Below are 57671 nucleotides of genomic sequence, written 5' to 3' on the forward strand. Positions count from 1 at the left end.
TATCACTGAAGTGATCAAGCTAGTTGGCGAGCGTTGTAACACACTTATCGAACTTGCTGAGCAGTCTCGTTACTTCTACGAAGATTTCTCGGAGTTTGAAGCTGGCGCAGCTAAGAAGCACCTACGTGGTGTTGCTAAAGGCCCATTAGAGCTTGCTCTTGCTAAGGTTGAAGCACTTGAAGAGTTCACAACGGCAAACATCAAAGACGGTGTGATTGCAGCAGTATGTGAAGAGCTAGAGATCGGCATGGGTAAAATCGGTATGCCACTTCGCGTAGCAGTAACAGGCGGCGGTCAGTCTCCTTCTGTTGATGCAGTGATGGAGCTTGTTGGTAAAGAGCGCGTAATCGCTCGTATCAAGATGGCTCTTGAGTTCATCGCAGAGCGTGAAGCTAACGCTTAATTGAGCGATTGCTAGATTCAAAAAAGGGTCAGTAACTTGGTTACTGACCCTTTTTATTTGTCTCAACTTTTATTGTCTAAACAACTTCGTTTATTGTCTAAATAACTTAGCTATAGCTGGTCGTCGGCAATCATTTGAGTTGCTTGCGTGGCTGATTTCTTGTCGAACAAGATATCCATCATCGCTTTGATGCGTTCCATATCGTCACCAAACTTGGAAAAGTTGCCGCTATTCGGCGCCTTAAACTCTACGTTGCCAACGCGCTGTTGATCTTGATAAGCCGAGATCTTTGCATCTGCCACAAAGGTTCTGAAGTCCCAGCTCCAACGAGATACGTAATCTAGCGTGACTTCTTCAGGCTTGTGTTCAGAGCCGTCAGCGACAACCTTACATTTAACTTGGTTGTTCAAACACCAGTCGAGCATTGAATCAAGAAACACAGTACGTGTCTTGGTGTCTTCTACGATAGTGATGTTTTTAATGTTGTTTGCTTCTGGCAGTGCGTTTCCTGAATATTTAGGAGCACTACAACCTGCGAGCAAAGTGACAGCAGCAACGGCTAACCAGTTTTTCATTATCTATCCTAGATTTTCTTGAAGATGATAGAGGTGTTGATACCACCAAAGGCAAAGTTGTTGCTCATCAGATATTCAACATCCAGTTCGCGACCTGAGCCCGTGATGTAATCGAGCTTGCCGCACTGTTCATCGACATTCTCTAGGTTTAGGGTTGGGCTGAACCAACCACTGTGCATCATCTCAAGGCTTAACCATGCTTCAATTGCACCACATGCGCCAAGCGTATGCCCGAAGTAACTCTTAAGAGAGCTAATAGGCACTTCACCAAAGATATTCGCTGTTGCATTACTCTCTGCAATGTCGCCTTTTTCAGTCGCAGTGCCATGAGCAGAAACGTAACCAATCTTCTCTGCTGGAAGTTGTGCGTCTCTCAATGCTTTTTCCATACAGATCTGCATGGTTTCCATCTGAGGTTGGGTCACGTGGGCGGCATCGCAGTTGCTAGCGAAACCAATGATTTCGGCATAGATTTTTGCGCCGCGAGCAACCGCATGTTCGTACTCTTCAAGGATAAGGGTTCCGGCACCTTCGCCGATAACCAAACCATCACGTTCGCAGTCGTATGGGCTAGGGGATTTCTTGGGTGTGTCGTTTTTTAAACTGGTAGCAAAAAGGGTATCGAAAACGGCAGACTCAGTAGGGCACAGCTCTTCACCACCACCGGCAACCATTACGGTTTGGTAGCCATGTTTGATCGCTTCATAGGCGTAACCAATGGCTTGGCTCCCTGAAGTACATGCACTGCTGGTGGGAATCACGCGGCCACGCAGTCCAAAGAACAGACCTACGTTAACTGCTGCAGTGTGCGGCATCATCTGTACGTAAGTGGTTGCTGTGATTGCTCGTGTAGACTTCTCATTCAGCATCACACCAAACGCACCAACCGCATCGGTACTGCCGGTTGAAGAGCCGTAAGCGATGCCAGTCTCACCATTGGTCAATACATCGTGACCAATTAAGCCTGCTTGCTGTAATGCATTCTCAGTAGCAACGGTTGCTAGGCGTGATACTCGGCCCATGCCACGTACTTGCTTGCGCTTGTAGTGTTTAGGCAGTTGGAAGTCATCAATAGGCGCTGCAAGCTTAGTGTTGAGACCATCATATTGCTCGAAGCTTGGCATATATTGAGTCGCATTTTCACAGGCCTTTAGTTTTGGCTCTATCTGTTGCCAGTCGTTACCAAAAGCAGTAACACCAGACATTCCAGTTACAACAACACGGCGGGTCATACTAAGCCTCCATTTACTGAAATCACTTGGCGAGTTACGTAGCCTGCAATATCAGACATTAGGTAGCTCACTAGGCCTGCCACTTCTTCCGGCTCACCCATTCGGCGCAGTGGTACTTGAGGAAGCGCGTGATCTTTCACGTGCTCGTCAACCATACCTGTGTCAATTAAGCCTGGAGCGACACAGTTTACCGTGATCTTGCGTTTTGCGAGTTCTAGAGCAAGAGATTTAGTCGCGCCAATCACACCCGCTTTTGCTGCTGCATAGTTAGTTTGACCACGGTTACCCATAATGCCTGATACAGACGCTAGCGTGACGATACGGCCACCTTTACGCTTTTGCACCATAGGCATCACACAAGGGTGAAGTACGTTGTAGAAGCTGTCTAGGTTGGTATGGATTACGCCATCCCACTCTTCTTCTGTCATAGCTGGGAATGCCGTGTCGCGAGTAATGCCTGCGTTGTTTACCACACCATAGTAAGCGCCATGTTCAGCAATATCAGACTCTAGCTTTTCGCGACATTCGTTGCGGTTGCTGATATCAAATTGGATAAGACGTCCAGCGCCACCTTGCTCGGTGATCGATTGTAGAGTCTCTTCAGCACCTTGCTTGTCACCCATGTAATGAACGGCGATTTCAAATCCGTCTTTCGCGAGTTGAATAGCGATCGCTTTACCAATGCCTTTGCTGGCACCAGTGACTAAAACCTGACGGGTCATGATGGGCTCCTAGTTTTCATTTCTTGTAATTTTTGTTCGGTTGGTACGTAAACATTGAGTTGGCATTGAGCCACCAACTCGCCTTGGTCTTCGACTCTTGCAGTAAATACGGCCATACCACTGTCTTCCATAAGCTGTTCGGCGTAGATATCGAGGGTCTGACCTTGAGTAAACTCATCACACAGTGATTTATAGCGACGAGATCCAAGTAGGAAACCGATAGGGGGAGTGGTGCCGTTTTTCAGCGCATGGTATCCAGACCATGCCGCTACAGACTGCGCCATAAACTCGATGCCAACATAAGCTGGGACCGTTTGAGATTCGGCATTAAAGAACAGATTATGGTCACCAATATCGACCTGACAGTGGATCGACAACGCCTCTACGCTGATAGCACGATCGATTAATATCATCGGTTCATCGTGAGGGAGAAGTTGGTCTACAGAAGGGATATCAGTCATTTACTACACCAAAAATCAGGCTAATGTTGTTACCACCAAAAGCAAAAGAGTTGCTTAAGATATTCTTTACTTTAAGTTTCTGGGAACAGTTTACCAAATCAACCTCAATATCTTCAGCTTTATCCTGACATTTTTGTAAGGGAAGCGGTAAGTCATATTTCAAAATATGCCAAGCAATTGCAGCCTCAATCGCACTTGCTGCGCCTAGAGTATGCCCGGTCAACTGCTTGGTAGAACTTACGGGAACCTTGTTTGCAAAAATACGATGGATGGCTTTGCTTTCCATCGAGTCATTGAGTGGCGTTGCTGTACCATGTGCATTGATGTAACCGATGTCTTCTGCGTTTAACTGTGCAGAATATAAAGCTTTTTTCATTGCTTGTTCAGCGCCATTTCCCTCAGGGTGAGGCGCTGAAATGTGGTGTGCATCAGAGCTATCACCACAGCCTAATAAGGCAATTTGAGGTGTGTTTTGAGTAGAATGAACACGCTTGATCTTGGTTTTACTGAGCAACATAAATGCGGCTGCTTCACCAATATTGATGCCATCTCGAGATTCGCTAAATGGCTTACAATGTTTGGTTGAAAGGGCTTCAAGACCATGGAAACCATTGAGCGTCAACTTACATAGGGTATCCACACCACCGACTAACACGGCATCAGCCATACCTGAATCTAACAAGCGCTGGGCGGTAAGAAACACGCGGCCGCTGGATGAGCAAGCCGTAGAGATGACGTAGTTTGGTCCCGTTAATGCGCAGTATTGGCTAACGAACTCAGAAGTGTCACCAAGCTCTTGTTTAGAGTAATGGTAATCTTCTGGAAACTCACCGTTTGTCAGTTTTTGTTTGAAGGCTGCTTCACCATCGGAGATACCAGAGGTGCTGGTGCCTATAACAACAGCGATACGGTCTGCGCCAAATTGTGCCTTGGCAAGTTCGATAGAATCTTTGATTTGGTTGAGAGCTGATAACGCCAGTTGATTATTGCGGGTGGCATACTTCACCAGAGTGGATGGAATCTCTGGTAGCTTACCTGCGATTTTGCCAACGACAGTGTGTTTGCCGTCGTTCAGCATATCGCTCACTTCAACCATGTTTGGTTCACGTTCGCCTTTTAGGCAGTCATGAGTGTCAGTAATACTTGAGCCTAGCGCTGAGTGGAAACCACAGTCTTGGATATAAATAGGCATAGTGTTTAGCTCTTACTTGGGTTATCGACAATCGTTGAATTCAACGTTTGTATAGTAATGGTGTAGCCTTGGGTCAAATGTTTGAAAATAATGTTGCCTGCCGTTTTGTGTGTATACGGTTCGGCTTGGTATTCAATTCGGATGATTGCCTTATTCTCGCCGTCAAACACAGTGCGGTTGTTATCTGTATCGACTAAATGCCAGCCTATACCTTGTAGCGGTTGTGCCCATGCTTCTGCAGGCCATAAGGTGAGCATCAAATTAAACAGTACCTGTTCGGGCTGAGGAAGGGTAGCACCGAGGCCAGATAGTACTTGTGTTTCAATGGCTTGGTTTTGATACTGCAGCGATAAGATACGTGTACCCCAAGAAGAGAAGCCAGCTAAAACGACCTTATCGGGCGTAACTTCAACTTGAACCGGTAACTGCTGGGTATCCTCTTGCCAGGTTGCGCTAATCAATTGACTTGCTGTTAATGAGTACCCAAGTTCTTCGGGTAGAGGCAAGGCGAGTTCTGTGTCTTTATTGATAGTGACGCTCGCACCTGTCGGTTGTTGAGAAACCAGTGAGCAGGCATTGAGTAGGAAGCTAAATACGACAGCGAATGCTATCTTGATTGTCTTGTTCATCTAAATGCCTCACGCGGTTTGTTCTTTTCTGTGGCTTGCTCATTGTTGATGGCGAGTGGGGAAAGCAGCCACGCCACAAAAATTCCGGTTAACACGGTAATCCCGAAGCTATGAATGGCATGAGTCTGACTCAGTGACAGTAAGCCGAATGACAGCAGTGTCGTGAGGCCAGATAAAGTGATTGCTAATAGGGTGCTCAGCGACTTCTTCTGCTCCGCAAAGAACAGGGTGTAGTCGATACCAATCCCTAAAATCAGAATTAAGCCAAGCAGATTAAATAGGTTCAATGTTGAGCCTAAAACGCCAGTCACCGCTAACCCCGCGACACCTGCAATTAGAGATGGCAGAAGCATTAATAGGCTTTGTTTCACGCCATATCGCCATCCTAGCACCATGCCAATAGCAGCGAAGGCAATCAATAACAGTTCGGTAATTTTGACGCGGTACTCAGCAAAAAGAGAGGAGATTTCATCTGCCTTATTGAGGTATTTCACACCTTGTTGCTGAGTAAAGTCGGACTCTAACCACTGTGAGAACAGCGCGGTGTTAGTGACGTCTTTGACCATGATAACCGACGCTGCTTGGTTATTGATTGGTTTTAACCAAAGCGGGCGAATAGGCTCTGATACAGGCGACGATAGAAACTCATCGAGCGTGATCGGACTGTATTTAGGAAGCTCTGGGAAGCTCGGCCAGCCAAGCGTAGTTTGTAGTGTGGCGCTTTGACTATCATAAAGCTGCTTAACCAGCTGATAGTTATGGTGTTGTTCTTGCTCATTTGGCAGGTGTTGATTGACGCTGCGATAGCCTGAGATAGCTTGCTGAGCGACTAAGTTATCAAGATTAGAACTGATCAATGCTAACTTATTGAGCAGCGCTTGGTTGCTTTCGGCAGTAACTAGCAGCATGTTCTGAGCACTACCTAAACCAGATATCTCAGAGATAGCTTGCTCTTGTTGTTTTAGCTCGTCAGGCATTGCTTGAAGCTGCCTGATATCGTCGTCGTAGCGAACCTGAGTGATTGACGCCAAACTTAAGACGGTCACTATCAATGGCAAGCTGATTCTAAACCTAGGATGGCTCCACAAGTTTAACCATGTGTGCCAAAGGCCAGCCAAAGGAAGCGCTCGTTCTTGGCTCGGTTTAGAGGCCAACACGGGGTACCAACACACCACGCTTGCGTAGGCGGCGATAAGTCCGATGGACGAGAATAGTGCAAGTTGTTGTAGACCAGGGAAGGGCGCAACCAGCAGCCCTAAGTATCCGATTAAGCTAGTGATTAAACCTAGGGTGATGGCAACTAAGATGTGCTTTAGCCCTTTGTCACTCTGCCATTGGCTTCCTGCGGCCAAACGGTCAGTGAGGTAATGAAACGAGTAATCGATGGATACGCCAATCAAGCTCGCGCCAAACACCAAGCTGAATAGGTGGACCTTGCCAAAGATAGCGACGGTGCTCGCCAATGCGACCAATAACCCCGTGCTAATTGAGAGTAAAGACAAGGCAAGTGGGAGTGCGCTACGAAACGTTAACCACACCAATAAAATTACGCCCGCTAATGACCCTAAACCAATAGTGCTGATTTCAGATTTCGCACTTTGGGTGCCGTAATTTGCGTAGAAAACCACGCCAGTGTGCTGAACTTTAACGTCAAATTGCTTCTCAATGTCTCGCTCTAAAGCATCTAGCGCGGGTAGTTGTTCTTGAATCGTCAGGCTATAAGGAGAGCCCGCCAGCGTTGCGGTAACGAGGATATGTGATTGCTCTTGAGATTGAGCGGTGAGATAGCCATCTTTAAGTCCAAAGTTACTCGAGCGGGTGCCAACCTCGCTTATATAGTCTCGAAATAACAGGAATGGGTCTAAGGTTAGCTCGGTCGCTGTTACGCCTGAAAAAGGGTTGTACAAGGATTGAATCACATACTGAGCTCGTGACTCAGGTGCGTGCGTCAGAGTCTCTTTTTGTTGCTCTGTTAGTAGCTGAGCTCGATGACGGAAGTAGAAGTCACTCCATTGGCTTTGTGTGCTCGAGTTGATTTTACCTTGCACGTGTTTGAAGAGTACTGAACCACCTGAAAATGAGTCGTGATTGAGTGCTTTTTCAAAGGCTTTGGTTGCCGCGATGGTGTTCTTGATGTCTGATCCACTCAAGATAAATACCACTTGCTCACTCATCGAGTTGGAAATCTGCTGGAAAGCTTGCTCAACCATAGGATCTTGCTGATTTTCAGGCAGCAATTTCATGATGTTGCTTTCGATAGGCACTGAAGAAGAAAAAGCGAACTGTTTAATCAACAGTCCGCTGAAAAGTGCCACAATCACTAGCCAGACAAGGGCGAGCTTAGAGTTGAAATTGTTGCGCTTCGGCATCTGACAATACTTCCGGTTGATGGCTTAGCTGACTGAATTCGATCACCGTGCTATCTCCGCGAATCTCTTTTAACTCAATACGCTCAATATCACTGTTACCTTGCAGCGTGATGCCCTCAAATACTGCATTCATTGGTGCGCTTTTGGGCTTAAGAGTCAGTGTCCAAGATCCTGTATTTTGGTCTGAACTTTGTGCCGTTGCAGGCTGGAACGTCAGTGAGAATTGGTCTTGAAGTTTTTGTGTATCACCGTGGAACACCGATAGGAAAATGTGGCTGAAATAAAACGCCATTGGGTTTTCTTTATCAGTGATGATCTTTGCGGGTTGGTCGGCAAACCTTTGGCTCAACTTGTTGTCGGTGAGCACTAAGTTCACCGGAAACGGTGTAGTTTGTGTCCAAAGTAAACCACTTGATTTGTCTAATAGGAATGTACCTTGCGACGTCAGAGGCTGGGCGAACATCTCCATATTGCGCGTTTGAGTAAACTCACCACGAACAATACTATTTTCGCTGAGCACCGTCTGCAACTCTGATATAGAGCCGACAGGAGCTGTGTTCTCTTTGGCGCTCACAAGGCCACTCGTCATTATCGCAGTAAGCCCAAGTAGCACGATGTTGATGTATTTGCGGTTGCGCTTAAACAGATTCATGATTCACCTGCTGTGAGCTAGAAGCCTGAGGCTGATGTTCAGCTGCGAGAGGTAAGCAGCCATACTGGTGCCAGTGTTCTACCTTGTCAGTAAACACCTTCGGTGAAGCAAAGCACATCTCTTGCTCTTCAATGGTTACCGCAACCTGCATGGTGTGAGCGCGTGTCATGCGAGCACCCGTTAGAGCATCATGAATTTCATAATCAACGCGCAGGCGGTTTTCCCACTCGGTGAGCTTCGCCGTGACCTTAATCTTGTGATTAAACGGTATCGCTTTGATGTATTTTACGCGGGTATCGATGATAGGCCACATGTAGCCTGAATCCTTCATCTCATGGTAGTTGTACTCAATCTTATCCATCATGATGCGTCTTACTTCTTCAAAAAATCGGAAGTAGTTGCCGTGATAGATCACGCCCATAGGGTCGGCATCTTGGAATGAGGTAACAAGTGTCACCTCAGATTGTAATGGATGAAGGATTTCAGACATAAATCGCTCTCAACAATATTGCGTAAAGGGTTGGCTACTTTATAAGGTCATGACTCTATGAATAAAGTGACCAGTGCTGATTTTGAATACGAGAAATAAAGTGGCGCAGATCGCCTTCAAGCGGGCGGTCCTCGACAATAAACTCGAACTCTTTCAGTACTTCGTCACGAATGTGCTTGAGGTTCTCACTCATATGGTGCTCATCAAGCTCATTGTGGCGTTTACGAAGTTCGAGTGCTTGTGTACCGGCTAGAAGTGACGCTGCCGCTACTTGCTCGGTTAGCTCTAGAACGCGTAAACAGTCACGAGCTGCGATGGTGCCCATGCTCACTTTGTCTTGGTTGTGACACTCAGTTGAACGAGAGAACACGCTTGCAGGCATCGTGTGTTTCAATGCTTCAGCTGTCCAAGCTGACACGCCGATCTGTACTGCTTTGAAGCCGTGGTTGATTGGCTTACGTTCGCCTTCAGCACCCGTTAGGTTGAATGGCAAGCCGTTGTTGAACTTGTAATCCATCAGCTGGGCCATTTGGCGATCAAGTAGGTCCGCAAGGTTGGCTACGGCAGTTTTTAGCGTATCCATTGCCATTGCGATATGACCACCATAGAAGTGTCCACCGTGCAGTACGCGTTCATTATCACCATCGATAATTGGGTTGTCGTTGGCACTGTTTAGTTCGTTCTCGATCATCTGGCGAAGCCAAGGTAGAGAGTCCTGAACCACACCGATAACATGTGGCGCACAGCGCAGAGAGTAACGATCTTGTAGGCGGTCACTGTTACGTGGTGGGCGATCTGCTTGCAGATCATCACGTAGCCATGCCGCAACCTGTTGTTGACCTGGATGAGGTTTTACGGCGAACAGCGCTTCATCGAAATGGAAGTCATTGCCGTGCATACCGACAGATACCATAGCCGTGATCTTAGTCGATAGTTGAGCTAGGTATTCCGCGCGCTTATAAGCGATACAAGCTAATGCCGTCATTACAGACGTACCATTCATCAATGCCAAGCCCTCTTTCGGCTTAAGCTTGATAGGGCTAATGCCTAGTTCTTTGTAGACGTCACTGGTTGGGCGCACTTCACCTTTGTAGATCACATCACGCTCACCAATTAGCGCGGCTGCTAGGTAAGACAGAGGTGTTAAGTCGCCACTGGCACCCACTGATCCTTCTTGAGGAATACGTGGTGAGATATCTTGGTTGATTAGGGTAACGATCTGGTTAAGCAGATCATGAGTCACACCAGACACGCCTTGTGATAGAGAACACAGGCGCGTTGCTAATACAGCTCGAGATTGCTCATGAGACAGTGTTTCACCTAAACCACAGCCATGGAAGCGCGTCAGATGCAGAGGTAGTTCATCGACAAGGTTTGGCGGAATCGCAACGGTACAAGAGTCACCGTAACCCGTCGTTACGCCGTAAATCACGCCTTCTTCTTTAAGTAGGCGCTCTAGGAATGCAACACCACGGTCGATTTTTGAAGTGAACTCGTCACTGGTGTTCATCGAGGCTTTTGCGCCTTGTGAGATAGCGACAACGTCCTCGATAGTGAGGCGTTCGGCACCAAAGGTGATGCTATTTGGATTCTTTTTCGTCATGGTGCTTGCTCAATGTCCAAAAATTAAAAAAGTTGTACCACTGAAGCGGTGCTTTCAGTGTGTAGTGCTGAAGTCGATCTGCGTATTGTTGAACGACTTGCTTTAAAGATTGTTCGCGTGTCTTTCTAGGTAGTTCGATTCTGTCGCTAAAATGCTCGAAATAGACATTAAAGTGCGGTTTTACTTGTGAATCGTCACGTAACCCAAATAGCAAAAATACGGGTGCTTTGAGTACAGAGGCTAACATAAATGGCCCTTGAGGGAACGGGGCTTCCTTACCTAAGAACTCTGCCCATACTGAGCGGCTCTCTTTGCTGGTGGAAGTTCTGTCACCAACAATTACGATCCATTCACCTTGCTCCAACTTCTGTTGTAAAAGGATAGCCGTATCAGGTCCCATCGAAGTTACTTGGATCAGGTTTAAGTCTGACTGCGGGTTAACCGCTTTCATAACTGAGTTAAAACGCTCAGCGTGTTCTGTAAAAACCAGCGCATTGATTTTGATGTTTGAGTGTCTACGACCCAAAGCTCGGCACAGCTCAATATTACCAAGGTGAGAACCAAGAATTAGCACACCTTGCTGGTTTGCCACCATGTTTTCGAATTGGTCTTGACCATGGATGGTGAGGTTATCCACTGAGAAATCGCCTTTCCATGCCGCGAGTTTGTCAAGCATGGTATGTCCAAACGAAAGCAGGTGGTTGTAGCTGGTTAGCTCAGCGGGTAACTCAATATTTTGTTGTTCCGCATAGGCTTTCAACTGAAACAAGTATTGCTCAGAAGCGTTTCGCGCGCGCTTGCCAGTTAAGTGGTAGTAACGCATGACACCACGCAGAATTAGGTTGAATACACCACGACCTAACAAGGTATAAATGGTTAATAACAGTTTGATGCCTAACACGGTGCCGCGTTCCTGGGTGCGAGACCAGTGCGGCTGCTCTGAAGCTTTTAGTTCTGAGTTCGCTGATGAACCTTGGCTACTTTCAGTAGCGTTAGATTTGAAATGGCGAGCAATCAGCTTAGGTGCTCTAGGTAGCATGCCGAAGAATAGACGTGTATGCATCCAGCTGATTTTGACGTTATCCCACAATGCATCGAAATGAGAGATGCCGTTTTCAGGATAGATAACCCGAGTTTCAACGAAGTCGATGTCACACCCTTCCCAATACAGGCGAACCAAAATCTCGATATCGAAGTCCATTCGAGACCCAACATCGTATTTGCTTAGTACTGCTTGTGTTTGGTCGACAGGATACACTCTAAAGCCACACATGCTGTCTTTGATCGATAGTGACAGGGTTTCTATCCATACCCAAATGTGTGTCGCGTAGCGTCCGTATAGCCTCGCTTTGGGTACACTGTCATCGTAGACAGGCTGGCCTGATATCAGACGTTGCGGATTAGCTTGTGAGGCCTGAATCAATGTTGGCAAGGCATCAAGGTCGTGTTGTCCATCAGCATCAATTTGAATGGCATGGCTAAAACCGAGTTGTTGTGCTTTTTTGATACCGGCTTTTACCGCTCCGCCTTTGCCTTGGTTCTGCTCAAGTGTCACCAAGGTTACGTGTGAGTGCTCTGCTAGGGGAGTGAGAAACTGTTTTGTAGCGAGCTCACTACCATCGTCAACGATGATGATCGGTAACTCAAAATGATGGAGTGACGACACCACCGCAGGCATGGTTGCGCCATGATTAAAGCACGGGATAAGGAAGCATGCCTTGTAGCTGCTTTCCTTTGTTTGGTGTTGAGAAGTAGCCTCGACGGGAGTGCTATTCACTTTTCTCTCCCAGCTTCATTTTGCCTGAAGAATGAGTTTGCTCACCGTTATTTGAGGTGTAGCTGAAGCTCAGCTTGCTTTTGTCAGCATCCCATTTGAGTGATAGTTGGATTGTGGCGCCAGGCAAGATAGGTTCTTGGAACTTGATGACTTCCATGCCTTTAAAGAAACCAGGGACACCTAATTCTTGGACTGCGTAGTGAAGTGCCCAATCAATTTGCGTGACGCCCGGTAGAATAGGGAAGCTCTTGAAGTGTCCCTTAAAGTCGGTGATATCTCCGCTAACATTAAGTGTTAGGGTCGATTCATTTTCTACAGTGTCTACCGCAATGACGGTTGGTTTTCTCTTATCCATAGGGCGTGCTTAGAATCCTTGGGTAAATATTGTTACTTTGACAAAAGTATAAAAAGATAATCTCAGTGTAAAATACGATCAGCGGTTACTATGATTTTATTAGCTGTTCTATGTGAGACGTTAACCGCTTACCTTGGCTGTTGAGGGGAATCTCATTAACAATACGATATTTTCTTGGTATAGCGATTGGCTCTAACCATTTTCTGAGTTCTGTGCGTAGCATCAACCAGAATTTACCTTTACTCATGGTCGATAGAGTAGCTTGGCCTTCATCTGATAATACCAAAACCGAGGCTAGGATGAGGCGCTCTGGTTCTTCAAATGGAATCACCACACACTCACTTATCCAAGGCAGTTGCTCAAGGCGCTTTTCTACTTCAACCAGTGATACTCGTTTTTCTTCAATCTTGATCACTCGGTCCGTTCGACCTTTCAATATGAATTGACTAGCTGAGACCATTTCGCACTCGTCGGCGGTTTGATACCAGTTGTTTTTATCGATATATGGCGACAATAACTTAATGCAATTCTCACTGTTGAGACTAGCCTCAATACAATCAAAAAGCTGCCAAGGTGTTTGAGCGCTCTCTTGTTGACGAAATGCTATACCGCCAGTCTCTGTGCTGCCAAATACCTCGATAGGTAAATGCCCTAGCAAATCTCGCGACTGATGAGCCGACTCGGTAGGCAGTGGACCTCCTGAAGAGAAGATTCCTGCAAGTTGTACCTGGTTGGTCTCATGCTTTAATCGCTTCAGTAGCGCTGGGCTGCTGATAAGAAAGCAGTTTTTATTGGCATGAGACAGAATTTGTTCAGGGTATTCTAGGTTGTTACGAGCAAACGGAATGCCAGAGCAGAGTGGCCATAAGACTCTAAACAGTAAACCGTAGATATGTTGATGCGAAACCGTGCTTTGAACTTGGTTGCCTTTGAGGAGCTTGCCCCAGTTTTTGTGTAACTGTGCTGTCTCAATATCCAGAAGCTCTAGCGTTTTATTTATCGCTTTTGGCGTACCGCTCGAACCTGAAGTGAACAGGGTCAAATGGGTGGCAGCCAAATTAATGGCCGGAAGATTATCAGACAGAGGTTTTTCTATTTCAGTGCTTGAGTCCAATAAGGCTTGAATATTGCGAACGTCTCCCACCTCAACTGTGCCAATTGAATCATCAACTAACAGGCAATCAAAATGTTCACTGAGCTCGGCAAGCGCACAAGGTTGATAGTTGCCCGGTAAAATAATGTGTTTGTTAGCAGCTGAAGATGCTACGAACGCCACTGAGAACAGATAGCTATCTTGGGTACAAATCGCGACTCGTTGAACGGTCGATGAGCTCAATTGCCATATGAGTTTCGATAAGTCGTCGTTAAAGGTTTGCCACGTAATCTCGCTATTGTCATCAAAGCAGACAATAGATTCGGGCACTCGGTTTTGAGTGAGAAGCTCAGACAGCGAGGTGTAAGATACGGTTTGGGTCATAACAATTTAACTCTGACGAATACGTTGTCTCACTATCCACTCCCCTGCAAAGAGCAACCCTGCAAATACATAGCTGAGTAAGCCATTATATAGGGTCCATACTTCTAGCGGTTGGAAGCAGGTGTAAAAAGCAATAGAGCCATTAATAACAAAGAACAAGCACCAGACTTTGGTGACTTTTCTTGTGTAATCAATGCCACTTTGTGGAAGCTCAGGCTCTTGAAGGCGAGCAAGACGTTCGATGATCGTTTGAGGTTGCCATAGGCTTGAAGCAAAGACAGCCAGCATACAAACATTAACGATAACGGGGTAATAGGTTAGCCAGCCATGCTGTTTAAAGGCTAAACCTAATGTCAGCAGAACAATACCAGCACTTCCACTGATCCAAGCTAGGTGTTTTAGCTCTTTGATTTTTGCCTGGCCGCCAGTAAAAATGCGCACAGCAAAGATAACGGCCAAGACGATACCCACAGTTTGCAGGCCAAACTTGTTGAGTCCAAAGTAAACCGCTATTGGATAAGTGAAAAGTATGATTGCCGACAGTAAAGTCAGCAGAGGACGCACTATGCGTCCTTCAATAGTTCAACCACAGACTCTACAACGTCATTAACGGTGCGTACTGCTTTGAACTCTTCAGGTTTGATCTTTTTACCTGTTACGTTCTGGAGGTGAACGACTAAATCAACCGCATCAATGCTGTCTAGGTCTAGATCAAGATAGAGATGAGCTTCCGGAGTGATATCTTCAGCATCAAGCTCGAACAGCTCAATCAGCGCATCTTTAACCTGGTTGTATACTTCTTGTTGGTTAGCTTGTGTCATAAAGATCTGTCTAGTTGTTCGTTTGAGATGAGATGTAGTTTGCTAGGTTTGCAACCGATGCAAAATGCTCGCGAGTGTTTGAATCGTCAGCATCAATAACGATGTTGTACTTCTTCTTGATAGCAAGGCCAAGCTCTAGTGCATCAATAGAATCTAGTCCTAGTCCATCACCAAACAGTGGAGCTTCCGTTTCAATCTCATCAATGCTCATGTCTTCAAGATTTAGTGCGTCGATGATCAGTTGTTTCAGTTCGTTGTGTAATGTTTCCACTTTGGCCTACTTAATGCTTTATCTAAATGCTGCTTTAAGGGGACGATTCTACATGACGTGAAGTATTTTCGAAATGCTGATATCGCCAGTTATGTTATTGATGAGCTAAATATTTTCTTCGGGAGGGAAAATTGTTTGTGCAAGATGATGATTAAGGCGTCTTGCTGCCGAAGTTAAGTTATTTGAGCTTTCAATAAATGGTGCGACTTCTATTTTACCTTTCACCGCGACATGAAAAAAGGGTTTCGTAGCAGGAACTTGATACCATTTTTTTTCTTTCGTTAAGAATGTCGGAGAAACCGTAATGTGAATCACGCGTAAATCAGTTTGTGTTCGAGTTGCGATTTGCGCTGCACCACGTTGTAAGGATGGTTCAATTCCGGGCGTTGTGCGAGTTCCCTCGGGAAAAACAAGCAGTACGTTTCCACGAGAAAAACGTTCTTCACAGCGTTCTAAAAGATCGTCAGGTGCTTGGTTAGGAATATAACCAGCGGCTTTGACGATTCTCTTCATAAATGGGTTTTCCCAAATGGCCGCTTTAACGAGGCAATCACATTGAGGAAGTTGAGAGGCGATCAGTACATAGTCAATCAAACTTGGGTGATTGGCGACGATGATGCAGTTGCGATCTTCACGCAGTAGTTCCGCACCTTCAATTCGGTAATCAATTGCGCCAGTGAATTTCATGATCTGGCAGAAAGCATTGAATGAGAAGCGAATCAATCGTTGAGCCCTGAGCTCTCGCTGGATGGTGTTAGGAGTGATGAGTGCGATAGATGGCAAGATCAAGAAGCTGAGAACTAGGCCCCCCAAGCCGAAGATGGTAAAGCAGAGGCCTGTCGCGAATACTCGCCAATATTGGTCGACCTTGCTCATTATAGCTCTCCGGTTTTTGCGTTGTGTATCCAAGTCCAATCTTGATGCTTACCTGCCACGGTCCAGCTCTGTGAACTTTGAAGGATATTTTGTAGCGCCTGCAAGCCTTGTGGTAATGGAGTGGTTGAGCTTACCTTGGTTACAGTTCTTGATACTGAGTAATCACTTCCGGAGGTGAGCACAAAGCCCAGTGCATAGTCGGAGTAGTGTTGAGTTTCAAACTCTTGGTACAGCTCAGGCAGTGGTTGGTCGAAATCGATGACTAACACTCGGTGCGATGGATATTGGTTCAGGTAAAGATAGGCTTCAATCAAAGCGTTGTGGAAAGTATCTTGCCCGGCCGCGATAGAGGTCAGAGGGATTGGTGCTTTTGCTGCGATGGTTGTTAACCCTGCTGCTGTGTTGTGCACGGACTGTGAGAACGCCATAGGCGAAGCATCGTCACCTTCCAATATTGATTGAATCAAGGTTGCGGTTCGGTGCAGTTCGCCATGTCGACTGGCAAAAACCAGATAATCAATCGAGTTGTCTTTTAAGAGTGTCAATGCGGTTTGAACGGCCAATTTGCTCTGTAGGCTCATTCGGCGGCGCATCATCGGTGGGATCGCTTTAAATTCAGTCGAGCCATCTTTCGGCCAATCTAAATTAGTGCTCCAGGCTTGCCATTCGGCATCAGAATTGAGACCAGCCGAGTTTGCAGACCATTTCTCAATATTAAACGACATTAATTGGGATTGATTTGACATAGAGTATTGATTTGCTTTGGGTCTAACTAAATACTATGCGTGCTTATAAATAAACACAGGTAAGGAATTTAAATGAAATTACTAAAAATAGCCGTTTCAATGTTATTCATATTTGTTCTTGCAGGGTGTGGACGTGTCCAGCCTGTAATGAATGTTGAGGATACTCCAGTTGCACATAATCTTCAAAGTAAACAGGTGAAATCAGCTATTTATGAATCTGCTGAAAATCGAGGCTGGTTAGTTTCTGAGATTAAACCTGGCTTGATCCGTGCTGAATTGTATGTTCGTTCACATCACGCAGTGGTTGATATTCCTTATAATGACAAATTTTACTCTATTCTTTACGTTGAATCAGAGAATTTGAAGTATGACGATGGTGAAATACACCGTAATTACAACCGCTGGGTTAATAACTTAAACGTTGATATTAAACGTAAGCTTGCACAAATGGCAGCTGAGTAACCCCCTATTATTTTTAAGTTAGGTTTTTCGTGTCGGAATATAAATTAGATCCATTCAATGCATTAGAAGCAAAAACAGAAGCACAAAAATTATCTTTTGCTCCTATTGTTTTCCATACTGCTCGTACACTTCGTGATTTAGGTATTTTAAAAGCGCTCGACGATGCGGGGAGCGATGGCTTACCTGCTGAGACCATTTCAGAAATAACAGGTGTATCTGAATATGGTGTGAAAGTGTTACTTGATATGGCGCTTAGTGCTCATATTGTTGTTTGGGAAAAGCCTAACTATAAGATAGCCAACCTCGGTTTCTATCTGTTGCATGACGGTATGACCAACGCAAACATGGATTTCACAGCTGATGTTTGTTACGCCGCGATGATGCATCTTACTGAAGCGATTGAGGAGGGCACTCCTGCTGGTTTGAAGGAGCTAGGGGATTGGGAGACGATCTACCAAGGCTTGTCTCAATTACCTGAAAAAGCGAAAGAGAGCTGGTTCAAGTTTGACCACTTCTACTCTGATCGTTCATTCCCAGTTTTGCTTGAGAAGGTTTTCAGCAAGAAACCTAAATCGCTGGTGGATATTGGCGGCAATACAGGCAAGTGGGCAATGCAGTGTTGCAACCATGACTCTGATGTTGAAGTCACGATTGTTGATTTGCCACAGCAGCTAGAAATGGCAATGGCTAACGCTAAGCAACATGGTCATCAAAACAGAGTGACGCCTTTCCCTGCCAACATGCTAGATAAGCAACAAGCGCTGCCAACGGGCGCAGATGTTTGGTGGATGAGCCAGTTCCTTGATTGCTTCTCGCCAATGGAAATCCTTAGCATCTTAAAGCGTGTTCGCTCTCATATGTCAGAAGAAGCGACCGTTTATATTCTTGAGTTGTTTTGGGATGCACAGAAATACGATGCGGCTTCTTATAGCTTAAACGCGACTTCGCTTTACTTTACGTGCTTGGCAAATGGCAACAGTCGTTTTTACCGCAGTGAAGACTTCTTAGAGATAGTTGAAGAAGCTGGCTTTGAAGTGGTGACTCGCACTGATGATATCGGTCTTGGTCATACGCTTCTTGAATTGAAAGCTAGCGCGCAATAACACATAACAAACATGGCTTAAATTAATGAAAAAACTGTCTACTCAAGTAGTGATCATCGGAGCTGGGCCATCAGGGTCTATTGCCGCGTCTTTGTTACACAAAAAAGGCATCGATGTTCGAGTTATCGAAAAGAGCGTGTTCCCTCGCTTCTCAATTGGTGAAAGCCTATTACCCGCTTGCATGGAAGTGATTGAACAGGCAGGCATGACCGACGCGGTGACTAAGGCTAACTTCCAATACAAAGATGGCGCAGCATTTCGTAAAAATGGTGTGTACACCGCGTTCAATTTTGAAGATAAGTTTTCTACTGGGCCGGGAACCACTTTCCAGGTTCAACGTGGTGCTTTTGATAAGGTGCTTGCTGATACAGCGGAGACACAAGGTGTCACAATCGATTACCAGCATGAGTTGACGGGCATTAATTTTACTGACGATAGCACTATTTTAGATGTTCAAGTGCTTGACGGAGAAAGCTATCAGCTCGAAGCACAGTACGTTTTGGATGGCAGTGGTTTTGGTCGAGTACTGCCTAAGATGCTTGATCTGGAAGAGCAATCATCACTTCCACCTCGTAAAGCGATTTTCACGCACATTAACGATCATATTGCAGAGGTGGATACTGAGCTAGATTATGACCGAAACAAAATTCTAATCTCTGTGCACCCAACTAACCCTGATGTTTGGTATTGGTTGATCCCATTTAGCAACGGTGTTTCTTCATTTGGTGTAGTAGGGGAACCTAAGTTCTTTGAATCTTACCCTGAGGATAAGATTACTGCGATTAAGCAGTTGGCTATGGAAGAGCCAGGGCTAGCCGAAATATTGGCAAACGCTGAGTATCCAAACCCTGCGGGTGAAATTGGTGGTTATTCTGCTAACGTGAAGCATCTTGCAACTGACAAATACGCACTACTGGGTAACGCTGGTGAGTTTCTTGATCCTGTGTTTTCGTCAGGCGTTACGATTGCGATGAAGTCAGCACAGTTTGCGGTTGAGTGTGTGGAAAAGCAGCTTAACGGCGAGAAGGTCGATTGGGATCGTGAGTATGCCGAGCCATTGATGGTCGGTGTAAACACCTTCCGAACGTATGTTGAGGGTTGGTATTCCGGTACATTGCAGGATGTGATTTTCTATCAGGATCCTAACCCTAAGATTAAGCAAATGGTGTGCTCGATTTTAGCGGGCTACGCATGGGATCAAACCAATCCTTATGTGAAAGATTCAAAACGCCGCTTAACGACGCTGGCAGAGATCTGCCGAAGCTAGGTCATCAATTTGGCGCATAGCAATATACCAAAGCTCTAAGATGACGATTCTAGAAATAAAAACAGCCGCAAGTGCGGCTGTTTTTGTATTCGTCTATAGGGGATTGGCTTCGCCTATTCTATGGCTACTTGAGGTCGATGCTGTTTAAGCGTCCCATGAATATGAGTAAATCAATCACATCTTTGTGAGCATCAAGTAGGGCACGCTTAGTTTGGCTGTAAGCGGCCAGTCTACCGTGCTTTCTGATTGAGCAGACCTTAGTTTTGTATTTGTAATCGCCGTGATCGGAGAACACGCGCCATTTCGCGATATAACACTCATCACGATGTTCAGGGTCACTTTGTGTGGGGTTTGGCTTGAATACAATCTTAGGCTCTAAACTATGCGGCAGGCGTGTCATTAGGTAAGGCTCCTTGAGAACCTTCTTCCAAAACTTACCCCAAAGCTCTTTACCGAGCTCGTCTCTCAATTTGATGGTTTTTTTAAGCGCTTTTTCTTCACCCATGCGCACAAAGCCGACAGAACGATGCAGTACCGTGTCTTCTGGTGTATGGATGTGGATCTTAAAAGCGGTCTTACCTTTCGAAATAAAGCGATAGCCGGTAGCACCAATTAGATTATTCTGACTCATAGCTTACTAAATGATGATTATGTTATTAGTAAGATTACGACAAATACGTAAAAACCGAAACTAATACCCATGAAAAAATTAAAGCCTTAGCTGGGGTGCTAAGGCTTTATTAGAATCTATGAGTTTAGAGTGCTGCTAACTACATGATTTTCTGCATCACATCACCAATTTGAATGCTTCCCGCTAGGCTTGGCTGATCAATTGTCAGTTCCGCTTCGTTCTCGTAGACGCGAGAAACGGTCAGTGTGATATCGCTTTGCGAGACTTTATTGCGCGGTAAACCTCGTTGGTCAATAAACGAACCTGTGTGCCATAGCTGCAGTTTGTCACCTTGTTGTACGCCATGCATTCGGCCCAAATCAATGGTCACTGTATTACCGAATACGGCCGCAACTTCTGGAAGCGTGATCTTACAAGAGACTTCAGACTCTAGGTCCAACATGATATTACGGCTTACACGAAGCATCATACTGCCGTAGGTTGATGCCCAAAAACGAGCACTGCGAGTGTCAACTTCACTGGTTTTAGCAAATGGCCACTTTGCCACTTCACGATAGCTACGTGTGTAGATCTGATGACCTGTTTTACCATCAAATACTTGCATCTCTAACGCGAACTGACGGTTGATGATGTCATCTTTTAATAGCTTAGATTCGATGGTTGCCGTTAAGTCAGTAATCTCGCCGCCGATGATGTATTGCGCGCCGGTATCCTGTGCGATCATCTTGATCACCTCTGGGCGGCGCTTATCGATGTCGTAGTTGGTAGTGCCAACAGACACGAAGCTACGAGACTCTTTGGCTAACTGCCTGTCCACCACATGGCTGAAGTCGTCACCGATGTTGTAGATTCTGCCCATCACGGCTTGTTGTGGAGAGATGACATCGATATTACCCACTAAGAAGGTTTTCTTGTATTGGCTCTCATGGCAAGCATTTGCCGAAGGGTAGATGTCGATCCTTGCGGTGATCATTAAATTGCCACCGCGCTTCTTCTCTTTATCAACCAAGATGTAGCGTACTTCGTGGTTAGTAAATTGGTATTCCTTTTTCTTGCCATCTAAATAAGGCGTTAGGTTGGCAATACTGCCGATGTCTGCCCCTGAGAACTGGATAGCCTTATATACCGCGTCTTCCAGAGCGTGGATCCTTGCCGTCTCTTCTGACGAGACGATGGTTGCTGTACCGGTAACTTCATACCATGAGGCATGAGCACTGAAACTTATGATTATCAGTGAACCTATTGAAAATAAGTAAGAAATTATTTTTTTCATCTATTCGTTACCAGTTGGGTATAAATATTGCTTAACAAATAACTATAAGCTTGAAGCTGACTTAAGTGCGTTTTTCTTAATCTGAACCATTAATGAAAAGCAAAGACTGTTCCAACATTGTAATCCATTGAAAAGAATAATGGTGAGAACATATTGGAACAGGTAGCACTAAAACTATCTGGAGATTAGATAATGAAAAAATGGCTCGTAGTAATGAGTGTCATGTTACTGACATCATGCGCTTATTCGCCGATCTATAACGGTAAGACTGAGTACGCAGGTAGTCAGTTTATGCTGATGGACAGCCCTCGCCACACCATGGACTTCTTCGTAGAAAGCATGACCGAAGACTTGATCGTGTCGAATACAAGCATCTCAGCAAGAACGCCTATCGCGATCACCTCGTTTGTTGACCTGCAACACATGGACACAACAAACTGGCTTGGTAACTCGGTATCAGAAGGTTTCATTCATCAGTTTCAGCGTCGTGGCTTCAAGGTGGTTGATTTTAAAACCACGGGTTCTATCCAGGTAACTCATCAAGGTGACTTTGCGTTAAGCCGTGACTGGAAAGATTTAGCTCAAGAGCAAGACGTTCAATACGTACTAACGGGTACTATGCTGCGCCAAGAGGGGGGGGTGCTTGTGAATGCTCGAGTGGTGGGCATGCAAACTCGTATTGTCGTGGCTTCAGCACAAGGCTTCCTACCGGCAGACCGTATTGGTCGTGACCTCGATACTCTGAACAGTATTCGAACTCAAGATGGTGTGATCATTCGTTCTGACCCAACGATCAGTCAGCCTTACACTGTTATTCTTCGCCCTTAGGAGTTCGAGATGAAGAAGTTAATGTTTGTGGTTGCCGCTTTACTGCTTGTTGGCTGTCAGCCTTTGCAGAGCATGAGACCAGACGATTTCTTAGTTGCTGTTGGTTACGCGAGTATCAGTGAACAAAAAGGTCGCAATGACGAAGAGAAGCGTATCCGTGCGATGAGAGCCTCTAAGATTGATGCTTATCGTGAACTTGCGGAACAAGTTTATGGTATGCGAGTAAGCGGCCGTGCTGAACTTGAAGATCAACGCCTTGGTACAGAGCGCACATCTGGTGCGGTTGATGGTGTTATCCGTGGTGCAGAAGTAGTGCGCAGCTACCCAGTAGGTGATAGCTATGTGACCGAGCTTCAGTTGGATATTCGCAAGATGGATCAATTACGTAACTACGGTGAAGTTCAAGCGGTACCAGAGAAAAGACAGCAAACGCTGTTCTAGTATTGATGAATAAGTGATATTGGTTGTCAGTCGCTTTCCAGATGGTGTATCGGCAATTAATAACTCATATCAATGCAAAAGCGGCAAGTATGAAAATACTTGCCGCTTTTTTGTTTACGTTTTCATGGGTGTACTTTCAGGAGTGTGTCTTTTGGTTGGAGTCGGAGTATAGATAGGCTGAGATACAGATACAGATACAGATACAGATACAGATACAAGCAGGAAAGGGCTAATTGTGTTGTTGAAGAGGCAGCTTAACTAGGCTTTTACGTTGGTTCCCAGCGTTGAAATAGTGTGCGTTTGGCCGCCGGCGTTGTAAGTCATGCCAATTTTGCCGTGGCTTTGTTGCATCATGTTGCTGAGCTTTTTGAAGCTGAGATGTGCTCGATTTAGAGCTTCGCCATTCACCAGGTTCGCTTGATGACAATCGTGCACAATAGACTTGATGGTTGAGACTAACTGAGCGAGTTCAGGATTCTCGGTCAGTTCTGAGATATTGCTATGGGCAGCGATGCGCTGATCGGTGGATCTTAGTTGTTCGACAAGGGCCACTTTTTCTTTGGCGATTCGCTCAATATCCGTTGACTGTCGGCTCGTAATAGCGGTTTTCTCTGAACTCAATAATTCAGATAAGGCTTTGGCATTTTGAAGTTGGAAATTAACTAAATCTGCTAGTGCCGCCATAACGTAAACCTATCAATAACCTCGTGTGCTTTAAGTTAACCACTCAAAATAAAGAGAGTGCTTAAAGACCTTTTAATTCGTTTTCGAACTTGATCATATTGTCGGCCAGCTTTTCTGGGTCAACTGTGTATGAACCGTTCGCGATCGCTTCTTTGATTGCTGCAACTTTTACCGAGTCAAAGCTTGGGTTTGCTGCCATGTCTTGGTGAAGTTGACCTATTGCTTTGCCTTGTTGGCTAAGTGAAACCGCGTCTTTGCTTGCCGGTGATTTAGTTGATACATCAGAGCGTGATGCCTCAGAACTAGAATCAGAGCGGACTGCTGATCGGTTGGTGGTCGTTAGGGTCTGCCCTGAACGAATGTTATCAATGCCTGCCATAGTTAAGCCTTTTTCTTCAAAAATGGGAACCTGTACAGTCAATATCGACCAAGGGTTCGATTACTTTAGCAATTTTTCGCTCTTTAGTCGAAAAGGGACAAAACACTGAAGCTACGTATTTCAGTGCTAGAGTCGAGAGCAAAATGCTAACGGTACCGCCAATTGAGAAGTAGAGAGTTAAAAGTAAACCGTGACTTCAGACATGTTGGTAACAATACCTTCAATTATACGCTGTGATTTATCATTTTTCACTCTTACTTGATCACCCATAGAGCCATCAGTGAGCGCTGTGCCTTTAGTGGTAATGGTCATGCCACCTTTTACCGCCTGTATGATAACCTTCTCGTTTCGACATACGACACAAATATCACCTCTTTCGACAACATCACCCGGTCTTAGGTTCTTTTTTACCTTGGCGCCGATAACTTGCTCTGGAGCAGTGAAGCCTTGGCGACGAAATTTGTTAAGAGAAATCATCGCATTGGTTACGTCGTATTGTCCGACGACTTCGCCTCTTGCGAGTGCGCGTGTAGTCGTGACAAGGGGCACTGACATAGAGAGTCTTACAGGTACATAAACTCGCCACTCATCAGGAACACATTGCACTAAAACCGTAATGCTGCTGCGGGTATTGGTGGTGGTTGAGGCACTGGTCTCTAAAGGAATAGGGCAGTCTGTCGCTTTGATCCTTGAATCAATATTTGCTGAATTTACAAGGAGTTCGCCGCCTAGAGGTTGTTCAACCGTATCAAGGATGTGCTGCTCTGCCGCAGACTGAATCATCTCAATTTGTTCTGGGGTCGCAGCCTGTACAAAAAAACTAAACAAAATTGATAAAATGCCGATAAACTTAGCGACAGTTTTAAAAGTAGCTCTACACATTGCTATGGAAAGAGGTGGCAAATTTGTTTTATAATACGTCATTCCGTTTCTCTGGTGGTTCGTAGCCTGCAGTAGACTAACACTTTTTATACAAAAAAGTTTGATATGGAGATGAGCTCATGACGGGTATTCTTGATTCGGTGAATCAGCGTACGCAACTCGTCGGTCAAAACCGATTAGAATTACTAACCTTTCGCCTAATGGGGCGCCAGCGTTACGGCATTAATGTCTTTAAAGTAAAAGAAGTGCTTCAATGCCCTAAGTTGACGAAGATGCCAAATTTAAACCCACTGGTTAAAGGTGTCGCACACATTCGTGGTCAAACGATCTCTGTGATTGACTTGAGCTTAGCGATTGGTGGCCGTCCGACAACGGATGTTGAAAAGTGTTTTGTAGTTATCTCTGAGTTCAACCGAACCATTCAAGGTTTCTTGGTCAGTTCCGTTGAACGCATTATCAACATGCACTGGGAATCGATTCTCCCGCCACCAGATGGTGCTGGTAAAGCGAACTACCTAACAGCGGTAACTAACATCGACAATGAGTTAGTTGAAATTCTTGATGTTGAAAAAATCCTAGCTGAGATTTCGCCTGTTGATGAAACCATGGACAGCAAAATCGCTGAAGAAATCGCAGAAGTAGAACAAGAAAAAGAACTCGTTCGCCGTATCTTGATTGCTGATGATTCAACCGTTGCACGTAAACAGGTTCAACGAGCTATTGAGTCGATTGGTTTTGAAGTGATTGCCGTGAAAGATGGTAAAGAAGCCTACGAAAAACTGATGCAGATGTCAGCAGAGGGCAGCATTTACGATCAGATTTCATTGGTGATCTCGGATATTGAAATGCCAGAGATGGATGGCTATACGCTGACTGCTGAGATTCGCCGTCACGCTGAGCTAAAAGATTTATACGTAATTTTACACTCATCATTGAGTGGTGTATTTAACCAAGCCATGGTTGAGCGTGTGGGAGCGAACTCCTTCATTGCTAAATTCAACCCTGATGAGCTTGGTGCAGCCGTTAAAGCTGCTTTAACTAACTAAAAGAGACATTAATGACTGCTATAACAATAAGTGATCAAGAGTATCGCGATTTCAGCCGTTTCTTAGAATCTCAATGTGGCATTGTATTAGGTGACAGCAAACAGTACTTAGTGCGCAGCCGCCTAAGCCCATTAGTGGCAAAGTTTAATTTAGCTTCGCTGTCTGATTTATTGAGAGATGTAGTGACGGGCCGAAACCGTGAGTTGAGAGTGGCAGCAGTGGATGCTATGACGACGAACGAGACACTTTGGTTCCGAGATACTTACCCGTTTGCTGTGCTTGCGGATAAACTTCTACCGGAAATAGCGGCAAATAAACGTCCTATTAAGATTTGGTCTGCGGCAAGTTCTTCAGGCCAAGAACCATACTCAATGGCAATGACGGTGCTTGAAACTCAAGCTCGTAAGCCAGGTATGCTGCCAAATGTATCGATCACCGCAACGGACATCTCTGCAAGCATGTTGGATATGTGCCGCACTGGCGCGTATGACAACCTTGCTTTAGGTCGTGGTCTTTCTCCAGAGCGTCGCCGTACTTTCTTTGAGGATGCAGGCGATGGCCGCATGAAAGTGAAAGACAACGTTAAGCGCATGGTGAACTTCCGTCCTCAAAACCTGATGGACAGTTACGCACTACTAGGTAAATTCGACATTATTTTCTGTCGTAACGTACTGATTTACTTCTCTCCAGAGATGAAATCTAAAGTGCTTAACCAAATGGCGAACAGCCTCAACCCGGGTGGTTACTTGCTTCTGGGTGCGTCTGAGTCGTTAACTGGTTTAACCGACCGCTTTGAAATGGTTCGTTGTAACCCAGGTATCATCTACAAATTGAAGTAATTGCCGCCACCTAAAGAAGGTGTGACGTTACTAAACAATTTCAAAACCCAGCCAAGTGCTGGGTTTTCTTTTTCCTGCTTAGCCTATATCTTTAAGTCAGAGTGACATTCCAATTTACTCTATTTTTTGGCTTGTATATTGCAAGTTTACCCACGAGTAACCTGTAAAAGTATAAATAGACCACTTTGTTTTAAAAGTTGGTATATATATTGCTTTGGTTATTTCATAACAGTCAGTTCTTGAGTTGAGGTTTAGATGGCTATTTCTTTTGACAATGCTTTGGGCATTCACCAGCACACAGTTGGTGTACGTGAGCGTAACGCTGAGGTGCTTTCCACCAATATCGCGCAAGCAAACACGCCTGGGTATAAAGCAAAGGGATTAGACTTCAAGAAATCACTGCAAGCGGCAAGTTCTGGGGCAAGCATTGGTCTTAGCCGCACAGACGGTCGGCACATTTCTGCCGAAGCGACGGTGAACGGGGAAACGAAGTATCGAATTCCTACCCAACCTGATACAGGAGATGGCAACACGGTTGATTTGGATTTGGAAAGAAACCTTTTCATGCAAAACCAAATTAGGCATCAAGCCTCTCTCGACTTCCTAGGAAGTAAGTTCAAGAATTTAACTAAAGCGATTAAAGGGGAATAATTAGATGAGCTTATTTAATGTATTCAATGTGACTGGTTCTGCGATGAGTGCTGAATCTGTTCGTCTAAATACGACCTCGAGCAACCTTGCAAACGCGGACAGTGTAAGTAGTTCTGCTAAAGAAACTTACAAAGCTCGCCACGCAGTGTTCGGCGCTGAGTTAAATCGAGCGCGCAACAGTGACCACACTGTGCCTGTAAAAGTATTAGGTATCGTAGAAAGCGATAAGCCGTTGAGCGCGGAGTACAACCCGGACCACCCATTAGCGAACAACGAAGGCTACATCTACAAGTCTAACGTTAACGTTATGGAAGAGATGGCAAACATGATTTCGGCATCACGTGCGTACCAAACGAACGTACAGGTTGCTGACTCGAGTAAACAAATGCTGCTGCGTACGCTGCAGATGGGTCAATAAGGATAAGGAGGTAGCACATGGCTGGAATCAACAACAATGTTGGTCAAAGCGGCTTGTCCTATGTTGACCAGCTGAAGAGTCTTCAAGATGGCGCTAAGAAGCCCGACGAAACAACAGGTAAGCAGGATCTTAAGCAAGAAGATTTCTTATCTTTGTTGACTAAGCAACTAGCACAGCAAGACCCTTTTAAGCCGGTTAGCAATGACCAGATGATTGCGCAAATGGCTTCATTTGCGACCGTAGATGGCATCGGCAAAATGAATTCACAGTTTGAAAGCTTGAACTCATCGATGACCTCTAACCAAGCACTGCAGGCCTCCTCTTTGGTTGGTCGTGATGTATTGGTTCCTGGTGCGGCAGGTGTAAAGCAAGGTGATGGCGGTATGGCGGCAATGGTTAAGCTTCCTCAAGCGATGGACAACGTTATGGTCCGTGTTGAGAACGAAGTGGGTCAGTTGGTTCGCACTTTTGATATCGGCTCTAAACCTTCAGGCGATACACGTGTTGAATGGGACGGAAAAGACGAAGACGGTAACCCATTGCCGGCTGGTAAATACAACGTGAAAGCGTCGGGTTTACTGGATGGCGAGAACACAGAGTTCCAAGTTTCCAGCTATGCGAACGTGAACAGTGTGCTTCTTGGTAAGGGTGATGGCAACGTACTACTCAATCTGGCTGGTTTTACATCGCCAGTACGACTTGCTGAAGTACTAGAAGTTGGTAAAGCGTAGCTCTTAAGTGAGTGAACATGCTAGCTAGATAGATTAGGAGAATATTGGAATGTCATATGTAGCTTTAAGCGGCCTATCCGCTGCACAATTAGACCTGAATACAACCAGTAACAACATTGCGAACGCAAACACATTTGGCTTTAAAGAGTCTCGTGCTGAGTTTGGCGATGTGTACTCAAACTCGTTGTTCACAAACGCAAAAACGACGTCAGGTGGTGGTGCGCAAGCTAGCCAAGTGGCGCAACAGTTCCACGAAGGTTCAAGTATTTATACAAACAACCCAATGGATCTACGCGTAAGTGGTACAGGTTTCTTTGCGGTAGCGAAAGACCGTATGGTGCCGGAGATTAACGAACTAACACGTAATGGTGCATTTCACCTAAACAAAGACAACTACATGGTTACGGCTAACGATGAGTTTCTTTTAGGCTACGATGTTGATCCAAACTCGGGTGAAGTTCTTTCTTATGCGCCAAAGCCTCTCGACATTCCAGCTGAATTTGGTAAGCCAAAACAGACAGAAAACATTGAAGTAGGGGTTAACCTTCCTGCAAATGGTGATCTTAAAGATCCAGCTGCATTTAACTTCAAAGATGCTGACACCTATAACCGTGCAACGTCTTCGACGGTATACGATTCTATGGGTCAGTCTTACAAGTTAACGACTTACTACCTCAAAGATCAAACGCAACCAAACACTTGGCAGACTTACTACACCGTGTCTGATGAGACTGGCGAGAAGCCAATAAACATCACTGGTGGTGATGCAACGAATGCTCAAGGTCATGTTGGTCACACTATGAAGTTCAACAATGACGGTACGTTAGCAAGCCTAAACAGTGGTCAACCGATTAACTCGGAACCGCTAGGTGCAGGCGCTAACCCTGTCGATCTGAATGGTGCAGATCCAACGCAAGTGCTTAAGTTTGGTCTAGATTCTTCAACCCAGTTTGCGGCTCCGTTTGAACTGACTAAGTTTGATGAAGATGGTGCGACAACAGGCTTCTTAACCAAAATCGATTTCGATGAGTACGGCAGTGTTCTAGGTACTTACTCAAATGGTGAAAACGTGATGCTTGGTCGTGTAGGCCTAGTTCGCGTACCAAATGAACAAGGTCTGGATAAGAAAGGCGGCACTCAGTGGGATTCTACTAACGACTCGGGTGACAAAATCTGGGGTGAATCGAACAAAGGTTCATTTGGTAGCATCAACAATGGCTCTCTGGAGCAGTCGAACATCGATATGACTCAAGAATTGGTTGATTTGATTTCTGCTCAACGTAACTTCCAAGCGAACTCTCGTTCTCTAGAAGTACACAACCAACTACAACAGAATATTCTTCAGATTCGTTAATCGTTTCTAACGTCTGAATTATCTGCGAATACCCAATTCAATGTTATTGAATTGGGTATTGTTGTTTGCTTTTTTATTTGCCGCCTTTATTGCCGCCCGGTAATGCCACTGGCAACAATTCTTCCTCAATGATCCTTTTGTGATCACCTTTCTTGTTTGTTTTCTATTTAAACTGTTGATAAATAACAGTTAAAAATATTGGCACAGTGTTTGCTTTATTAGCCCCAGAAGATGATTTTTGGAGCAAAATTATGGATCGCGCACTGTTTCTTGCCATGAGTGGCGCTAAGCAAAATATGCAAGCTTTGCAGCTACGTGCAAACAACCTTGCCAACGTAAGTACAACGGGTTTCCGTGCTGATCTAGCACAAGCGCGTTCAATGCAAGCGTATGGCGAAGGCATGCCTACTCGTGTATTCAGCATGACAGAGCGTCCGGGACATAATTTTGCGCAAGGTAGTGTGGTTACCACTGGCCGTGATCTTGACGTTACTATTCAAGGTGATGGTTGGATTTCGGTAATGGATAACACTGGTCGTGAAGGCTTAACACGTAACGGTAACCTAAAGGTTGACCAAAACGGTTTGTTGACCAATGCAAGTGGCCACTTGGTACTGGGTGAAAACGACGCACCAATCACACTGCCAATCCCAATCAGCAAAGTCGAAATTGGTACAGACGGCACGATCTCAGTCATTCCTCAAGGCGCTCCAGCTGAGGAACTAGAGGTCGTTGATCGTATTAAACTTGTACGTCCAGACAATCAAAGTTTATTTAAAGATACGAATGGTCTATTCCGTTCGAAAAACCCAGATCAGGCATACGAAGCAGATGCAGCGGTAACGTTGCTAAAAGGTGCTATCGAAGGCAGTAACGTAAATGCCGTAGGTGAAATGACCAGCCTAATTGACTTACAACGTCAGTTTGAAATGCAGGTCAAGATGATGAGCACAGCAGAAGAAATGGACAAGTCGTCTGATTCACTGCTTCGTATGAGCTAATAGAATTTAAAGGAAATTACTATGCATCCAGCATTATGGGTAAGTAAAACAGGTTTAGACGCCCAACAAACCAACATTTCAACGATTTCAAACAACCTTGCCAACGCCTCGACCATTGGTTTTAAAAAGAGCCGCGCGGTATTTGAAGATCTGTTCTACCAGAACATAAACCAGCCTGGTGGTCAGTCGTCTCAGAACACTGAGTTACCAAGTGGTTTGATGCTAGGTGCGGGCTCTAAAGTAGTGGCTACTCAAAAGGTTCACACACACGGTAACGCGCAGACTACGTCTAACAGCCTCGATATGATGATCGAAGGTGACGGTTTCTTCCAAGTTGAAATGCCAGATGGTGAAACAGGCTACAGCCGCAATGGTCAGTTCACATTGAACGGTGACGGCGCAATCGTGACATCGGGTCAAGGTTACCCGCTACAACCAGAAATCGTTATCCCTGAAGATGCAATCTCGGTAACAGTCGGTAACGACGGTGAAGTATCGGTTCGCCTACGTGGTGAGCAAAACAACGTAGTGGTAGGCCAAATCACCATTACTGATTTTGTAAACCCAGGTGGTTTAGAGCCAGTTGGTCAAAACCTTTACTTGCCGACAGGTGCGAGTGGTGACCCACAAGAAGGTGTACCTGGCTTCGATGGCCTAGGTAATATCCGCCAGTCGATGCTAGAAACATCGAACGTAAACGTAACTGAAGAGCTTGTGAATATGATCGAAGCTCAACGTGTTTACGAAATGAACTCGAAAGTTATCTCGTCGGTAGACAAGATGATGAGCTTTGTTAACCAACAGCTGTAATCGGTTAATTCACCGCTTACTTGTTTCGTATTAATTGACGTGTTCGTCACGGCCTACTATTTACCACGACTTGCTGAGAGTATATCGCCATGAAACGTATTTTTTGTTTTGCCCTGTTAGCTTCGATGACTGGTTGTACTGTACTGGATCCTATTGAGACACCAGCACAAGAAAACGCAACCACAGTGGTTGATGCGGTAGAAGGTGATAAATCGGCTCAAGAAAGCTCAGGTATTATCGACACGCTTCGTGGTCGAACGGACCCTATTGCTGGTGATCCTGCATGGGCGCCAATTAATCCAAAACAGAAGCCAGAGCATTATGCAGCGGCAACCGGTTCACTATTTAACGTAAACCATATTGGCAGCATGTACGATGACTCAAAGCCTCGCGGTATTGGTGACATCATTACTGTGGCATTGGATGAAAATACTCGTGCGACGAAAAAAGCCAATGCAGATATGTCTAAGTCGAATGACTCATCAATGGAGCCTTTGGCTGTTGGTGGTCAAGAGTTAACTATAGACAAGTACAACTTCTCGTACGACCTAAGTAACACCAATACCTTCGCAGGTGATGCATCTGCTAATCAGAGCAACAGCATCAGTGGTTATATTACTGTGGAGGTGATTGAAGTGCTCGCTAACGGCAATCTTGTGGTGCGTGGTGAAAAGTGGATGACATTGAACACCGGTGATGAGTACATCCGCCTAAGTGGCACCATCCGTCCAGATGATATTGATTTCGATAATACCATCGCTTCAAACCGTGTTTCTAATGCACGAATCCAGTATTCAGGTACCGGAGTGCAACAAGATATGCAAGAGCCTGGATTCTTGGCACGATTCTTTAATGTATCTCTGTAGAGCTTGAGAGGGCGTCGACATACTGACAGCCCGCGTTAATCAACAATTTTTCGCTAAGTTATTATTAATTAAAGCAATACAGACAGGTTACTCAATGAAAAAACTGACACTCGTACTATTCGGCATGCTATTTCTTGCCACCAGTGCCCATGCTGCGCGTATTAAAGACGTGGCAAAAGTGGCGGGTGTTCGTAGTAACCAACTTGTCGGTTATGGTTTGGTTACGGGTTTGCCGGGTACCGGTGAGACAACTCCCTTTACCGATCAAACATTTAACGCGATGCTGCAAAACTTTGGCATTCAATTGCCGCCTGGCACTAAGCCAAAAACTAAAAACGTAGCGGCAGTAATTGTTACCGCTGAACTGCCGGCTTTCTCTAAGCAAGGTCAGGAAGTTGACGTAACCGTATCTTCAATCGGCTCAGCAAAAAGCCTGCGTGGTGGTACCTTGCTACAAACCTTCCTAAAAGGTCTTGATGGTCAGGTGTATGCTGTGGCGCAAGGTAACTTAGTGGTAAGTGGCTTTAGTGCTCAGGGTAACGATGGTTCTAAGATTGTCGGCAACAACCCTAACGTCGGTATCATCTCAAGTGGTGCAACGGTAGAGCAAGAGATCCCAACGCCATTTGGCCGTGGTGACTACATCACATTCAACCTAATCCAATCCGATTTCACAACAGCGCAGCGCATGGCTGACGCAGTTAATAATTTCTTAGGCCCACAAATGGCGTCAGCGGTTGATGCGACGTCTGTAAAAGTGCGTGCACCTAGAGAAATCAGCCAACGTGTGGCTTTCTTATCGGCAATCGAAAACATTGAATTTGACCCAGCTGAAGGCTCAGCGAAAATCATCGTTAACTCTCGCACTGGTACCATTGTGGTTGGTAAGCACGTGCGCCTAAAAGCGGCGGCGGTAACACACGGTGGTATGACAGTCGCGATTAAAGAAAACTTAAATGTAAGCCAACCGAATGCATTCTCTGGCGGTCAAACGGTAGTGGTTCCAGACTCTGATATCGAAGTCACTGAAGCCGATGGCAAGATGTTTAAGTTCGAACCTGGCTTAACATTGGATGATTTGGTTAGAGCGGTTAACGAAGTGGGCGCAGCACCTTCTGATCTAATGGCAATCCTTCAAGCACTGAAACAAGCGGGTGCGATTGAAGGCCAGCTGATCATAATTTAAGGAATAGAGCATGATTAAGAATAACAACGACATCGGCTTTATTCATGACATCGGTAGCCTAGACCGCCTTCGTCAACAAGCAGTAAACGGTGAAGAGGGCAGTGAGAAAGAAGCACTTACCGCAGCGGCAAAACAGTTTGAAGCAATTTTCACCTCAATGCTGTTTAAGTCGATGCGCGATGCGAACTCTAGCTTTAAATCGGATATGTTGAACAGCCAGAACGAACAGTTCTACCGCCAAATGCAAGATGACCAAATGGCGAGCGAGCTCAGTGCGAATGGTTCGTTAGGCCTTGCGGATATGATTGTTGCACAGTTAAGTGCGGGTCAAGCAAGCGATGCGACAGAAGATAAGGTTCGTAGTGAAGGCTTTGATACTTCATTGCAAAGACCTCAATTCTCAGATCGTTCAGATGAGAGAGCACAAGAAATCCAATCTGCGTCAGCAGCCAAACAGCCGGTCTCTTTCGATTCACCAGAATCATTTGTTGCTTCAATGAAGCCTTACGCAGAAAAAGCGGCAAGCGCCCTTGGTGTGGACTCATCTCTACTATTGGCTCAAGCGGCACTGGAAACAGGCTGGGGCTCTAAGATGGTGAAGAACTCTCTGGGCAACAGTAATAACCTATTCAACATCAAAGCAGACAGAAGCTGGAAAGGCGATAAAGTGGCAACTCAAACACTCGAGTTCCATGGTAAAACGGCCGTTAAAGAATCGGCCTCTTTCCGTTCTTACTCTAGTTTTGAAGACAGCTTCAACGATTATGTGAAGTTCTTGAACGAAAACCCAAGGTACGAAACGGCGCTGCAGCACCAAGGCAACTCAGAGAATTTCATCAAAGGGATTCATCAAGCAGGCTACGCAACCGACCCTAACTACGCTGATAAGGTATTGCGAGTTAAAGCTAAGATTGATGAGATGAACTAGGTCATATCGATTGAACATCTAGAGCTTGCCACTGGCAGGCTCTTTTCTTATCTACCGCTTAATATTCAACAGCACCACATATAGTTATCTCTTTACACTTCAACAAATTAACGCCTTTTGACTTACCATGTTCTCTATTGGCATACATATTGCTTTTTAAACTGGTAGTTAATCAGTTTATCCTGATTTTGTTAAGTTTTTTGGGGGCATTATGGCGTCGGATCTTCTGAATGTAGGGGCACAAAGTGTTCTTACTGCTCAGAGACAGCTAAACACCACAGGTCATAACATTTCTAACGCCAATACAGAGGGCTATAGCCGCCAATCTGTGATTCAAGGTGTTAATGACCCGCGCCAGTACGGTGGTCAAACCTACGGCATGGGTGTGCATGTGGAAAATGTTCGCCGCTCTTGGGACCAATTTGCCGTCAATGAACTTAACCTATCGACAACTAATGCCGCCAACAAAGGCGACACTCAAGGCAACTTGGACATGCTGTCGAACATGTTGTCTTCGGTGGCTTCGAAGAAGATTCCAGAAAACCTAAATGAATGGTTTGACTCGGTTAAAACCTTAGCCGATACACCGAACGACGTTGGTGCTCGAAAAGTCGTAATCGAGAAGGCTGGGTTACTCACTAAAACGTTGAATGAATTTCATGAGACGGTTCGTCAACAGTCTGATTTTACGAATAAAAAATTAGATATGGGTATCGAGCGAGTCAACCAACTCGCGATAGAGATCCGTGACGTACAACGCCTGATGATGCGAACTCCTGGGCCTCATAATGACCTGCGAGATCAGCATGAAAAGCTAATTAATGAGCTTTCTGGTTATACCAAAGTAACGGTGACACCACGCTCAAATGCCGAAGGCTTCAATGTCCATATTGGTAACGGCCACACCTTAGTGTCAGGCAGCGAGGCAAGCCAGTTAAAAATGGTCGATGGTTTGCCTGATGCACACCAGCGTCGCTTGGCGATTGTTGAAGGGAAGTCTTTAAAGCCTATCACCAGCAGTGACATTGATGGAAAAATCGGTGCCATGTTAGATATGCGAGACGAACACATCCCAGCAATCATGGATGAGCTCGGCCGCTTAGCAACCGCGTTTTCGTACAAGGTTAATGCTCTTCAAGAGCAAGGCTTGGATCTCAACGGCAACGTGGGTAAGAACCTGTTTACCGATGTGAACTCTGAGCTGGTGGCAAAATCTCGTGTGACGGCAAGTGGGCAATCCAAAGCGGATGTCGCTGTGTTTATTGATGATACTTCTGCCTTAAAAGGTGGAGAGTACGGTCTTAAATACGATGGTAGTGATTACGTGGTGACCAAGCCAAGTGGCGAAACGGTCAAAGTGAGCACCGATTCGAGCGGCAACGCATTTTATCTTGATGGTATGCGCGTAGAAATTCGTAATCCGCCTGAACTTGGTGAAAAGCTGTTACTGCGTCCAACGCGTAATTTTGCCGCGCAGATTCACATGGAAACCACAGATCCAAAAGACATTGCCGCACAAAGTTATGAGGCATCCACAACGTTTGCCAAAGGCACTGCTGGGTTCAAAATTCTAGAGGCAGGCCAACTGCGTGAGTTTGAAGTGATTGTGTCACCAAAGGGTGAGCAATTTGCGGTGACAGATCCAAAAGGCAACATCTTAATGCAGCCTCAACCGTACCCGCCACAAGGGCCGGTGACGATTAACGGCACGACCTTCGAGTTAACGGCAGGCGCGTTGGCAAACGACAAATTTACGGCAAACCTTGTCCCATCTGAAGGTGACAATGGCAACTTGCGTAAGCTGCAAGATCTCCAAACGGGCAAGATCTTGAACGATGGTGAGTCTACGATTTTAGACCTTTACCACAACCTGAATACCAACACGGGTCTGAAGTCTTCAACGGCCAATCGCTTGAGTGATATCGCGACGTTAGAAAAGCAGTCAGCCCAAGAGCGTATTGCTTCAATCTCGGGGGTTAACCTCGACGAAGAAGCGGCAAACATGATGAAGTTTCAACAAGCGTATATGGCTTCTTCACGCATCATGCAAGCTGCTAACGATACCTTTAATACTATTTTGGCTCTGAGGTAGGAAGTATAAATGTTAAATCGTATATCTAGCTTCCATAACTACCAGTCCGTACAAAATGACTTGCGCCGCCAAGAGAACAAGGTGCATCACAACCAAGCGCAACTCGCTTCCGGTAAGAAGCTGCAGTCGCCAAGTGATGACCCGCTAGCGACGCACTATTTACAAAATATTGGTCAGCAATCAGAGCAGCTTAAACAGTACGTTGATGCTATTACTCTGGTTAGAAACCGCCTTGAGCATCATGAGGTGATGATCGCCAACTCGGAAGGCTTTGCTGATGAAGCAAAACGAACCGTGATGGAAATGATCAACGGCGCGTTGTCACCTGAAGACCGTTTAGCGAAGAAGCGTGAAATCCAAGAGTTAGCGAATAACTTTTTGTACTTAGCAAACTCTCAAGACGAGTCTGGCAACTACACATTTGCTGGTACTAAGCCAAAAAGCCAGCCCTTCTTTCGCGATAACGAAGGAACGGTGACGTATCAAGGCGACGACTATCAGCGCAAGATGCGTGTAGCGAGTAGCTTTGAAATGGCGATGAATGATCCGGGCAGTAAGTTATTTATGGAAATAGATAACCCATTCGGTGATTACGAGCCTCAATACGAGCTTGAGCCCGCATCTGAGTTACTGCTCGGTCGCGCGACCAATAGTGCAGAAGATGGTTCTACTTATAAAGTAACCTTTGTTGATATGCAGACCGGTAAGTTTGCGTACCAACTTGAAAAAGATGGCGCTGTAGTTGCTGCTGAAGATTTTGACCCTGCGACTGGCATTGTCTACGAAGGGTTAAACATTCAGTTTAAAGGGCAAGTCACCAAGGGTGATTCGATCACCTTAGAGCCAAGAGAGACATTCTCGATCTTTGACACGTTCAAAGAAGCGGCAGAACAGGTAGAAAACCCTGTGTCCGATGCATCGGCAACGGCAAAACTGCACCAAATGACGGAAGAGTTTCATGCTGCGTTTATTCACTTAACGAAAGCAAGAACAGACGTCGGTGCCCGTTTGAGTACATTGGATATTCAAGAGCAACAACATGAAGACTTTAAGTTGTCTTTGGCGAAAGCGAAAAGCAACTTTGAAGATTTGGATTACTCGAAAGCTATCATTGAATTCAATGAAAACTCTCGAGCATTACAAGCTTCACAGCAAGCGTTTGGCAAAACAAAAGATCTAACCTTGTTTAACTATATTTAATGATTAATCGGTATTTAGTGGTGAACGACTAAATACCATGGAGTTGATTCTTTGCCTTATGTGCTATGCCATACGTGCGAATGACTTCAAAAATTGCCGCTTTTTCGTACGAAGCATAATGTTTCTTGATATAGCGGCAAAAAACGGCAACAAGAGGATGAGGGCAGTTTCATCTTCTAAAAGTAAACAATCATAATCGCGTTTAATTTTTTGTAAGTTTTTGATTATTAGTAAATAAAAAAATTATTTATACAAAATTAAACTTGGCACACAACTTGTATCTGTGTTGGTTATAAATGATTAATACAGATCTTAAACCTTGTGTAAGGTTTATTGAGTAACATACGGTCAGTGCTTATCCATATGAGAGTAAAGCTGGCCGCTTCGCAGAGAGCTTGCGAACTCATAAGGAGAGCAAAATGGCAGTTAATGTAAGTACTAACGTTTCCGCAATGACAGCGCAGCGTTACCTGAATAAAGCGTCTAATGACTTAGCGACTTCTATGGAGCGTCTGTCATCTGGTCACAAGATCAACAGTGCGAAAGATGATGCGGCAGGTCTGCAAATCTCGAACCGTCTAACGGCTCAGTCTCGTGGTCTTGATGTGGCAATGCGTAATGCCAACGACGGTATTTCGATTGCTCAAACGGCAGAAGGTGCGATGAACGAATCTACTAACGTATTACAACGTATGCGTGATCTAGCGATTCAATCATCAAACGGCACTAACTCGCCGGCAGAGCGTACTGCACTGAATGAAGAGTCAATGGCACTTCAAGATGAGCTTAACCGTATCGCGGAAACCACATCGTTTGGTGGTCGTCGTCTACTAAACGGTTCATTCGGTGAAGCTTCATTCCAGATCGGTTCTAACTCTGGTGAAGCAATGATCATGGCTCTGACAAGTATCCGTGCAGATGACTACCGTATGGGTGGTACTACGTTCGATTCAGAAAACGCGAAAGATAAGAACTGGGAAGTGCCGCCAACAGCGAGCGATCTTAAGTTTGAATTCAAAACCAAAGCGGGTGAAGACATCGTTCTAGATATCAACACTAAAGCGGGTGACGATATTGAAGAGTTAGCGACTTACATTAATGGTCAATCTGACTTAGTAAACGCATCAGTTACAGATGATGGCCGTTTACAGCTATTCGTAGCGGAACCTGACCTAGATGGCGCTATGTCTATCTCTGGTGGCTTGGCATCTGAGCTTGGTATTAAGAGCGAAGGCCGTGCAACATCAGTTCAAGATATCAGCCTAACAAGTGTTGCTGGTTCACAGAACGCTATCAGCGTTATTGATTCTGCAATGAAGTACGTAGATTCACAGCGTGCTGATTTGGGTGCGAAACAGAACCGTCTAAGCCACAGTATTAATAACTTGGCAAACGTTCAAGAGAACGTAGACGCTTCAAACAGCCGAATCAAAGATACGGACTTTGCGAAAGAGACGACGCAAATGACTAAATCACAAATTCTGCAACAAGCAGGTACTTCAATACTTGCTCAAGCAAAACAATTGCCTAACTCTGCAATGTCACTATTGCAATAGTTATTGGTTGAACTTGCTGCTCGTGTTCAGACGTGAGCCATGCAGCAAGGGAAACTGGCAAGCATACTTACTATTGGGTGTTTAGCTCTCTCATCTCTCACCTGCTATCCATCTTTACGGTAAGAATGCAACGGCGAGTCGGAAATGTGTTCATTTCTCGATGATCTCCACACAGGCTCTGACACGCCAACTAGCCCCGGTTCTCTCAAAGGAAAAGGGGCTTTTTCCTTTCTACTGATTGCGTTTTATTTTCCCTTCTAACGATCTTTCTTCGCTTTTTCACTCTGCTAGCTTTAATTTTCTCTGCCGACTTTGTGGAAAACAGCTCACCTTTTTGCCTACTATTTGCCCGCAACCATGAATTTTGCTGATTGATCATTTCTGTACATAGGCCAACTAAAAAGCCAATTAGAGCGTTTTTTAAACAATCAACATGCTCTCAATAATAAAAATCGATAGTTATTTTAGAAAGTTTAAGATTTTAAATTGTTGAAAATTAAATGATTAATAATTTTTTTATGGTTTTTTAAAAGTTTTTCTAAAGCTTCTGATTTTCGAGCCGCTATTAAAAGTAACTTTGAGAGAACTACTTGGTTTTCCGAGACGTCGGAAACCGCAATACCGGAAAATCAATTGGAGAAATCACCATGGCAGTGAATGTAAATACAAACGTTTCAGCGATGACTGCGCAACGTTACCTAAATAACGCGAACAGCGCACAACAAACATCAATGGAGCGTCTAGCTTCTGGCTCTAAAATCAACAGCGCAAAAGACGACGCGGCGGGCCTACAAATCTCTAACCGTTTGAACGTTCAAAGCCGCGGCCTAGACGTTGCTGTTCGTAACGCGAACGACGGTATCTCTATTGCACAAACTGCTGAAGGTGCAATGAACGAGACGACTAACATCCTGCAGCGTATGCGTGATCTTTCTCTACAATCTGCGAACGGTTCAAACTCTAAGTCTGAGCGTGTAGCGATTCAAGAAGAAGTAACAGCACTGAACGACGAGCTAAACCGTATCGCGGAAACGACGTCTTTTGGTGGTAACAAGCTGCTTAACGGTACTCACGGTACTAAATCATTCCAAATCGGTGCGGATAACGGTGAAGCGGTAATGCTTCAACTGAAAGATATGCGTTCTGATAACGCTCAGATGGGTGGTAAGAGCTACCAAACTGAGAACGCTAAAGACAAAGACTGGAACGTTCAAGCGGGTTCTAACGACCTAAAACTGTCGTTCACAGATAACTTTGGTCAAGCACAAGAGATCGACATCAACGCAAAAGCGGGTGACGACATCGAAGAGCTAGCGACTTACATCAACGGTCAACAAGATTCTGTGAAAGCGTCTGTAACTGAAGACGGTAAGCTACAAATGTTCACTGGTAACAACAAAGTGAGCGGCGATGTGTCTTTCTCTGGTGGTCTTGCTGGCGAGCTAGGCATTCAAGCGGGTAAAGACGTAACCGTTGATACTATCGACGTAACGTCTGTTGGCGGCGCACAAGAGTCTGTAGCAGTAATCGATGCAGCACTTAAGTACGTAGACAGTCACCGTGCAGAGCTGGGTGCTTTCCAAAACCGTTTCGACCACGCAATCAGCAACTTAGACAACATTAACGAGAACGTTAACGCATCTAAGAGCCGTATTAAAGATACCGATTTCGCGAAAGAAACGACTCAGATGACTAAGTCTCAGATCCTTTCTCAAGCTTCAAGCTCGATTCTTGCTCAAGCGAAGCAAGCGCCGAACTCGGCACTTAGCCTACTAGGTTAATCGATTAAAAAGCCACGTTGACTATAAGCGTTGTTGAGACAAAACGTTAACGTAAGGCCTCCACAAATTAGCTCGTGGTGAGAGATGAGCGCTAAACAAACCCAGCTTCGGCTGGGTTTTTGCTTTTCTGAGGTCGGCAAAAGTATATGAGGGAATACCTAAATTGGATCATGGGTGATAAGCGAGATTCCCTATCACGGTCGTCCCTCCCTGTAGGGAATGACGGGAACCGGACGATGACCCGATTATGTCTTTGATAGCAATACAAATGGTTAGAGTAAGTAACGATTCATTTAGAACAAATATTTTATCGTCATTCCAGAACCGAGTAGAACGAGGTATCAGGAATCTAGCTTTTCGAGGAGGTGATTATTTAGTTTTGTTTTACCACTTTCAGAAATGAAGAGCTATCTGCACGTCGGTGAGGTAATTAGCCGTCATCCCAGAATCGAGTAGAACGAGGTATCAGGAATCTAGCTTTTCGATGAAGTGATTATTTAGTTTTGTTTACCACTTTCAGAAATGAAGAGCTATCTGTAAGTCGGTGAGGGAATTAACCGTCATCCCAGAATCGAGTAGAACGAGATATCAGGGATCTGCTTTTTCTTTTTATGTGCAAGACGACACTTATAAATGGTGAAGACAGGAAACTTTAGCGCATATCGGTCGATTAATTGAATGGCGATCACACTTTTCTTTGTTATTGAAAATAATGCGAAAAAAAACACATTTTTTATTAAAGCTTCTAATTAAGGCGCCGTTAAAGGGATTGAGAGAAATGATATGTACCAATGTAAGGTGAGAGAGACAGTGGTGCGTAAACAAATTGATATGTATTTGTGTGAGGTGAGAGTCACATGGGTGCATTAAAAAATGCCTAAAGGAGATCAACTATGGCGATTAATGTAAGCACTAACGTGTCTGCAATGACGGCTCAGCGTTACCTAAATAACGCGGCTGAAGGTACTCAAAAATCAATGGAGCGTTTGTCTTCTGGCTATAAAATCAATAGCGCAAAAGATGATGCTGCAGGCTTACAAATCTCTAACCGCTTAACGTCGCAAAGCCGTGGCCTAGATATGGCTGTGAAAAACGCGAATGACGGTATCTCTATTGCACAAACAGCTGAAGGTGCGATGAATGAGTCAACCAACATTCTGCAACGTATGCGTGACCTTTCTCTTCAATCTGCAAACGGTTCAAACAGCAAGTCTGAGCGTGTTGCTATCCAAGAAGAAGTATCTGCTCTAAACACAGAACTTAACCGTATCGCTGAAACAACCTCTTTTGGTGGTAACAAGCTTCTAAACGGTACTTACGGTAGCCAATCTTTCCAAATCGGTGCTGACTCAGGTGAAGCGGTAATGCTATCTATGGGCAACATGCGTACCGACACTCAAGAAATGGGTGGTAAGAGCTACGGTGTTACTGAAGGTAAAGATGCATCTTGGCGTGTAGGCGCTGGCGCTGACCTGACTATCAAATACAACGATAAGTTTGGCGAAGCTCAAGAGCTATCTATCTCTGCTAAAGAAGGCAACGATATCGAAGAGCTAGCAACTTACATCAACGGTCAAAGCCAAGACGTTAAAGCGTCTGTAGGTGAAGGCGGTAAACTACAACTTTTCGCTTCTAGCCAAAAAGTTGAAGGTGATGTGGAGTTTGGTGGCAGCCTTGCAAGTGAGCTAGGTATTGGCGCAGGTAAAGATGTAACCGTAAACGACATCGACGTAACATCAGTTGCGGGTGCAAACGAAGCGGTATCTATCATCGATGGCGCTCTAAAATCTGTAGATAGCCAACGTGCATCTCTTGGTGCTTTCCAAAACCGTTTTGATCATGCAATCAGCAACTTAGAAAACATCAATGAAAACGTTAATGCTTCTAAGAGCCGTATCAAAGATACCGATTACGCGAAAGAAACAACGGCAATGACGAAGTCTCAAATCCTACAACAGGCGAGTACTTCTATCCTAGCTCAAGCAAAACAATCACCATCAGCAGCTCTAAGCTTATTGGGCTAAACTTACCTCGGTAAGTAGCGGTAAACTCCGCTTTACGTGGAGTTTTACTGTTGGCTCATGAAGGAGGGAGGGAGAGTGTTATGGAAATACCATCTAACGCATCGAACATCCAGCCTTATGGCTCACCTAATGGCATTAAAATTGCAAGCGATGAAGGTAGTAGTGCGTCGAGCATTTCACGACTGAAGGAAGCAACCTCTTATGGCAAGGTAGAGAAATCGAAAGAAGAAGCTACCGAAGCTGCGATTCAATTAGCTCAAGAGAGAAAAGAGCTAAATGATGAAGAGCGAGTCAAGATGGTGGAGAAGGTAAACGAGTTTATCTCCTCTCTCAATAAGGGCGTTGCCTTTAAGGTCGATGAAGAATCGGGAAGGGATGTGGTGACTATTTATGAAACCACAACCGGTGATATTATTCGCCAGATACCCGATGAAGAAATGCTTGAAATTCTAAGACGCCTAGCAGCCCAAAACTCGAATAGTAGAATATTTGAGGTGAAGGTCTAAGTCGTATTATTGAGGTGGTTTAATGAGTTTTGGCCCAATGGGGATTTCGTCTGGCATGGATATCAATTCCATGGTCAGCAAAATTGTGGATTCGGAGCGTGTACCTAAACAGCAACGAATCGACAATGAAAGAGCGCGAATCGATACCAGCATTAGTGCCTATGGAAGACTCAGAGAATCTCTCGATTCGATGAAAAACCTGATGACAAACTTTCGTCAGGAAAAAGCTTTCGCTGTACGTACAGTGGAAAGTACCGATGAAGGTCTTGTTTCTGCAACCGCGACTACTGAAGCGATCGCTGGCAAATATGCCATCGATGTGTTGCAGCTTGCCCAAAGCCATAAAGTAGCGTCAGATGTTCTATCTGATGACATGAAATTTGGCCCAGGTAAGCTGCAGGTTTCGCTTGGTGATGATAGCTTTGATGTGCAAGTTGGCGATAGATCAAAGCTAATCGATGTTGTTCGCAGCATAAACGGTGCAGATAGAAACCCAGGCGTTCGTGCATCCATTATTAATGATACCGAAGGCCCTCGACTTATTGTCGCCTCCAACAAATCTGGCGCAGACCAACAGATCAGCATCAATGTAGAATCTGATGCGTCAAACCCTCTAAAAAAACTCGAATACAAAACCCTTGAAGAACGCGTTGAAGCGCTAGAGAAAGCTCGCCTTGCCGCTCAAGACGTACTTGGCCTCACGCCTGCTGGAAAAGCCGTTGATCTTATCGATGAAGCTATCTCTGATGATGATCCGAAAGCTGATCAAGCTGTCGACGAAGACGGCAATATCATTCCAGGTTCTCAAGCGGACTCAACGTCTCCTGCAGAAGATGGCTCTCAAAGCCTTAGCTTCGGTGAACAAGCCGCTGCAGATGGTCAAGCTGCGCTAGATGCAGCTCAGGCGGCAAAATCTGTCATGCCTGAAGACAATATCCCAGGTTGGACGGAAACCGCTTCTGGCACGTTGTTAGATTCTTATTACACACCAGAGCTTGAGCTTGACGAAAAAGCGATCGAGAAGGCGCCTGATGTTCCTGGTTGGTCGAACACGGCCTCTGGTACTTTGACTGATTCATATGTGACACCGAAAGAAGCTCAGCAGAAGTTAGAAGCAGAGCAAGCACGTATCGAAGAGAAGATCGCTCAAGAAAAAGCGGATCTGGCCAAGAAAGTAGAAAACGGTGAATTGACCGCAGAGCAAGCCAAAAATATCGAGCGTGCCAAATTAGAGCCTGAAGAGCGAGAGCGCTTAGAGAAAGTCGACAAGGCACAAGCTGATTTGGCGCTTGCTCAGCAATCTTTCGATAGTTACAGCGGCATGACCGAAGTCCAAGCTGGTCAAGACTCAATGGTCGTTCTGGACGGTGTCGCTCAGCTCTCCAGTAATAACAACGTGATTGAAGATGCCGTTGAAGGCATTGATATTACGGTGAAAGGAAAGACCCCAAAAGACAAGCCACCGGCAGAAATTGGTGTTGAGTACGACCGTAATAGTGTTCGCCAAGATATTGAAGCCTTTGTGAATTCCTACAACCAGTTTTACCAAGTATCCAAAAACTTGGCGGGTGTCGATCCTGCGACCGGACAAAAAGGCCCGCTTTCTGGTGACAGTACGGTCCGTAACGCCGACTCACGATTGAAAGGCGTATTCTCTTCAAGCATCGAAGGGGCACCTGAGAACCTTAAGTCTTTAACAGAGTTTGGTATCACGACCACCAGACAAGGCTCGTTAGAGATCAATTACGACATGCTGGACCGACAGTTGAACAATAACTTTGATAAGCTGGGCGAGTTCTTTGGCGGCAATAATGGCTTTGCTAAAAAAGTCGAAGATGCGATTCAGGGTATCACTGGTATTACGGGCTCAATCCGTACTCGAGAAAAGAGCCTGGTTGAGCAAAACTACCGTTTAGCGGACGACCAAAACGCCTTAGACCGCCGTATGGACAGTCTTGAAAGTCGTACTCACTCTAAGTTCACCGCCATGCAAGATGCGACCAGTAAGATGCAGTCTCAGCTTGGCAGCATGATGAATGCGTTGGGTTAATAGGTGACCAGTCAGCTTCAAGAGCTTTGTGAACTAGATCAATTAATTATCTCTAAGCTCGAATTTAGTGAAATTAATGCTGAAGAAATAGCGACGCTTGTCGATAACAGAGAACAGTTATTGCAAAACGTGCTTCAATTCATCGATTCACACCCTGACGTTAAGCAAAGTTCGGAGTGGTTTGAAGCCATTTCGAGAACAAGAAAATTAGTCGAATTGATGCAGTCTGAAACTGGTCGGGTAGGGAAAACCCTGCACAAGTACCGACACGGTGCCAAGTCAGTTCAACAATACAAAAAGTTTTTATAGAAGAGGTTTACTATGCGCGGTTCTTTACAGGCATATAAAAAGGTATCAGTGGATAGTCAGTTAACGGCTGCCTCACCGCATAAGATTGTGCAAATGCTGATGGCGGGCGCGATTGAGCGTTTGATCCAAGGTAAAGCGGCAATGCAAGCGGGCAATATCCCTGTGAAAGGTGAGCGTCTTGGCAAGGCTCTAGATATCATTATTAGCCTACGTAGCTGCCTTTCTATGGACGATGGTGGTGATATTGCGAAAAACCTAGATCAACTTTATGAGTTCATGATCACGCAAATTTCTGCGGCAAATCACAAAAATGACCCTCAGCCTATTGATGATGTTATCGATATTATTCGCGAAATTAAGAGCGCTTGGGACCAAATTCCGAATGAATATCACAACTTGACGTCTGCTGAAGTCGGTATTTAAAGAAAAATTGCTGTTTTAGCCAACCTTAGATCCGCTAATTGGTTGGTTGCCTTATTTTTTTAATCAAATAAAATAGAAGCCATTAGATAGCCTAATGGCTTTTTTCGTTGCTGATTTCATAAATTTGTCCTCGTAAACCATAATCATAGATAGAATTCTTAATTTTATGGATTACGTTGCTCACCGTTTTTCCGCATCGCACCAAAATAAAGGCAATAATTCCTACTTATGCAAGGTTTGGCAAAACTGCTTGTCGTCGACGATAACGCTCAAGATCGTCACAATTTAAGCACAATATTAGAGTTTGTAGGAGAGAGCTGCGAAGTTATCAGCTCTGAACAAGCGCGCAAAGTCGACTGGTCACTACAGTGGGCTGGTTGCATTATCGGTTCAATAAAAGGTAAAGGCTTCAACGCATTACTGAATGACAAGCTTGTTCACGCGAATCACATTCCTCTGCTTGTGATTGGCAAAAACAACCATCCTGTTGACGAGCTCACCAATTTTGTTGGCGAACTCGAGCTGCCCCTAAACTACCCCCAGTTAAGCGACGCATTAAGACACTGCAAAGATTTTCTAGGTCGTAAAGGGGTTCAAGTAGTCTCTTCAGCACGCAAGAACACACTGTTTCGTAGCCTAGTGGGTCAAAGTGCTGGTATTCAAGAAGTTCGTCACCTGATTGAACAAGTCTCCTCTACTGAAGCGAATGTACTGATCCTTGGTGAATCCGGTACCGGCAAAGAGGTGGTTGCACGTAACATTCATTACCATTCAAAGCGCCGCTCTGGCCCGTTTGTTCCAGTGAACTGTGGCGCAATCCCACCAGATTTGCTTGAGAGTGAACTTTTCGGTCATGAGAAGGGCGCATTTACTGGCGCGATTACCGCGCGTAAAGGTCGCTTTGAGTTAGCTGAAGGTGGCACGTTATTTCTTGATGAGATTGGCGACATGCCAATGGCTATGCAAGTTAAGCTGTTGCGTGTACTACAAGAGCGATGTTTTGAACGTGTAGGTGGTAATTGCACTATTCAGGCGAACGTTCGAGTGATTGCGGCTACACACCGTAACCTTGAAGATATGATCGACGATGATTCATTCCGTGAAGATCTTTACTACCGCTTGAATGTGTTCCCGATTGAAATGCCGGCCTTACAAGAGCGTAAAGAAGATATTCCTCTTCTACTTCAAGAGCTTATGACGAGAATGGAAGCGGAAGGTAGTCTGCCTATCTGTTTTACGCCTCGCGCGATTAACTCTTTGATGGAACATGACTGGCCAGGTAACGTACGTGAATTGGCGAACTTAGTGGAGCGCATGGTTATTCTCTATCCGAATAGCTTAGTGGACGTAAACCATCTGCCAACTAAGTATCGATACAGTGATATCCCTGAATTCCAACCAGAGTTTAATAGCTTTGTGTCTGAGGAAGAGCAAGAGCGTGACGCTTTGGCTGACCTGTTCTCGGAAGATTTCAGCTTCGATCAGCAAGATGATATGGCTGACAACGCGAATGCACCTCAGGAACTACCACCAGAAGGTGTAAACCTGAAAGAGCTGCTCGCTGATATGGAAGTGAATATGATCAATCAAGCCTTGGAAGCTCAAGGCGGTATTGTTGCTCGAGCGGCAGACATGTTAGGCATGCGCAGAACCACTCTGGTTGAGAAAATGCGTAAATACAATCTGCAGCGTTAGTGTTCTGCTTTTCGAAAAACGAAAAAACAAACACAAAATTTTTAGCTAATCGTTCACTTTAGCTAAGCGATAAGATAAACCATAGTCGAGTTGTTGCTTGCTTAACTATGTGATAAATATAGCAAATAGCCTGACTCGTTTTCTGCGTGTCAGGCTGTTTTAGTATTTGAGGCAAATTTTTGACATGCACGTATCTAACGAACCAGAAAATCAATCACACCTAGATTCTGTTGAACAACAGGTCGAGCGTTACAAGCAAGTGCTCGATGTTATGCCTGCTGGTGTCATCTTGTTAGATACCCATGGTGAAGTGAGAGAAGCAAACCCTGAAGCACACCGCATTCTTGGCGTCGAGTTAGTTGGAGAGAAGTGGTTTTCTGTTATCCAAAGTGCTTTTGATCCCAAAGACGATGATGGTCATGAGATCTCATTAAAGAATGGTCGAAAGGTACGTTTGGCGATTTCTGCTTCCACCACAGGTCAGCTGATTTTGATTACCGATCTGACCGAGACGCGTTTGCTGCAATCACGGGTTAGTGATCTTCAGCGTCTGTCGTCATTAGGCAGAATGGTGGCATCACTTGCTCATCAGGTTCGTACACCGCTTTCTAGTGCGATGTTGTATGCGTCAAACCTTGCCGCACCGAATCTACCACCGGCAACAAAGACACGTTTTCAATCTAAGCTTATGGATAGACTTCATGACTTAGAGAAGCAAGTTAATGACATGCTGTTGTTTGCTAAAGGCGGCGATAACAAGGTGGTGAAACCTTTTACTGTGGCTGAATTGATCACAGAATTTCAGCCAATGGTAGAAGCGGCGTTGAAATCGAACCAAATCGATTACTGCCAAGAAGTGGAAGGCGAACAGACTCAAATGTTCGGCAATGCCAACGCGATTGCCTCTGCTTTAAGTAATCTGGTTTTGAACGCGGTTCAAATTGCCGGCAAAGAATCACAGATAGATGTGTTCTTTAGGCCGGTAAACGGTGAGCTTAAGATATCAGTACAAGACAGTGGTCCCGGCGTACCAAAAGAGCTTCAAGGTAAAATTATGGAACCATTCTTTACCACTCGCTCGCAAGGTACAGGCTTAGGCTTGGCGGTTGTACAAATGGTATGTCGAGCACATGAAGGTCGATTGGAATTGATATCAGAAGAGGGCGACGGCGCATGCTTTACTATGTGTTTGCCGCTAGAAAGAAGCGCTTCTACTGAAGACTAATAAGTTTTAACTGAATTTACACTGGAGAATCCTATGGCTCAAAGCAAAGTGTTAATCGTCGAAGATGATGAAGGTCTACGCGAGGCCCTTGTCGATACACTCGCGCTTGCTGGCTATGAATGGCTAGAAGCAGATTGCGCAGAAGATGCTCTGGTCAAACTAAAATCGAACTCCGTTGATATCGTTGTCTCTGATGTTCAGATGGCAGGCATGGGCGGCTTAGCACTGTTAAGAAACATCAAGCAACATTGGCCGAATCTCCCTGTATTGTTGATGACAGCATATGCCAACATCGAAGACGCCGTTGCTGCAATGAAAGAGGGCGCTATCGATTACATGGCAAAGCCATTTGCGCCGGAAGTACTGCTAAATATGGTGAGCCGTTACGCTCCCGTGAAATCGGACGACAATGGTGATGCTATCGTTGCCGATGAAAAAAGTATCAAGCTGATGATGCTGGCTGATAAAGTGGCTAAAACGGACGCCAATGTTATGGTTCTTGGCCCAAGTGGTTCAGGTAAAGAGGTGATGTCGCGTTACATCCATAACGCCTCGAATCGTAAAGATGGTCCGTTCGTCGCGATTAACTGTGCGGCAATTCCTGACAATATGTTGGAAGCGACTTTGTTTGGTTATGAGAAAGGCGCATTTACTGGCGCTATTCAGGCGTGTCCAGGCAAGTTTGAACAAGCTCAGGGCGGTACTATTTTACTGGATGAGATCAGTGAAATGGACCTTGGCCTACAAGCTAAGCTACTGCGTGTGCTGCAAGAGCGTGAAGTTGAACGTTTAGGTAGCCGTAAGAGCATTAAACTCGATGTTCGTGTACTCGCGACCAGTAACCGAGACCTCAAGCAGTATGTGTCTGAAGGTAATTTCCGTGAAGATTTGTACTACCGTCTGAATGTTTTCCCAATTTCTTGGCCTCCACTGTGTGAGCGTAAAGGTGATATTGAGCCTTTGGCGAAGCACTTGGTTGAGCGCCACTGTACCAAACTTGGCATGCCAGTTCCGGTCATGTCAGCTCAAGCGATCAGCAAACTCGTCAATTATCCGTGGCCGGGCAATGTCCGTGAGCTTGATAATGTCGTGCAGCGTGCCTTGATTCTGAGCGAAGAAGAAAAAATTTCTGGTGAGCATATCCTGCTTGAAGGGGTAGATTGGCAAGACGCTAGTGGCCTACAACAGATTGTTGAAGGTAGTGACGTGGCAACGCCAGATATCAAGCCTATTGCAGAAGCAAACCCGATCAATAAAATCGCTTCAAGCAGTGAAGGGCTGGGGAATGAGCTTAGAGATCAAGAGTATGCGATCATCCTCGAAACTTTGATTGCATGTAATGGCCGACGTAAAGATATGGCTGAGAAACTAGGTATTAGCCCTCGCACATTGCGCTATAAGTTAGCAAAAATGCGCGATGCTGGAATAGATATCCCAAACTAAGCACAGATTAGTAGTGTCAGCTTTCTGACTAGTGTAATACGATATCTAGTCGTTTTTAGGTATGGCACGCTAATTGCTCTGTCAATAATACAGCAAAATAGATAGTCATAATTTTGACTCCTTGAGGTAGTAAATGAGAATAGATGGTTTACAAGGCGAAATGCAGGCAATGATGGTTGAAGCTGCGAGCGCGCGTCCTGCTGCGACAGGACAAACGGTCGGTGCAGACTTCGGCAACATGCTGACGCAAGCCATCAACAATGTGAACTCATTGCAAAAGACCTCAGGGGATCTTCAAACTCGTTTTGATAGCGGTGACCAAAGTGTGTCGCTGTCTGATGTGATGATTGCTCGTAATAAATCTAGTGTGGCCTTTGAAGCGACAATCCAAATTAGAAATAAGTTGGTTGAGTCGTACAAAGAGCTGATGAATATGCCGGTATAAGTTGGGTAGTTAAGTAGTGGCAGATAATAGTCAAACAACAGATTTAACCGTGAGCGATGGTAACGACCACGCACTCATTGCGGGTGCTGAGCTGGACGGAGAAGGGCAAAATCCCGATCTAGGTGAACGTAGTTCATCTAAATTTGATATGGCCGTAGGTGACCTCGATTTACTTCGACAGGTTGTCTTAGTGCTGTCTATCTCAATCTGTGTCGCGCTTATTGTGATGCTGTTTTTCTGGGTTAAAGAGCCAGAAATGCGTCCATTAGGGGCTTACGAAACAGAAGAACTGATCCCAGTTCTTGACTACTTAGATCAGCAAAAGATCGAATATTCACTTGAAGGCAACACAATCTCGGTGCCTGCGAGTGAGTACAACTCTCTGAAGCTTAATATGGTTCGCGCTGGTTTGAACCAAGAGCGAAACGCAGGTGACGACATCCTCATGCAAGACATGGGCTTTGGTGTATCACAACGTTTAGAGCAAGAGCGCCTTAAATTAAGTCGTGAAAGACAGCTTGCGAAGGCCATTGAACAGATGAAACAGGTGCGTAAAGCGCAGGTTTTATTAGCATTACCGAAGCAAAGTGTTTTTGTACGCCACAATCAAGAAGCCTCTGCTTCTGTATTCCTGACCCTCAAAACTGGTACTAACCTCAAGCAACAAGAAATTGACTCTGTTGTGGACATGGTCGCGAGTGCCGTTCCGGGAATGAAAACCTCACGAATTACTGTGACTGATCAACATGGTCGACTGCTGAGCTCTGGTTCTCAAGACCCAATGTCTGCGGCGCGCCGTAAAGAACACGAGTTGGAGCGCAACCAAGAGCAAGCACTGCGTGAGAAAATTGACTCTATCTTGATTCCTATCCTTGGTTTTGGAAACTACACGGCGCAGGTTGATATTCAGCTCGACTTTAGTGCGGTAGAGCAAACCAGAAAACGCTTTGATCCGAACACGCCGGCAACGCGAAGCGAATACACCTTAGAAGATTACAATAACGGTAATACTGTCGCTGGTATTCCTGGTGCGCTGAGTAACCAACCTCCATCAGATGCGTCTATCCCTCAAGATGTCGCTCAGATGAAAGATGGCGCGATGACTGGTCAGGGCTCGGTTCATAAAGAAGCAACGCGAAACTTCGAATTAGACACCACCATCAGCCACGAACGTAAACAGACTGGTACGGTGAACCGTCAAACAGTATCGGTAGCGATTAAAGACCGTCAATCCATCAACCCAGATACGGGTGAAGTGGTGCACACGCCAATCCCAGCTAGCGAAATCAACGCGATTCGCCAAGTGCTGATTGGTACGGTCGGTTTTGATGAAAGCCGCGGTGACTTATTGAATGTATTAAGCATGCAGTTCGCACCACAAATCACAGATGTGGTTCCTGATGTGCCAATCTGGGAGCACCCTAACTTTAATGATTGGGTACGTTGGTTTGCGAGCGCGTTGGTTATTATTGTTGTGGTATTAGTTCTTGTTCGCCCTGCGATGAAGAAACTGCTTAACCCAGCCGCAGACAATGATGACCAGATGTACGGCCCAGACGGCATGCCAATTGGTGCCGATGGCGAGACCAGCCTAATTGGTGGTGACATTGAAGGCGGCGAGCTGTTTGAATTTGGTTCAAGCATTGACTTACCGAACCTTCATAAAGATGAAGACGTGCTGAAAGCAGTACGTGCACTTGTAGCGAATGAACCAGAGCTAGCAGCTCAAGTAGTTAAGAATTGGATGGCAGATGGCTAACGAAATTGTTCCACAACAAGCTGAAGGCGGTGAAGTGCTTGATGTCTCAAGTGTGGATATCGGCTCTATCTCAGGCGATGAACGCGCTGCGATCTTATTGCTAAGTTTGAATGAAGAAGACGCGGCAGGCATTATTCGCCACCTAGAACCTAAGCAGGTTCAACGTGTGGGTAGTGCAATGGCGCGAGCTACGGATCTATCTCAGGAGAAAGTAGGCGCAGTGCACCGTGCTTTCTTAGATGATATTCAGAAGTACACCAACATCGGTATGGGCAGTGAAGACTTCATGCGTAATGCACTGGTGGCTGCTCTGGGTGAAGACAAGGCCAACAATCTTGTTGACCAAATCCTTCTGGGAACTGGCTCAAAAGGCTTGGATTCTCTTAAGTGGATGGATCCTCGTCAGGTGGCAAGTATCATCATTAACGAGCACCCGCAGATTCAAACCATCGTGTTGTCTTACTTAGAAGCCGATCAGTCTGCTGAGATACTGTCTCAGTTCCCTGAACGTGTACGTTTAGATTTGATGATGCGTATTGCTAACCTTGAAGAAGTTCAACCTTCGGCGCTTGCTGAGCTGAATGAAATCATGGAGAAACAGTTCGCAGGTCAAGCAGGTGCTCAAGCGGCCAAAATTGGCGGCCTGAAGGCAGCGGCAGAGATCATGAACTATATGGACAACAACGTAGAAGGTGTCTTGATGGATCAAATCCGCGATCAAGACGAAGACATGGCAACGCAGATTCAAGATCTTATGTTTGTCTTTGAAAACCTCATTGAAGTGGATGACCAAGGTGTTCAGAAACTGCTACGTGACGTTCCACAAGACGTTCTACAGAAAGCACTTAAAGGTGCCGACGAAGGCCTGCGTGAGAAGATCTTCAAGAACATGTCTAAACGTGCTGCCGATATGATGAGAGACGATATTGAGGCGATGCCGCCAGTGAAAGTCTCTGACGTAGAAGCGGCTCAGAAAGAGATTTTGGGTATTGCGAGGAAGATGGCAGACAGTGGCGAGATTATGCTGTCTGGTGGCGCCGACGAGTTCCTTTAATACAGAAACCTCAAAAGCCCCACACCGTTGGGGCTTTTCTTTATCCAACCTCGAACCACAGATTAATTACAGTTTAACTGCCTGAATTTATAAGCAGTTGGGCTCACTCAGAAATAGGTACTGATATGTCAGGTGATAGAAAACGCGGCTTCCTTCGCCCTGAAGAAGATAATACGGTTGCCCAACCTCAGAAATGGGGGCTGCCTGATTACACCTCTGATGTGAGTAAACAAGCCAAAGAAACGGCATTTAACTACGACCCGGGTTGGATGCCAACGGTTGAAGAAGCGATCGAAGAAGAAGAGCTTATTCTGACCGAAGAACAAATCGAGCTGATCAAGCAAGGCGCGTATCAAGAAGGCCTGCATCAAGGTCAGGAAGCTGGCTTCAAGCAAGGTTACGAAAAAGGTAAAGAAGAAGGTTTTGCCGCGGGCCATGCTGAAGGTAATGAAGCTGGTAAGCTCGAAGGTGTCACTGCTGGTCAAGAGTACATTCAACAACAAGTCGCTATCTTTATGGGGCTCGCAAACCAGTTTGCTCAACCTTTAGAGCTGATGAATGCTCAGGTTGAAAAGCAGCTGGTGGACATGGTGCTGACCATGGTTAAAGAGGTGGTACACGTTGAACTTCAGACCAATCCGCAAATCATCCTAGATACCGTCAAAGAGTCAGTCGAATCGCTGCCGATTTCTGGTCACGCTATTACCTTGAAGCTTAACCCGGAAGACGTCACCATCATTCGCTCTGCGTATGGGGATACTGAACTGGATTGCCGCAATTGGACATTAGTTTCAGAGCCAGCACTTAACCGTGGCGATGTACAAATTGAAGCGGGTGAATCGAGCGTGAATTATCGAATGGAAGAGCGTGTGAAGAACGTTATCCAGAGCTTCTGTGGTGCTAATCGTCATCAAGGTCATGCGTAATGCTTGAGTTAGCAAATCGTCTCAGCCAATACAAAGTCGAAGGGCTAAAATCACGTCCCGTTGCTTCTGGTAAGTTGGTGCGGGTAGTCGGACTAACCCTTGAAGCAACTGGCTGTAAAGCGCCGATTGGTAGCCTGTGTTTAGTTGAAACCATGTCTGGTCAGATGGAAGCTGAAGTCGTTGGCTTCTCTGGTGATAACCTGTTTCTGATGCCGAGTGAACAAATCACAGGGATCTTACCCGGTGCTCGCGTCACTCCCATGACTTCTGAAAGCGGTATTCCGGTGGGTATGGAACTGCTTGGCCGCGTTATCGACGGTGTGGGTAACCCACTGGATGGGCTTGGTCCTATCTATACTGAGCAACGCGCATCATTCAGTGCCGAACCAATTAACCCTCTGGCACGTAAGCCGATCTCTGAACCACTTGATGTTGGCTTGAAAGCGATTAATGGCTTGCTGACGGTAGGTAAAGGGCAACGTATCGGTCTGTTCGCAGGTTCTGGTGTTGGTAAATCCGTAACACTAGGCATGATGACTCGAGGTACCACAGCGCAAGTGGTTGTGGTGGGCTTAATCGGTGAGCGTGGACGCGAAGTAAAAGAGTTTATTGAAGAGATTCTTGGTGAAGATGGCCGTAAGCGATCTGTTGTTGTCGCAGCGCCTGCCGATTCATCACCATTGATGCGATTAAAAGGCTGTCAAACGGCGCTGACGGTGGCGGAATACTTCCGTGACCAAGGCTTAGATGTTCTGCTCCTGATGGACTCACTGACCCGTTTTGCACAGGCTCAGCGTGAAATCGCACTATCTGTTGGTGAACCGCCGGCAACTAAAGGTTATCCGCCATCAGTATTTGCTAAGTTACCAGCGCTGGTTGAACGTGCGGGTAACGGTAATGATGAGCAAGGCTCGATCACGGCCTTTTTTACCGTATTAACCGAAGGCGATGATCTACAAGATCCAATCGCCGATGCCTCACGAGCGATCCTCGATGGCCACGTTGTGTTGTCGCGTGAAATGGCAGATGCGGGTCATTATCCTGCGATTGACGTTGAGAAGTCCGTCAGCCGTGTAATGCCTCAAATCACCACCGAAGAACATGTTTTGATGTCGAAAGCCGTAAGACAAGTGCTTTCTATCTGTCGCAAGAACCAAGACTTGGTGTCGATTGGTGCTTACAAGCCGGGTACTGACCCTGCGATTGATAGCGCCTTCACCTTGAAGCCGAAGTTAGATGAGTACTTGCAGCAGAAGATGAAAGAAACAGTGCCATACGACATGTGCGTCAACATGTTGAAACATGTACTGGGTGGCTAACAGGTGATTAAGGTTAGTCATGGATAACGCATTAGAGTTTCTTCTCGACCAAGCAAAAGATCAAGAAAACCAAGCGGTATTAGCGCTTAACAAAGCGAATGCGGAGCTGCAAGGTTACTACGAACAGGTCGCACAGATTGAAAAGTATCGACTGGATTATTGCCAGCAACTTGTCGATAGAGGCAAGGCAGGGCTAACAGCCAGTCAATATGGGCATTTGAATCGCTTCTTAACTCAATTGGACGAAACGCTTTCTAAACAACGAGAAGCGGAGCATCACTTTAAAAACCAGGTCGATAACTGCCAGAACTACTGGATGGAACTGCGTAAAAAACGTAAGTCCTACGAGTGGTTGATGGAGAAGAAGCAGAAAGAAAAAGCCAAACTGCAGGATCAAAGAGAACAAAAGCAGATGGATGAGTTTTCAACTTTGCTCTACAGCCGAAAGAAGATGTGATCCTGAGCCACGAATCTTACTGGCGCTGTTCAGATGGTGATCAGCTGAGGTTTCTAGGCATGTTTCTTGCTCTGATTTATATAAAATTGCGCCTTGTGCCTGCCAAAGGTATGAAAAGCATCCGACTTTCTTTTTGTTACCTGTTTAGGGTGGCAAAGCTAGTAGATAGAGCTTGTATATATGAACGTTAGTCCTTCTTCAAATTCAGCGACCAACACAACGTCTTCGTTGTTGGATACCGGTTCTGCCGCTTCAAAGGTGGAGGAAAGCGGTGACTCAAAAGGTTTCTTTGAATCTTTCAAAGAAGCGCTCGGCTTTGAAGAAAGTGGTAGCAAAGCAACGGAAAAAGAAGCAGACAGCACTATAAAATCTGATGCTAAACAAGCCTCTACGGAAAATGAAGCTTCAGATGAAGCAAAGAAAACGAATTCAACAGCTGAGACTGCGGATGAGTCAAGCCAAGCACAAAGTAAGCAAGTGGCTTCAGACGTTGAGGGTGATCAAGCCACAGATAAAACTCCTGTAGAGGCTGTCTCTAGCTCAGAGTCGCAACTTAAAGCGAATTCAGCCGATGATACAGCTACCGCTAACAAGACGGGTGAGAAAGATGAGTTGCCTAACAACAACGGCTCGAAGGAACAGACAGCTCAACCGCAAGGTCAGCCTTCATCAGCGGTAAACGAACCGACTCAAGCATCGCAAGCGGCGGCTGCGATGAATGAGGGAAACAAGTTATTAGGTCAGTTGGATGAGGCAAATAAAACGCTGAATCAGACATCGAACGGCAAAGCCTTGCCACAGCAGTCTCAGTTAGAACCGTTTCAGGTCGAGCAAGCTCAAGGTAATACTCCAGAAGCTTCTGTTGCAGGCTTCGCAGTAGCAGGTGAAGTGGGTAAGCAACTACAGCAAACCAACTCAGCGAATCAAGGTAACGCGCTAGAAGTGGACTCTGAAATAGCTGTGTTGACTGGCGGAA

At 45.4% G+C, this 57671-nt stretch carries 59 protein-coding genes (2 of these 59 cut by a window edge); 36 read left to right on the plus strand and 23 right to left on the minus strand.

What is annotated here, in order from left to right:
• Positions 1-403 carry the 3' end of a glutamate--tRNA ligase gene (gene gltX / locus L1D55_RS05070; protein ID WP_008218185.1) on the plus strand. Its footprint begins 1025 nt before the window's first position, so the window shows 403 of its 1428 coding nt (coding positions 1026-1428); its start codon lies off the left edge, out of view; it ends in the stop codon at positions 401-403.
• Positions 404-513: 110 nt separating this feature from the next.
• Here the strand turns inward: gltX and L1D55_RS05075 are convergent, their stop codons facing one another.
• The 18 genes from L1D55_RS05075 to L1D55_RS05160 all read right to left on the minus strand — a co-directional run bounded on the left by L1D55_RS05075 (position 514) and on the right by L1D55_RS05160 (position 16651).
• A complete protein-coding gene (locus L1D55_RS05075) occupies positions 514-978 on the minus strand; it encodes an Sbal_3080 family lipoprotein (protein WP_239916703.1) in 465 nt (154 codons plus the stop codon).
• Positions 979-986: 8 nt separating this feature from the next.
• Positions 987-2210 (minus strand): beta-ketoacyl-ACP synthase, encoded by a 1224-nt coding sequence (locus tag L1D55_RS05080; RefSeq protein WP_239916704.1) that lies wholly within the window; start codon positions 2208-2210, stop codon positions 987-989.
• A complete protein-coding gene (locus L1D55_RS05085; protein WP_061034128.1) occupies positions 2207-2932 on the minus strand; it encodes a 3-ketoacyl-ACP reductase FabG2 in 726 nt (241 codons plus the stop codon). The genes L1D55_RS05080 and L1D55_RS05085 overlap by 4 nt, the downstream gene beginning before the upstream one ends.
• On the minus strand, positions 2929-3393 hold the full coding sequence (locus L1D55_RS05090; RefSeq protein ID WP_128161691.1) for a hotdog family protein: 465 nt from the start codon (positions 3391-3393) through the stop codon (positions 2929-2931). The genes L1D55_RS05085 and L1D55_RS05090 overlap by 4 nt, the downstream gene beginning before the upstream one ends.
• The gene (locus L1D55_RS05095) at positions 3386-4585 is read right to left on the minus strand and encodes a beta-ketoacyl-[acyl-carrier-protein] synthase family protein (RefSeq protein WP_239916705.1); all 1200 of its coding nucleotides are present in this window, start codon (positions 4583-4585) and stop codon (positions 3386-3388) included. The genes L1D55_RS05090 and L1D55_RS05095 overlap by 8 nt, the downstream gene beginning before the upstream one ends.
• Before the next feature lie 5 nt (positions 4586-4590).
• Positions 4591-5214: a DUF3261 domain-containing protein gene (locus L1D55_RS05100; RefSeq protein ID WP_239916706.1), complete on the minus strand. Its 624-nt coding sequence runs from the start codon at positions 5212-5214 to the stop codon at positions 4591-4593.
• Positions 5211-7583 (minus strand): MMPL family transporter, encoded by a 2373-nt coding sequence (locus tag L1D55_RS05105; RefSeq protein WP_239916707.1) that lies wholly within the window; start codon positions 7581-7583, stop codon positions 5211-5213. Before L1D55_RS05105 ends, L1D55_RS05100 begins: the two co-directional genes overlap by 4 nt.
• On the minus strand, positions 7555-8235 hold the full coding sequence (locus L1D55_RS05110) for an outer membrane lipoprotein carrier protein LolA (RefSeq protein ID WP_239916708.1): 681 nt from the start codon (positions 8233-8235) through the stop codon (positions 7555-7557). Before L1D55_RS05110 ends, L1D55_RS05105 begins: the two co-directional genes overlap by 29 nt.
• The gene (locus L1D55_RS05115) at positions 8222-8725 is read right to left on the minus strand and encodes an acyl-CoA thioesterase (protein WP_239916709.1); all 504 of its coding nucleotides are present in this window, start codon (positions 8723-8725) and stop codon (positions 8222-8224) included. The genes L1D55_RS05110 and L1D55_RS05115 overlap by 14 nt, the downstream gene beginning before the upstream one ends.
• 55 nt (positions 8726-8780) lie before the next feature.
• On the minus strand, positions 8781-10328 hold the full coding sequence (locus tag L1D55_RS05120) for an aromatic amino acid ammonia-lyase (protein WP_086714004.1): 1548 nt from the start codon (positions 10326-10328) through the stop codon (positions 8781-8783).
• Positions 10306-12105, minus strand: a complete 1800-nt coding sequence (locus L1D55_RS05125) for a glycosyltransferase family 2 protein (RefSeq protein ID WP_239916710.1) — start codon at positions 12103-12105, stop codon at positions 10306-10308. Before L1D55_RS05125 ends, L1D55_RS05120 begins: the two co-directional genes overlap by 23 nt.
• On the minus strand, positions 12098-12460 hold the full coding sequence (locus L1D55_RS05130; RefSeq protein ID WP_239916711.1) for a 3-hydroxyacyl-ACP dehydratase: 363 nt from the start codon (positions 12458-12460) through the stop codon (positions 12098-12100). Before L1D55_RS05130 ends, L1D55_RS05125 begins: the two co-directional genes overlap by 8 nt.
• A gap of 88 nt (positions 12461-12548) precedes the next feature.
• Complete coding sequence (locus tag L1D55_RS05135) at positions 12549-13937, minus strand: AMP-binding protein (RefSeq protein ID WP_239916712.1); 1389 nt, start codon at positions 13935-13937, stop codon at positions 12549-12551.
• A 6-nt stretch (positions 13938-13943) separates the two neighbouring features.
• A complete protein-coding gene (locus tag L1D55_RS05140; protein WP_239916717.1) occupies positions 13944-14501 on the minus strand; it encodes a septation protein IspZ in 558 nt (185 codons plus the stop codon).
• Positions 14501-14758, minus strand: coding sequence for an acyl carrier protein (locus tag L1D55_RS05145; protein WP_004739745.1), 258 nt, complete (start codon positions 14756-14758; stop codon positions 14501-14503). The genes L1D55_RS05140 and L1D55_RS05145 overlap by 1 nt, the downstream gene beginning before the upstream one ends.
• Positions 14759-14768: 10 nt before the next feature.
• Entirely contained in the window at positions 14769-15029 is a 261-nt protein-coding gene (locus L1D55_RS05150) for a phosphopantetheine-binding protein (protein WP_004739743.1), read from the minus strand.
• A 105-nt stretch (positions 15030-15134) separates the two neighbouring features.
• Positions 15135-15905 carry a lysophospholipid acyltransferase family protein gene (locus L1D55_RS05155; protein WP_239916719.1) on the minus strand — a complete coding sequence of 257 codons (771 nt, stop codon included), beginning with the start codon at positions 15903-15905 and terminating at the stop codon, positions 15135-15137.
• Positions 15905-16651, minus strand: coding sequence for a beta-ketoacyl synthase chain length factor (locus L1D55_RS05160; RefSeq protein WP_239916720.1), 747 nt, complete (start codon positions 16649-16651; stop codon positions 15905-15907). The genes L1D55_RS05155 and L1D55_RS05160 overlap by 1 nt, the downstream gene beginning before the upstream one ends.
• A gap of 72 nt (positions 16652-16723) precedes the next feature.
• On the opposite strand from L1D55_RS05160, the gene L1D55_RS05165 reads away from it, so the two are divergent.
• Genes L1D55_RS05165 through L1D55_RS05175 form a run of 3 tightly spaced genes read left to right on the plus strand, consistent with a single transcriptional unit; the run spans position 16724 to position 19483 of the window.
• Entirely contained in the window at positions 16724-17113 is a 390-nt protein-coding gene (locus tag L1D55_RS05165) for a hypothetical protein (RefSeq protein WP_004739740.1), read from the plus strand.
• Between the two features lie 29 nt (positions 17114-17142).
• Positions 17143-18216, plus strand: coding sequence for a methyltransferase (locus tag L1D55_RS05170; RefSeq protein WP_239916721.1), 1074 nt, complete (start codon positions 17143-17145; stop codon positions 18214-18216).
• A 25-nt stretch (positions 18217-18241) separates the two neighbouring features.
• Positions 18242-19483: an NAD(P)/FAD-dependent oxidoreductase gene (locus tag L1D55_RS05175; RefSeq protein ID WP_239916722.1), complete on the plus strand. Its 1242-nt coding sequence runs from the start codon at positions 18242-18244 to the stop codon at positions 19481-19483.
• A 124-nt stretch (positions 19484-19607) separates the two neighbouring features.
• Here the strand turns inward: L1D55_RS05175 and L1D55_RS05180 are convergent, their stop codons facing one another.
• Both L1D55_RS05180 and L1D55_RS05185 read right to left on the minus strand, forming a co-directional pair.
• On the minus strand, positions 19608-20114 hold the full coding sequence (locus tag L1D55_RS05180) for a Fe3+-citrate ABC transporter substrate-binding protein (RefSeq protein WP_239916723.1): 507 nt from the start codon (positions 20112-20114) through the stop codon (positions 19608-19610).
• A 139-nt stretch (positions 20115-20253) separates the two neighbouring features.
• Complete coding sequence (locus tag L1D55_RS05185) at positions 20254-21387, minus strand: flagellar assembly protein FlgT (RefSeq protein WP_239916724.1); 1134 nt, start codon at positions 21385-21387, stop codon at positions 20254-20256.
• 192 nt (positions 21388-21579) lie between these two features.
• On the opposite strand from L1D55_RS05185, the gene L1D55_RS05190 reads away from it, so the two are divergent.
• The gene (locus L1D55_RS05190) at positions 21580-22215 is read left to right on the plus strand and encodes a FlgO family outer membrane protein (RefSeq protein ID WP_128161665.1); all 636 of its coding nucleotides are present in this window, start codon (positions 21580-21582) and stop codon (positions 22213-22215) included.
• Positions 22216-22224: 9 nt separating this feature from the next.
• A complete protein-coding gene (gene flgP, locus L1D55_RS05195) occupies positions 22225-22656 on the plus strand; it encodes a flagellar assembly lipoprotein FlgP (RefSeq protein WP_004739728.1) in 432 nt (143 codons plus the stop codon).
• Between the two features lie 258 nt (positions 22657-22914).
• Here flgP and flgN read toward each other — a convergent pair whose 3' ends face one another.
• The 3 genes from flgN to flgA form a co-directional block, all read right to left on the minus strand.
• Positions 22915-23340: a flagellar export chaperone FlgN gene (flgN, locus tag L1D55_RS05200; RefSeq protein WP_239916725.1), complete on the minus strand. Its 426-nt coding sequence runs from the start codon at positions 23338-23340 to the stop codon at positions 22915-22917.
• A gap of 61 nt (positions 23341-23401) precedes the next feature.
• Positions 23402-23719, minus strand: a complete 318-nt coding sequence (gene flgM / locus L1D55_RS05205; RefSeq protein ID WP_004739724.1) for a flagellar biosynthesis anti-sigma factor FlgM — start codon at positions 23717-23719, stop codon at positions 23402-23404.
• Between the two features lie 177 nt (positions 23720-23896).
• Complete coding sequence (flgA, locus tag L1D55_RS05210) at positions 23897-24643, minus strand: flagellar basal body P-ring formation chaperone FlgA (protein ID WP_239916726.1); 747 nt, start codon at positions 24641-24643, stop codon at positions 23897-23899.
• A gap of 77 nt (positions 24644-24720) precedes the next feature.
• On the opposite strand from flgA, the gene L1D55_RS05215 reads away from it, so the two are divergent.
• The 30 genes from L1D55_RS05215 to L1D55_RS05360 all read left to right on the plus strand — a co-directional run.
• Positions 24721-25647, plus strand: a complete 927-nt coding sequence (locus L1D55_RS05215; RefSeq protein ID WP_004739721.1) for a chemotaxis protein CheV — start codon at positions 24721-24723, stop codon at positions 25645-25647.
• Between the two features lie 11 nt (positions 25648-25658).
• Complete coding sequence (locus tag L1D55_RS05220) at positions 25659-26486, plus strand: protein-glutamate O-methyltransferase (RefSeq protein WP_008218231.1); 828 nt, start codon at positions 25659-25661, stop codon at positions 26484-26486.
• A gap of 255 nt (positions 26487-26741) precedes the next feature.
• On the plus strand, positions 26742-27137 hold the full coding sequence (gene flgB / locus L1D55_RS05225; RefSeq protein WP_239916727.1) for a flagellar basal body rod protein FlgB: 396 nt from the start codon (positions 26742-26744) through the stop codon (positions 27135-27137).
• Between the two features lie 4 nt (positions 27138-27141).
• A complete protein-coding gene (flgC, locus tag L1D55_RS05230; protein ID WP_004739718.1) occupies positions 27142-27555 on the plus strand; it encodes a flagellar basal body rod protein FlgC in 414 nt (137 codons plus the stop codon).
• Between the two features lie 17 nt (positions 27556-27572).
• The gene (gene flgD / locus L1D55_RS05235; protein ID WP_008218237.1) at positions 27573-28286 is read left to right on the plus strand and encodes a flagellar hook assembly protein FlgD; all 714 of its coding nucleotides are present in this window, start codon (positions 27573-27575) and stop codon (positions 28284-28286) included.
• Between the two features lie 49 nt (positions 28287-28335).
• Complete coding sequence (gene flgE, locus L1D55_RS05240; RefSeq protein WP_171367701.1) at positions 28336-29640, plus strand: flagellar hook protein FlgE; 1305 nt, start codon at positions 28336-28338, stop codon at positions 29638-29640.
• A gap of 251 nt (positions 29641-29891) precedes the next feature.
• Positions 29892-30641: a flagellar basal body rod protein FlgF gene (locus L1D55_RS05245; RefSeq protein WP_171367702.1), complete on the plus strand. Its 750-nt coding sequence runs from the start codon at positions 29892-29894 to the stop codon at positions 30639-30641.
• A 21-nt stretch (positions 30642-30662) separates the two neighbouring features.
• Positions 30663-31451 (plus strand): flagellar basal-body rod protein FlgG, encoded by a 789-nt coding sequence (gene flgG, locus L1D55_RS05250; RefSeq protein ID WP_004739713.1) that lies wholly within the window; start codon positions 30663-30665, stop codon positions 31449-31451.
• Positions 31452-31540: 89 nt separating this feature from the next.
• A complete protein-coding gene (gene flgH, locus L1D55_RS05255) occupies positions 31541-32317 on the plus strand; it encodes a flagellar basal body L-ring protein FlgH (protein ID WP_239916728.1) in 777 nt (258 codons plus the stop codon).
• A gap of 94 nt (positions 32318-32411) precedes the next feature.
• Positions 32412-33503 carry a flagellar basal body P-ring protein FlgI gene (locus L1D55_RS05260; protein ID WP_008218243.1) on the plus strand — a complete coding sequence of 364 codons (1092 nt, stop codon included), beginning with the start codon at positions 32412-32414 and terminating at the stop codon, positions 33501-33503.
• 10 nt (positions 33504-33513) lie between these two features.
• Complete coding sequence (gene flgJ, locus L1D55_RS05265) at positions 33514-34431, plus strand: flagellar assembly peptidoglycan hydrolase FlgJ (protein WP_239916730.1); 918 nt, start codon at positions 33514-33516, stop codon at positions 34429-34431.
• A 211-nt stretch (positions 34432-34642) separates the two neighbouring features.
• Complete coding sequence (gene flgK / locus L1D55_RS05270) at positions 34643-36523, plus strand: flagellar hook-associated protein FlgK (RefSeq protein WP_239916731.1); 1881 nt, start codon at positions 34643-34645, stop codon at positions 36521-36523.
• Between the two features lie 9 nt (positions 36524-36532).
• On the plus strand, positions 36533-37723 hold the full coding sequence (flgL, locus tag L1D55_RS05275) for a flagellar hook-associated protein FlgL (protein ID WP_008218248.1): 1191 nt from the start codon (positions 36533-36535) through the stop codon (positions 37721-37723).
• A 419-nt stretch (positions 37724-38142) separates the two neighbouring features.
• Complete coding sequence (locus L1D55_RS05280; protein WP_128161653.1) at positions 38143-39279, plus strand: flagellin; 1137 nt, start codon at positions 38143-38145, stop codon at positions 39277-39279.
• 647 nt (positions 39280-39926) lie between these two features.
• Positions 39927-41060 carry a flagellin gene (locus L1D55_RS05285; RefSeq protein WP_128161651.1) on the plus strand — a complete coding sequence of 378 codons (1134 nt, stop codon included), beginning with the start codon at positions 39927-39929 and terminating at the stop codon, positions 41058-41060.
• A gap of 893 nt (positions 41061-41953) precedes the next feature.
• Complete coding sequence (locus L1D55_RS05290; RefSeq protein WP_008218254.1) at positions 41954-43084, plus strand: flagellin; 1131 nt, start codon at positions 41954-41956, stop codon at positions 43082-43084.
• A gap of 80 nt (positions 43085-43164) precedes the next feature.
• The gene (gene flaG / locus L1D55_RS05295) at positions 43165-43590 is read left to right on the plus strand and encodes a flagellar protein FlaG (RefSeq protein ID WP_008218257.1); all 426 of its coding nucleotides are present in this window, start codon (positions 43165-43167) and stop codon (positions 43588-43590) included.
• A 22-nt stretch (positions 43591-43612) separates the two neighbouring features.
• Positions 43613-45640: a flagellar filament capping protein FliD gene (gene fliD / locus L1D55_RS05300; RefSeq protein ID WP_239916732.1), complete on the plus strand. Its 2028-nt coding sequence runs from the start codon at positions 43613-43615 to the stop codon at positions 45638-45640.
• A gap of 3 nt (positions 45641-45643) precedes the next feature.
• Positions 45644-45949 (plus strand): flagellar protein FliT, encoded by a 306-nt coding sequence (locus L1D55_RS05305; protein ID WP_004739828.1) that lies wholly within the window; start codon positions 45644-45646, stop codon positions 45947-45949.
• Between the two features lie 12 nt (positions 45950-45961).
• Entirely contained in the window at positions 45962-46372 is a 411-nt protein-coding gene (fliS, locus tag L1D55_RS05310) for a flagellar export chaperone FliS (protein ID WP_008218262.1), read from the plus strand.
• A gap of 228 nt (positions 46373-46600) precedes the next feature.
• Positions 46601-48067 carry a sigma-54 dependent transcriptional regulator gene (locus L1D55_RS05315; protein WP_239916733.1) on the plus strand — a complete coding sequence of 489 codons (1467 nt, stop codon included), beginning with the start codon at positions 46601-46603 and terminating at the stop codon, positions 48065-48067.
• A 184-nt stretch (positions 48068-48251) separates the two neighbouring features.
• The gene (locus L1D55_RS05320; protein ID WP_004739832.1) at positions 48252-49292 is read left to right on the plus strand and encodes an ATP-binding protein; all 1041 of its coding nucleotides are present in this window, start codon (positions 48252-48254) and stop codon (positions 49290-49292) included.
• Positions 49293-49325: 33 nt separating this feature from the next.
• Positions 49326-50735 (plus strand): sigma-54 dependent transcriptional regulator, encoded by a 1410-nt coding sequence (locus L1D55_RS05325; protein WP_004739834.1) that lies wholly within the window; start codon positions 49326-49328, stop codon positions 50733-50735.
• Between the two features lie 133 nt (positions 50736-50868).
• Positions 50869-51180 carry a flagellar hook-basal body complex protein FliE gene (fliE, locus tag L1D55_RS05330; protein ID WP_061033698.1) on the plus strand — a complete coding sequence of 104 codons (312 nt, stop codon included), beginning with the start codon at positions 50869-50871 and terminating at the stop codon, positions 51178-51180.
• Between the two features lie 16 nt (positions 51181-51196).
• Positions 51197-52939 (plus strand): flagellar basal-body MS-ring/collar protein FliF, encoded by a 1743-nt coding sequence (gene fliF / locus L1D55_RS05335; RefSeq protein WP_128161639.1) that lies wholly within the window; start codon positions 51197-51199, stop codon positions 52937-52939.
• Positions 52932-53993 carry a flagellar motor switch protein FliG gene (gene fliG, locus L1D55_RS05340; RefSeq protein ID WP_004739838.1) on the plus strand — a complete coding sequence of 354 codons (1062 nt, stop codon included), beginning with the start codon at positions 52932-52934 and terminating at the stop codon, positions 53991-53993. Before fliF ends, fliG begins: the two co-directional genes overlap by 8 nt.
• Positions 53994-54118: 125 nt before the next feature.
• Positions 54119-54919 (plus strand): flagellar assembly protein FliH, encoded by an 801-nt coding sequence (fliH, locus tag L1D55_RS05345; RefSeq protein WP_239916737.1) that lies wholly within the window; start codon positions 54119-54121, stop codon positions 54917-54919.
• On the plus strand, positions 54919-56238 hold the full coding sequence (gene fliI, locus L1D55_RS05350; RefSeq protein ID WP_061033695.1) for a flagellar protein export ATPase FliI: 1320 nt from the start codon (positions 54919-54921) through the stop codon (positions 56236-56238). The genes fliH and fliI overlap by 1 nt, the downstream gene beginning before the upstream one ends.
• A gap of 19 nt (positions 56239-56257) precedes the next feature.
• Positions 56258-56695, plus strand: a complete 438-nt coding sequence (gene fliJ / locus L1D55_RS05355; RefSeq protein ID WP_008218280.1) for a flagellar export protein FliJ — start codon at positions 56258-56260, stop codon at positions 56693-56695.
• Positions 56696-56875: 180 nt separating this feature from the next.
• Positions 56876-57671: the start of a flagellar hook-length control protein FliK gene (locus L1D55_RS05360; RefSeq protein ID WP_239916738.1), read on the plus strand. The gene runs 1355 nt beyond the window's last position; only the first 796 of its 2151 coding nucleotides appear in the window; the start codon lies at positions 56876-56878; its stop codon lies beyond the right edge, outside the window.

This window comes from Vibrio sp. Isolate22 (genome assembly GCF_022398115.1).
GTDB lineage: Bacteria > Pseudomonadota > Gammaproteobacteria > Enterobacterales > Vibrionaceae > Vibrio.

What these genes read in the sequence shown, in the direction of transcription:
- L1D55_RS05325 (WP_004739834.1), top strand. Translation starts at nt 49,326, where the DNA reads ATGGCTCAAAGCAAAGTGTTAATCGTCGAAGATGATGAAGGTCTACGC.
- L1D55_RS05185 (WP_239916724.1), bottom strand. Translation starts at nt 21,387, where the DNA reads ATGAAAAAAATAATTTCTTACTTATTTTCAATAGGTTCACTGATAATC.
- flgE (WP_171367701.1), top strand. Translation starts at nt 28,336, where the DNA reads ATGTCATATGTAGCTTTAAGCGGCCTATCCGCTGCACAATTAGACCTG.
- L1D55_RS05290 (WP_008218254.1), top strand. Translation starts at nt 41,954, where the DNA reads ATGGCGATTAATGTAAGCACTAACGTGTCTGCAATGACGGCTCAGCGT.
- flgM (WP_004739724.1), bottom strand. Translation starts at nt 23,719, where the DNA reads ATGGCAGGCATTGATAACATTCGTTCAGGGCAGACCCTAACGACCACC.
- L1D55_RS05285 (WP_128161651.1), top strand. Translation starts at nt 39,927, where the DNA reads ATGGCAGTGAATGTAAATACAAACGTTTCAGCGATGACTGCGCAACGT.
- L1D55_RS05175 (WP_239916722.1), top strand. Translation starts at nt 18,242, where the DNA reads ATGAAAAAACTGTCTACTCAAGTAGTGATCATCGGAGCTGGGCCATCA.
- flgG (WP_004739713.1), top strand. Translation starts at nt 30,663, where the DNA reads ATGCATCCAGCATTATGGGTAAGTAAAACAGGTTTAGACGCCCAACAA.
- L1D55_RS05220 (WP_008218231.1), top strand. Translation starts at nt 25,659, where the DNA reads ATGACTGCTATAACAATAAGTGATCAAGAGTATCGCGATTTCAGCCGT.
- L1D55_RS05155 (WP_239916719.1), bottom strand. Translation starts at nt 15,905, where the DNA reads ATGAGCAAGGTCGACCAATATTGGCGAGTATTCGCGACAGGCCTCTGC.
- fliD (WP_239916732.1), top strand. Translation starts at nt 43,613, where the DNA reads ATGAGTTTTGGCCCAATGGGGATTTCGTCTGGCATGGATATCAATTCC.
- flgJ (WP_239916730.1), top strand. Translation starts at nt 33,514, where the DNA reads ATGATTAAGAATAACAACGACATCGGCTTTATTCATGACATCGGTAGC.
- L1D55_RS05135 (WP_239916712.1), bottom strand. Translation starts at nt 13,937, where the DNA reads ATGACCCAAACCGTATCTTACACCTCGCTGTCTGAGCTTCTCACTCAA.
- fliE (WP_061033698.1), top strand. Translation starts at nt 50,869, where the DNA reads ATGAGAATAGATGGTTTACAAGGCGAAATGCAGGCAATGATGGTTGAA.
- flgH (WP_239916728.1), top strand. Translation starts at nt 31,541, where the DNA reads ATGAAACGTATTTTTTGTTTTGCCCTGTTAGCTTCGATGACTGGTTGT.
- L1D55_RS05090 (WP_128161691.1), bottom strand. Translation starts at nt 3,393, where the DNA reads ATGACTGATATCCCTTCTGTAGACCAACTTCTCCCTCACGATGAACCG.
- L1D55_RS05160 (WP_239916720.1), bottom strand. Translation starts at nt 16,651, where the DNA reads ATGTCAAATCAATCCCAATTAATGTCGTTTAATATTGAGAAATGGTCT.
- fliS (WP_008218262.1), top strand. Translation starts at nt 45,962, where the DNA reads ATGCGCGGTTCTTTACAGGCATATAAAAAGGTATCAGTGGATAGTCAG.
- fliI (WP_061033695.1), top strand. Translation starts at nt 54,919, where the DNA reads ATGCTTGAGTTAGCAAATCGTCTCAGCCAATACAAAGTCGAAGGGCTA.
- L1D55_RS05315 (WP_239916733.1), top strand. Translation starts at nt 46,601, where the DNA reads ATGCAAGGTTTGGCAAAACTGCTTGTCGTCGACGATAACGCTCAAGAT.
- L1D55_RS05075 (WP_239916703.1), bottom strand. Translation starts at nt 978, where the DNA reads ATGAAAAACTGGTTAGCCGTTGCTGCTGTCACTTTGCTCGCAGGTTGT.
- L1D55_RS05145 (WP_004739745.1), bottom strand. Translation starts at nt 14,758, where the DNA reads ATGACACAAGCTAACCAACAAGAAGTATACAACCAGGTTAAAGATGCG.
- flgB (WP_239916727.1), top strand. Translation starts at nt 26,742, where the DNA reads ATGGCTATTTCTTTTGACAATGCTTTGGGCATTCACCAGCACACAGTT.
- L1D55_RS05165 (WP_004739740.1), top strand. Translation starts at nt 16,724, where the DNA reads ATGAAATTACTAAAAATAGCCGTTTCAATGTTATTCATATTTGTTCTT.
- L1D55_RS05100 (WP_239916706.1), bottom strand. Translation starts at nt 5,214, where the DNA reads ATGAACAAGACAATCAAGATAGCATTCGCTGTCGTATTTAGCTTCCTA.
- L1D55_RS05245 (WP_171367702.1), top strand. Translation starts at nt 29,892, where the DNA reads ATGGATCGCGCACTGTTTCTTGCCATGAGTGGCGCTAAGCAAAATATG.
- flaG (WP_008218257.1), top strand. Translation starts at nt 43,165, where the DNA reads ATGGAAATACCATCTAACGCATCGAACATCCAGCCTTATGGCTCACCT.
- L1D55_RS05280 (WP_128161653.1), top strand. Translation starts at nt 38,143, where the DNA reads ATGGCAGTTAATGTAAGTACTAACGTTTCCGCAATGACAGCGCAGCGT.
- flgP (WP_004739728.1), top strand. Translation starts at nt 22,225, where the DNA reads ATGAAGAAGTTAATGTTTGTGGTTGCCGCTTTACTGCTTGTTGGCTGT.
- fliG (WP_004739838.1), top strand. Translation starts at nt 52,932, where the DNA reads ATGGCTAACGAAATTGTTCCACAACAAGCTGAAGGCGGTGAAGTGCTT.
- L1D55_RS05180 (WP_239916723.1), bottom strand. Translation starts at nt 20,114, where the DNA reads ATGAGTCAGAATAATCTAATTGGTGCTACCGGCTATCGCTTTATTTCG.
- L1D55_RS05260 (WP_008218243.1), top strand. Translation starts at nt 32,412, where the DNA reads ATGAAAAAACTGACACTCGTACTATTCGGCATGCTATTTCTTGCCACC.
- L1D55_RS05190 (WP_128161665.1), top strand. Translation starts at nt 21,580, where the DNA reads ATGAAAAAATGGCTCGTAGTAATGAGTGTCATGTTACTGACATCATGC.
- L1D55_RS05120 (WP_086714004.1), bottom strand. Translation starts at nt 10,328, where the DNA reads ATGACGAAAAAGAATCCAAATAGCATCACCTTTGGTGCCGAACGCCTC.
- flgK (WP_239916731.1), top strand. Translation starts at nt 34,643, where the DNA reads ATGGCGTCGGATCTTCTGAATGTAGGGGCACAAAGTGTTCTTACTGCT.
- fliH (WP_239916737.1), top strand. Translation starts at nt 54,119, where the DNA reads ATGTCAGGTGATAGAAAACGCGGCTTCCTTCGCCCTGAAGAAGATAAT.
- flgA (WP_239916726.1), bottom strand. Translation starts at nt 24,643, where the DNA reads ATGACGTATTATAAAACAAATTTGCCACCTCTTTCCATAGCAATGTGT.
- L1D55_RS05085 (WP_061034128.1), bottom strand. Translation starts at nt 2,932, where the DNA reads ATGACCCGTCAGGTTTTAGTCACTGGTGCCAGCAAAGGCATTGGTAAA.
- L1D55_RS05080 (WP_239916704.1), bottom strand. Translation starts at nt 2,210, where the DNA reads ATGACCCGCCGTGTTGTTGTAACTGGAATGTCTGGTGTTACTGCTTTT.
- L1D55_RS05320 (WP_004739832.1), top strand. Translation starts at nt 48,252, where the DNA reads ATGCACGTATCTAACGAACCAGAAAATCAATCACACCTAGATTCTGTT.
- flgD (WP_008218237.1), top strand. Translation starts at nt 27,573, where the DNA reads ATGGCTGGAATCAACAACAATGTTGGTCAAAGCGGCTTGTCCTATGTT.
- L1D55_RS05095 (WP_239916705.1), bottom strand. Translation starts at nt 4,585, where the DNA reads ATGCCTATTTATATCCAAGACTGTGGTTTCCACTCAGCGCTAGGCTCA.
- flgL (WP_008218248.1), top strand. Translation starts at nt 36,533, where the DNA reads ATGTTAAATCGTATATCTAGCTTCCATAACTACCAGTCCGTACAAAAT.
- L1D55_RS05110 (WP_239916708.1), bottom strand. Translation starts at nt 8,235, where the DNA reads ATGAATCTGTTTAAGCGCAACCGCAAATACATCAACATCGTGCTACTT.
- flgN (WP_239916725.1), bottom strand. Translation starts at nt 23,340, where the DNA reads ATGGCGGCACTAGCAGATTTAGTTAATTTCCAACTTCAAAATGCCAAA.
- L1D55_RS05130 (WP_239916711.1), bottom strand. Translation starts at nt 12,460, where the DNA reads ATGGATAAGAGAAAACCAACCGTCATTGCGGTAGACACTGTAGAAAAT.
- L1D55_RS05115 (WP_239916709.1), bottom strand. Translation starts at nt 8,725, where the DNA reads ATGTCTGAAATCCTTCATCCATTACAATCTGAGGTGACACTTGTTACC.
- L1D55_RS05105 (WP_239916707.1), bottom strand. Translation starts at nt 7,583, where the DNA reads ATGCCGAAGCGCAACAATTTCAACTCTAAGCTCGCCCTTGTCTGGCTA.
- fliJ (WP_008218280.1), top strand. Translation starts at nt 56,258, where the DNA reads ATGGATAACGCATTAGAGTTTCTTCTCGACCAAGCAAAAGATCAAGAA.
- flgC (WP_004739718.1), top strand. Translation starts at nt 27,142, where the DNA reads ATGAGCTTATTTAATGTATTCAATGTGACTGGTTCTGCGATGAGTGCT.
- L1D55_RS05215 (WP_004739721.1), top strand. Translation starts at nt 24,721, where the DNA reads ATGACGGGTATTCTTGATTCGGTGAATCAGCGTACGCAACTCGTCGGT.